This is a genomic window from Roseateles sp. (assembly GCF_019237615.1).
GTDB lineage: Bacteria > Pseudomonadota > Gammaproteobacteria > Burkholderiales > Burkholderiaceae_C > Pelomonas.
This window is the reverse complement of record NZ_JAFAGT010000101.1, coordinates 1-55114: the sequence shown is the minus strand read 5'-3', so window position 1 is coordinate 55114 and position 55114 is coordinate 1. Positions and strand designations below refer to the sequence as shown.

The following is a 55114-nucleotide window of genomic DNA, read 5'->3' as shown; positions in this document are numbered from 1 at the left end:
CCCACATGAATCTTGCTACGCTCTTCCATGGTCGGTCTCCTGGTTGCTGACGACGCAAGTCACAGCATGTAGCGCTACGCGCCTCGGCGCGCAACCTACGATGTTGGAGACCGGCCGCCTGTCTTACGCGGCGACCATGATGTCTAGGCTGAGTTGGGGCGAGGAATACAGGCACCCACACGTGGAAGCCGTAGAAGCCGTTGCTTACTACCAGCCCCGATTCGCCTTGGACTTTGCAAAGCGACTCATCAAGGAAGGCCATGGCAGCGAATCCTCCGTCTGCAACATGGTGCGCAACGCGGCGTATACGCATAACAACGTCCAGGAAGCATGCCAACTTCTTTGGACCGCTGGACGGAATGACCGTCGACAGCTGAACCAGCAGCCTAGCCATGGCATTCGCTTACTCAAGGAACTGGCATCGTTCCAATTGAATAAGCTAATTGAGTACGTGCGAGAGGTCGTGCGCTATGCGCTCGAACTCCTCGAACGACCCGCCTCACTCAAGAGCAGCTACACACCTTTCACCATCCTCGAAGGGGCCTTGCGAACAGAGATGGAGTCGACGAGCTACTCGCGTTCGACGATGACCATCACTCGCTACAAGCTTCCCCTGAGCAGGGTTCAAAGCGTGCGGGACGAGGTTACGAATGCACTGCTCAAGTACTTGCGCGAGGGTCCCGCTCGACGAGCATTTCTAGCCGCCCAGACGTTTGGCCTGGCATTGCGCGGCCCCATGCATGGCGATGGTCCAGGTGATGCGTGGAAGCTAGAGCACGTGAAGCTGCTGCAGGCACTCAGAAGTGCGCTTAGCGGAGCTCAAGTCTCAGCAGTCGTCCTTGTGCGACTCGCTCAATCAGTTTCCTGGCACGCGTTTAGAGGTTGGCCAGAGACCTCTGTCGAAGCTCAGGCCGTCATGGACCTCCTCGACCGAGACCTCCGGACTAGGCTCACGCGCGCACTCATCGACGGCTGGGGCACTGAGACATGGAAGCTCGGCGACTCACTTGAGCGCGAAGAGCACACGCAACACCGACAGGCACTCACGGCCGAACTGATTGCCGCGTTCTCCAAGCCTGGTCAGTTGCTTGACGAGCTCCAATCGACCCTTGAGGAAATCAGTGAGGTATCAGATGCTGGGTACAGCTCTTCGCATCTACTGATAAGTCATTTGCTAGCCACAGCACCAGGACTTGCTTCAGAACTCTTGGTCAGAGACAGCGAAGGTCGCGCAGGTGCGCTCGAGCCATACGTAGGCGCCGCCTTGACTGCCATCGTTGAAGCTGGCGACTCAAAGCTCCTCAACGACTACATGACTCGTTCGGAGGCCTCCGCGAAGGTTTTGACCCAACTCGCGCAGGCATATGCGCGATACGAGCCATCGCGCTCATACACGCCTTCTGAAGTCGAGTTGTTCAAGCGCATCTTCAAGTCAAAGGACCCGACAGTCCTGATGGTTGCTTCCCATCTCACTCGCCAGATGGCCGACCGAAGTCCAGCCCTCGCGATTGAACTCATCTGCCTGGCAGACTTTGAAGCAAACCCTGAGGCAGCAGACGACATGTTCATGTGGCTGTCCGGCGACAAGACCATTCCTGAAGCAGAAGTAGCAACGAAGCGGGGCGAGCTGCTGAAGAAGCTAGTCGCTCTCAGAGAACTTGACGACTACTGGGTCCGCTCGTTTCTGACGACATCTATGGAAAAGGACCCAACCTCGGTTGTGGAGCTGGTCGCAGCACGAATTTGGGAGGCCAGTCGCAGAAACGATTGGTCCTACCATCCTCTGAGAAAAGAGCATGAGGGCAAGGGTCTCGGTCTCATGGATACCGAGGATGGCCCGGCGCTACTTCGCGGCCTCCTGGACCAGGCACTCAAAGACTGGACCGATGTTCAAGACATACGCCATGTTGGCGAAGCCGTTGCAGGCCTTTGTGGGCCCTACAACGAGCCCATGGTCAATCTTCTGCTTGGCTGGATGTCGTCGGCAACGCGGACGCACGCGACCTTGGTTGCAAGAGTGCTCCAGGAGAGCCAGCCAACACTAATCTACGAGCATCCAAAGTTTGTTCGGGACATCCTCAACGAGGCGGAACTCTTGGGTGACGACGCCTTAGAGGAAATTCGCTCCTCAATCGGGATTGCTGCCAGTTCAGGGATGCGCGGGGGAACCGCGGGCGAACCATTCCCTGAGGACGTCAAGATGGAGCAGCACTGCGAGCAGATGCTCGCCACCTTGAGCCGAGCCGAGCCAGCGTTCGACCTCTACGACGCACTCCTCAAGGACGCTCGCTACGCAATTGCGCGTCAGCGCAAGTCGAAGGAGGCCATGGAGGAAGAGGACGAGTAAACGAGGCCGCTGGTCAGCGCCTGTCGAGCTTTCAGTTCTCGAAAACAGCTTCAGTCCTGGTGGCTGCTATCGCTGCCTTGTGACTGATGTCGATCGACAGAGGGGCAAGGCATTGATCCACCTCCCCATCAACAATCGGCTGAACGGACGCCGACCGGAGGGACCGGCCGCTACGCCAGACCAGCCCTGAAGATCTCTGCCCCGACAAGGCGCTTCGAAACATTGCCATCCACGCTATGCGCTCGCATCAGCGTCGCACGCCCGAACTTCGAAACTTTGTCAGGCGCCGGATGCCGCAGTCAATCGCCGCTTCATAGGAAGGCGATTTCGAAACTTTGTTATCAGCCCCCTATTGTCCCCATGCGTTCGGTCCGGCGCTCCATGGGCCCGGCGCGGGTCGGCCGACACAATGGGACCATGACTGGAGCCCCGCCCGGCGCGCGCCGCGTTGCATCGATGCCCTCGCCATGGATTCGCTGATCTCCGCCGCGGCCCGCGCGCTGGCCGCGGGCGATGCGCTGGCGGCGCTCAAGCGCGTGGCGCTGCGCGACGACCCGCCGGCGCTGGCCCTGCGCGGCATCGCGATGGCCCAGCTCGGTGAGCTGCCGCGCGCCCGCGAACTGCTGCGCCGCGCCGCGCTTGGCTTCGGCGTGCACGAGGCGCTGGCGCGTGCGCGCTGCGTCGTCGCCGAGGCCGAGGTGGCGCTGGCGCTGCGCGACCTCGGTGCCGCGCCGCGCGCGCTGGAGGTGGCAACGGCCGTGCTGGAGGCCCGCGGCGACCGTGCGAACGCGCTGCAGGCGCGGCTCATTGCGGCGCGGCGCCAGCTGCTGCTGGGCCGCCTGGACGCGGCGGCCGCGCTGCTCGCCGGCGTCCAGGCGCAGCCCTTGCCGCCGCGGCTGAGCGCCGTCGCGGCGCTGGCCGGCGTGGAGCTGGCCCTGCGCTCGCTGCGCCCGGAGGCGGCGCTAGCCGCGCTGCAGCGCGCGCAGCGGGCCGCGGCGCGGGCCGACGTGCCTGCCCTGCAGGCCGAGATCGCAGAGGCCCGCGCCGCCCTCGAACGCACTGCCGCGCGCCGGCAGGTGGACGGTGCATGGCAGCCGCTGCGCCTGCACGAGGTGGCCGCGCTGATGGACTCGGGCGCCCTCGTCGCCGACGCCTGCCGCCACACGCTGCACGCCGGCGCATGGCGGCTGCCGCTGGCGCGCCGGCCCCTGCTGTTCACGCTGCTGCGTGCGCTGGCCGAAGCCTGGCCGGGTGACGCGGACCGCGACGCGCTGATCGCGCGCGCCTTTCGCATCCGCGACGTCGACGAGACGCACCGGGCGCGGCTGCGCGTCGAGATAGGCCGGCTGCGCAAGCTGGTCGCACCCGTTGCCGGCATCGAGGCCAGCTCACGCGGCTTCGCGCTGCGGCCGCTGCAGCAGCGTGCCGTGGTGGCACTCGCGCCGCCCGTCGAGGGCGAGGCCGGCGAGCTGATGGCCCTGCTGTCCGACGGCGCCGCCTGGTCAACCTCGGCGCTGGCGCTCGCCCTCGGCGACAGCCAGCGCACCGTGCAGCGCATGCTGGCCGAGCTGGAGGCCGCGGGCCGCGTGCGCGCCGTGGGCCAGGCACGCGCGCGCCGCTGGCTGGCGCCGCCGCTGACCGGTTTCACGACGATCTTGTTACTCCCCGCTGCGCCGCCGCTTGGCTAAGGTTGAGCCATCGCAAGCCGCCAGGAGCACCCCATGAGCATCGAGACCCAAGCCGCAGAGATCGTGCGCGAGTACGGCCCCTTCGAAGACGGCGGCAAGATCGCCGGCGTCACCCATGACGGGACCCAGATCTGGGCGGCGACAGGCCCGGCCCTGCTGGCCATAGACCCCGCCAGCGGCGAGCCGCGGCAGCGCATCGAGCACCCGGCCGATGCCGGCACGGCCTTCGACGGCCGCCACCTGTACCAGATCGCCGAGGCCCGCATCGACAAGATCGATCCCGCCAGCGGCGCCGTCGTCGCCTCCATTCCCGCGCCGGGCCGGGGCGGCGACTCGGGCCTGGCTTGGGCCGATGGCAGCCTGTGGGTGGGCCAGTACCGCGAACGCCGGATCTACCAGATCGATCCCGCGACCGGCGCCATCCGCCGCACCATCGAGTCCAACCGCTTCGTGACCGGGGTGACCTGGGTCGACGGCGAGCTCTGGCATGGCACCTGGGAGGACGACGCAAGCGAGATCCGCCGCATCGACCCCGCCGACGGCAGCGTGCTCGAACGCCTGCAGATGCCGCCCGGCACCGGCGTCAGCGGCCTGGAGTCCGACGGCGCCGACCTGTTCTACGCCGGCGGCGGCGACAGCGGCGTCGTCCGCGCCGTGCGCCGCCCCAGGCGCCGCTGATTACCCCCTGAGCAGCCCCGCGCCCGGGCCCCGGGCGAGGCCGCTGCATGGCCTTTTCCATCCCGTCCACGCAAGGAGACCGTCATGAGCACCCCCCACCCCGTCGTATCTCGCGACCGCTGGATCACCGAACGCAAGACGCTGCTGGCTCAGGAGAAGGAGCTGACCCGGCTGCGCGACCAGGTCGCCCGCCAGCGCCGCGCCCTGCCCTGGGCGCGGCTGGCGCAGGACTACGTCTTCGGCACGCCTGACGGCCCGCGCCGGCTGACTGAGCTCTTCCAGGGCCGGCGCCAGCTGCTGGTGCAGCACTTCATGTTCGCGCCCGGCTGGGAGCAGGGCTGCAAGAGCTGCTCATTCATGGCCGACCATCTCGACGGCATGGCGGTGCACCTGGCCCAGCGCGACATCGCGCTGCTGGTGGTGTCGCGTGCGCCGCTGGCCGAGATCGAGGCCTTCCGCCGGCGCATGGGCTGGCACTTCGCCTGGGTCTCGTCGCATGGCAACGACTTCAACCGCGACTTCCACGTCAGCTTCATGCCCGAGGACCGCGTCGACGGCGAGGTCTATTACAACTTCCGGATGACGCCCTTCCCGCAGCAGGAGGCGCCCGGCATCAGCGTCTTCTGCAAGGACGATGCCGGCGAGGTCTTCCACACCTACTCGACCTTTGGCCGCGGCGTGGAAGTGATGATGGGCGCATACAGCCTGATCGACCTGACGCCCAAGGGCCGTGACGAGGACGCCATGGCCTACGGCATGGAGTGGGTGCGTCACCACGACCGCTACGAGTCGCCGGCGCCCGCAGCGACCTCCTGCTGCGACCGGCCATGAACAGCCTGTGGCCCTGGCTGGCGCTGGCCGGTGCCGGCGCGCTGCACGGCCTGAACCCGGCCACCGGCTGGGCGCTGGCCGCCTGCTCGGGGGACGCGCGCCGCGCACTGCTGCCGATCGCCCTCGGCCATGCCGCGGCCGTCGGGGGCCTGGCGCTGCTGCTGGCCGGCGGCCTGTCGACGAACGCCCGGCCGCTGCAGCTGGCCTGCGGGCTGCTGCTGCTCCTGACGCTGGCGCTGCGGCGCACGCGGGCCGGGCTGGCGCTGTGGTCCTGCCTGGCCGCCAGCCTCCACGGCAGCGGCCTGATGCTGGTGCCCGCACTGCTGCCGTTGTGCACGGGCGCGGCGCCGGCACGCGAGATCAGCGCCTCGGGCTCGCTGCTGCCCGCGCTCGCTGCGGTGGCCGTGCACATGGCGGCGATGCTGGCCGTCACGGCGGTCCTGGGCACGGCAGGGGCAAAAGGCCTGGGCCACATGCGGCGGGGGTGGATTTCTATACTCAAAACCCATGACCCAAGCCGCCGCTCCCACTTCCGCGTCGACGCCCGCCCCCGGTGATGAACTGCAGCCCGTCGTCGAGGCGCTGCGCGGTGCACGCCAGCGCTGGCGCGAGGCGCACCGGCGCGGTGGCGACGGCCGCGAGCTGCCGTCACGCGAGCTGCTGGCGGCCATGGTGCAGGCGCTGTCGGGCGCACTCTTCCCGATGCGCCTGGGCCCGCCGACGCTGCGGCCCGAGGACGAGGACTTCTACGTCGGCCACACGCTGGGCACGGCCATGACGACGCTGCGCCAGCAGGCCGCGCTGGAGCTGCGCCACGATGCCCGCCAGCGCGGTGAGCGCCAGCCCACCGAGGACGCCGCCGAGCTGGCCGGCCGCTTTCTGCGCACGCTGCCCGCCGTGCGCGTGCTGCTGGACAGCGACGTGCTCGCCGCCTACCGCGGCGACCCTGCGGCGCGCAGCGTCGACGAGGTGCTGCTGTGCTACCCGGGCCTGCGCGCGCTGATCAGCCACCGGCTCGCCCATGAGCTCTACAAGCTGGGCCTGCCACTGATCGCCCGCGTCGTCGCCGAGCTGGCCCATGCGGAGACCGGCATCGACATCCACCCCGGCGCCACCATAGGCAGCGGCTGCTTCATCGACCACGGCACCGGTGTCGTCATCGGCGAGACGGCCGTCATTGGCGAGCGCGTGCGCATCTACCAGAACGTCACGCTGGGCGCCAAGAGCATCCCCACCGACGGCGACGGCCATGCCGTCAAGGGCCGGCCGCGCCACCCGGTCGTCGAGGACGAGGTCGTCATCTACGCCGGCGCCACCGTGCTGGGCCGCGTCACCCTGGGCCGCGGCGCCGTCATCGGCGGCAATGTCTGGCTGACGCGCAGCGTCGCGCCGGGCTGCGTCGTCACGCAGGCGGACTCGCTGGACGGCACGACCTGAAACAGCGCACCGCACGGCATACCGAGGTGCCCTCATGAGCGACGATGAACAAGCGATCTGCGACCTCGTCGCGACCTGGATGGACGCCAGCCGCAGGGGCGACGTGGCCACCGTGCTCGGCCTGATGGTCGACGACGCCCTCTTCCTGACGCCCGGCCGCGCGCCCATGACCAGGGCCGATTTCGCCAAGGCGGCCGCGGCCCAGGCCGGCGGCAAGGCGCCCAGCTTCGATGGCCACAGCGAGATCCTGGAGATCCAGGTGATGGGCGACTGGGCCTTCATGCGCAGCCGGCTCAGCGTCACCGCCACGCCGCCGGACGGCTCGCCGCCAATGCGCCGCGAGGGCCACACGCTGACGGTGCTGCGCAAGGACGGCGGCCGCTGGAAGCTGGCACGCGACGCCAACCTGCTGGCGCCGGTGGGCTAAGGCCGGTTCAGCCGCAACCAACGCGCCAACGGCGCCAGCGTCGGGCCCTGGACCAGCAGGGACAGCAGCACGACGACGAAGGTCACGTCGAAGCAGCGCCAGCCGTCCGGCAGGCCGGCCAGCACCGGGTAGATGGCCAGCACGATGGGCACCGCGCCGCGCAGACCCGACCATGCCACGAAGCACTGCGAGCGCCAATCGAAGCCCAGCGGCGCCAGGCACAGCAGCACCGCCGCGGGCCGGGCGACGAACATCAGGCCAGCGGCCACCAGCAGGGCCGGGCCGATGAGGCGCCAGACCTCGTGCGGCGTGACGAGCAGGCCCAGCAGCAGGAAGAGCACTGCCTGGGCCAGCCAGGTGTAGCCGTTCAGTCCCGGCAAGCCGAGCGCAGCCACGCGCCCGGCGCGGTGGCGCAGCAGCAGGCCGGCGATGTAGACGGCCAGGAAGCCCGAACCACCACCGCGGTTGGTGACGGCGAAGAGCAGGAAGCCGAGGGCCGCCAGCAGCAGCGCCGCCAGGCCGTCGTGGTCGTCGGCGACGGGCAGGCGCCGCACCCACCACGCGGCCAGCAGCCCGCCGGCCATGCCGAGGGCCAGGCCCAGGCCCAACTGCGTACCCAGCAGCCGCAGCAGGTCGGCCGGCCCGGTCACGCGCATGTCGCCCGCCTGGCCCAGCGGCGTCAGCCAGGCGATGAGGCCCAGTGTCAGCACCATGGCCATGGGGTCGTTCATTGCCGACTCGACCTCGATGGTGGCGCCAAGGCGCGGCGCCAGCTTCAGCCGGCTGGCGCTGAACTGCGCGAACACGGCCGCCGCGTCGGTGGACGACACGGCCGCGCCCAGCAGCAGACCGCCGGCCCAGGGCAGGCCCAGCACCAGCCGCGCAATGCTGGCGACCAGGACGGCCGTGGCGACCACGCCCACGGTGGCCAGCAGGCTGGCCGGCAGCATGCCGCGGCGCACCTCGGCCCAGCGCGTGCGCAGGCCGCCGTCGAAGAGGATGAGGGCCACGGCCAGGTTGCCGACGCCGACCGCCAGGCGGTGGCTGTCGAAGGGCAGGCCCAGCGGACCGTCCACGCCGGCCAGCATGCCCACCGCCATGAAGACCAGCAGGTGCGACAGGCCCAGGCGGTGGCTGTAGAGGGCGCCGGCGATGGCGATCAGCACCAGCGCCGCGACGACCGCCGTCAGCAGCTCCGGGCCGGCCGCGAGGGCTGGGACCATGGCATCAGCCGGCCGACGGCGCGATGGCGGGTCCGTCCGGCGCGGCCTGCAACCCGACGACGTTCACCGTGCGGGCCGGCACGGAGAAGCGGACGCCGCGCTGCTGCAGCCCGCGCATCAGCGCCAGGTTGAGGGCCTGCCGGGCCCACAGGCCCAGCTGCAGCGCCACGACGGCGAACCAGAGCTGGGCCACGCGGCCGTGCCCGCGGTCGTCCAGCGGCAGCAGGCTCAGGCCCACGAGCAGGCCGGCCAACACGGCGGGCAGCACGTCGGTCCAGCCCAGGCGGGGCCAGGCTGCCTCGGCGCGGGCGGGCAGTTCACTCCAGGTCATCGGCGGGCTCCTTGGATCTCCATGCCCGACCCTAGGCCCACCCCGGCGTGCTGTCTGTCGGCGAAGCGGCAGCGCGGACTGTGGGCCTTGGCTGACGGCCGACGGCTTGCGCCTCAGCGCCCCGCGTTGAGCTGCTGGATCAGCGCGCGGTGGCTGGGCAGGTCGGCCACCGCGCGCTCGGCGAAGCGCTGGATCTTGGCGAAGACCCTGCCGGCTTCCTCCATGCGCGGGAAGTCGTCGCGGCCGACGCCGAGGTCGGTCAGAAAGCCCATGCCGTAGAGGATGTACTGGTAGTTGAAGAAGGCGAAGGTCTCGGTGTCCAGCACGAAGTCGAAGCGGCCCGGCGGACGCAGCTTCCACTCCTGCAGCAGGCCGGCCAGGCGTTCAGGGAGGCTTGCCGGCGCGGCGTTGTCCCGCCAGAAGGGCTCGGGGCGCCGGCTCAGCGCATAGTGCAGCTTCAGGAAGTTGATGATGTTCTCGAAGCGCGCCGTCATCAGCTCGTTGAAGCGCCGCGCCGGCGCGGCGATGGGGCCGCTGTGCGGCAGCATCTCGGCAATCATGCCGACGGCCGCCTCGACCAGGACCAGGCCGGTGGCCTCCAGCGGCTCCAGGAAACCGGCCGACAGGCCCACGGCCACGCAGTTCTTCACCCATTGCCGCTCGCGGTAGCCGGGCACGAAGGGGATGCTGCGCATCGCGAGGTCTTCATGCCCGGGGCCGCAGTAGTCGCGCAGGATGTCGGCGGCGCGGTCGTCGCCGAGGTGGTCGCTGGAGTAGACGCAGCCGATGCCGCGCGCGCCGTTCAGGCCGATCTCCCACAGCCAGCCGGCCTCGTGCGCGGTGGCGACGGTGCAGCTCTCCATGACGGCATCGGCGGCCAGCGGGATCTTGCAGGCCAGCGCCCGGTCGGCGAAGAGCTGGTGGCGCACCGACTTGAACTCGCTGCCCATGGCCCGGCCGACGAGCTCGGCGCGAAAGCCGGTGCAGTCGATGTAGAGATCAGCCTCGAAGCGCCCCTGCTGCGCGGTGTCGAGATGGGCGATCGCGCCCTCGGCGTCCAGCGCCACGTGGGTCACCAGGCCCTCGACATGGCGCACGCCCAGCTCGCGGGCGCGTTCGGCCAGCAGCCTGGACAGCTTGAGCGCGTCGAAGTGGTAGGCGTAGTTCAGCGGCGCCGCGTAGGGCGCCTCGCCGGCACGCTTGGGCGCGCGCTGCGCGGCTGCCACGCGCACCTGCAGCGTCATGGCCTCGGCAAAGGGCGGGCGCGTGGCCGGGTCCTGCAGCAGCCAGTAGGGCACGAGGTTGAGGTCGTCGGCGTAGAAAGGCGCCTCGAAGGGATGGAAGAACTGCTGGTGCATGCCGCCGGCCGGGGCCCGCGCCCAGTCCACGAAACGTATGCCCTGCTTGAGCGTGGCGGCGGTCTCGCGGATGAAGCGTGCCTCGTCGATGCCCAGGAACTGCAGCGTGCTGCGTATGGTGGGGAAGGTACCCTCGCCGACGCCGACGACGCCGATGTCGGGGGACTCCAGCACCGTCACCTCGAGATGGTTGCGTTCCGAAAGGCGCAGAAAGCGGGCCAGGTAGGCGGCTGTCAGCCAGCCGGCCGTGCCGCCGCCGACGATGAGGATGCGTCGCTTCATGTCATTGGGCCGTTGAATGTCCGAGCCGACGCCAGCCCGCCGGGTCGTCCCCTGCGGAGCCCAGGCCGGACGCAGTGCGCCCGGCGGGCGCGCCGTGCCAAGCGAAGGGCTGCGGCGCGGTCTGCAAGACCGGCCAAGGGACGCCTTGGACGGGGGGGTCGCTCATGCGCGGGTGTAGAGGTTCTTCAGCCATTGATGGCCGGTCTGGGCGCCGTGGGCCCAGTCCTCGTCCTCCTCGCTGAGCGGGGCAATGTAGCCGGAGGGGTTGAGCAGCTTGACGCGGCCGGCGCGGAAGGCCGAGACGCGATGGGTCACGAAGGTCAGGCCATGCTCCAGCGCCGTGGCGGCGAGCAGACCGTCGCGCGTGTTGGCATAGGGCAGCTGGGCGCGGCGGCGCACGACGGCCGCGTCCACCGGCAGCACGCGCCCCTCGAAGGCCGGCATGACGCGGGCATCGATCCAGTCGCGCACGACCAGGCCGGCGGCGCGATCGCGGCGCGCCAGGCGGGCAGCGGCGGTCTCGATCTCCAGCAGGTTCAGCGCCGAGATGAAGAGCTTCTGGCGCGGCAGGCCGGCAGCCCAGGCGGCGAGGCCCGCGTCGGACTGGCCGGCCTTGGCCTTGCGCAGTTCGAGCACGATGCCGGTGTCCAGCAGGAACATCGTGCCCCTCAGCCGAGGTTCTCGCGATGGTCCCAGGCACCGTCGGCCGACGCGTCGCGGACGTCCAGCGCCACGGCCTCGGGCATGGCCAGCAGCTCCAGGATGCTCTCGCCCTCGCCGGTCAGGCGGCGGTACTCGGCGATGCTCAACAGCACATGGCTGGGCTGGCCGCGATCGGTGATGACCACGGGTTCGGCCTGGGCCGCGCGCTTGGCCTGGCTGACGTCGCGGTTGAACTCGCGGCTGGTGATGAGCTTCATCGAGGCGCGAATGTAACGACCTGCCTGCGCACCCGCAACCAGAATGTAGGTACGTAGGCTCAATTCCGTCCGCCCCGATGGACAGTGCAGGCACGGCTGGCACAGTGCCCCCAGCAGATCGGCGCCCCGTCGGATTTGCCGTAGACAACGTTGTCTCGCCAATCTGCCGCCCAGGGCAGGCCGGCGGGACAACCCACAGGAATCGACAAGGCAAGTCCATGGATTTCGATCTTCCCGCCGCCCTGGCCGACGTGTTCGCCAAGCATGGCGCCGCGACCCCCGCGCTGGCCCAGACCTACTCGCCGACGGACTTCAGCGTCCACTTCTTCCTGCAGCTGGCCATCATCATTGCTGCCTGCCGCGTCGTCGGCTGGCTGGGCAGCAAGTTCCTCGCCCAGCCGCAGGTGGTCGGCGAGATGATCGCCGGCGTCGTGCTCGGCCCGTCGCTGTTCGGCCTGTTCGCGCCCGACATCCAGTCGGCCATCTTCCCCAAGGAGATGAAGAACGTGCTCTACACGGGCGCCCAACTGGGCGTGGGGCTGTACATGTTCCTGGTCGGCACGACGCTGCGGCTGGACCATTTCGCCACCAAGGCCAGGAGCGCCATCGGCGTGTCGTTGTCCGGCATCGCGGCGCCCTTCTTCATCGCCTTCCTGATCACGCCCATCCTGCTGAAGGTGCCGGGCCTGTTCGCCGAGGGCATCTCGACGGCCAACGCCACCCTCTTCATGGGCGCCTGCATCGCGCTGACGGCCTTCCCCATGCTGGCCCGCATCATCAACGAGCGTGGCCTAGCGAACACCTCGCTGGGGACACTGACGCTGACGGCTGGCGCCTTCGACGACGCGGCCTCCTGGTGCGTGCTGGCACTGGTGCTGGCCGCCTTCGGCGCCGGCCCCGGCGTGGCCGTGCTGGCCATAGGTGGCGGCGTCGTCTGGGCCGCCTTGGTGCTGCTGTTCGGCCGCCGGCTGCTGGCGCCGCTGGGCCGCATCGTCGAGCGAGAGGGCCAGATGAGCCACATGGTGCTGGGCCTCACGCTGATCGCTTTCTGCACGTCCGCCTTCGTCATGGACGCCGTAGGCATCCACGCCATCTTCGGCGGCTTCATCCTGGGCGCCGTCATGCCGCGCGGCCTGTTCGCGGCCGAGCTGAAAAAGAAGGTCGAGCCGCTCACCGTCATCCTGCTGCTGCCGATGTTCTTCACCTACTCGGGCCTGAACACGCGGCTGGACATGCTCAATTCTCTCCAGCTGCTGCTGATCGCGCTGGGCGTGCTGGCGGCCTCGGTGCTGGCCAAGTTCGGCGCCTGCTACCTGGCCGCCCGCATGGCCGGCGAGGACAACCGCACGGCGCTGGGCATAGGCGCGCTGATGAACTCGCGCGGCCTGATGGAGCTCATCATCATCAACATCGGCCTGCAGAAGGGCATCATCGGCCCGGCCTTGTTCTCGATGCTGGTGCTGATGGCGGTCGTCACGACCATGATGGCCAGCCCGCTGTTCGAGCTCGTCTATGGCCGCAAGGCGCGCGAGTCGGGTGAGCTGGAGGCCGCACCCGCTCTTGCAAGCCGCCGCTGAGCGGGGCCGGCGGTCGTCCGCTGGATGCCGCACAGCAGGGCCAGGCCGGGCACGCGGCGCAGCGCGAGGTAGGCGGCAACGCAGGCGGCGAAGGTCAGCACGATCAGCAGCACCGCCTCCGGCCCCCACGGCAGGCCCAGCGGCTTCAGCCACTGGCTCAGCACGACGATGACGCTCTGGTGCAAGATGTAGAGACAGAACACTGCGGCGGCGGCCTGGCGCAGCCGCCGCGACTCCCGCGTGAAGGCGCGCTGCGCCCACCCGCAGGCGGCGGCGATGCCCCACCAACCCAGCGCCCCGCGCAGCGCATGCGCGGCGGCCAGCAAGCCCTCGGACGGTGGCGCCGCGACATGGCGGCCGTCGAAGGCCATCAGCGCGGCCCAGCCGGCCAGCGAGATGCCGAGCGCCACCCAGCGCAGCCGCAGCACGGCCGCCCACAGCCCTGCGGCCAGTGGCGTGCGGCTGGCCCAGCCGAGGGCGAAGAGCCCGCCGTACTGCAGGTGGTTGTAGAGGTCGTGCACGAAGTCGTGCGTGGACGGGTGGTGCGGGAAGACGGCCACGCGCAGCAGCGCCAGCGCCAGTGCCGGCAGCACCAGCCAGGCCCAGGCGGGCAGCGCGACGGCCGGCGGCGGCAGGCGCAGCCAGGCCGCCGCCACGGCCCCCATCGACGCGTACAGCCACAGATAGGGCAGGAACCACAGGTGGTTCCAGGTCGGCACGACCATGCAGTCGCTGCCGCGGCAGAACCTGCCGACCTGCAGATAGGCCCGCCAGAAGTCGAGATAGCCGCCATCGCCGGGCAGCAGCTCCGGCGCCTTGGTCAGCACCTCGTAGTAGGCCTGGGGCGTGACGATGACGACCATGCCGAACAGCAGCGGCAGCAGCAGGCGCAGCGCGCGGTCCTTCAGCGTGCCCAGCACGCCGCGCCGGGCGAACAGGCCCTGGCAGGCGGCGCCGGCGATGAGGAAGAGCAGGCCCAGCCGCCATGGCGAGCTGAGCTGCATGAAGGGCTCCAGCGCGGTGCTGGCCGCGGGGCTCTTCACGTGAAAGTCCCAGGTCACGTAGTACATGCCGACGTGGTACGGGATCAGCAGCGCGAAGGCGGCGACGCGCAGGCCGTCGAGGAAGGCCAGGCGCGTGGGGTGGGTGGCGTTCATGGCCGCCAGCTTCGCGGCCGGGCCCGCGCGGCGCGAGGGCCGCGGGGCCGGTGGCGCGGTTTATGGGGCGAACCTGTCCAGTGCCGCACGATAGCCGCGCGACACGCGCAGCGCAGCGCCGCAGCCCAGCGTCAGCACAGCCTCGCCGCTGCCCAGGCGCTCGATGCGCTGCACATGCGCCGGGTTGACCGCATGGCTGCGGTGCACGCGCAGGAAGCGCGCCGCCCAGCCGGGGCGGACCAGCGCGTCGGCCAGCGTGGCGCGCTCCAGCAGGCTGCGCGGCGGCAGGTGCAGCTCGATGTAGTTGTCGGCCGCCGAGATCCATTGCACGTCGGCCAGCCGCAGGCGCTCGCCCGCCACCCACCACTCGCCGACCGGCTCGGGCGGCCGCGCCAGCCGCTCGCGCACGCGCGCCAGCGCGGCGCCCAGGCGCTCGGCCGTGTAGGGCTTGAGCAGATAGTCCAGCGCGGCAAGCTCGAACGCCCGCAACGCATGCTCGGCATGGGCGGTCGAGAAGACGACGCAGCGCACGCCCGCCTCGCGCAGCGCCGCGGCGAGCTGCACGCCACTGCCGCCGGGCATCTCGATGTCCAGCAGCGCCAGGTCGGGCGGCACGGCCAGGCCGCGCGCCAGCGCGAGCGCGGCGGGCGCATCGGGCGCCTCCAGCAGCTCGGCGACGTCGGCCTCGGCCGCCAGCAGGCGGCGCAGCCTGGCGCGCGCTGCGGGTTCGTCGTCGACGATCAGCACGCGCATGGCAGGGCCACCTCCAGGCTCATGCCCGCGCCATCCGGCCCGAAATCGACGCGCGCCGCGCCGCCGTAGCGCGCCGCCAGGCGCTCGCGCAGATTGCGCAGGCCCAGGCCGCCGTCGGGATCGGGCGGCGCCTCGGGCAGCGCGGTGTCGCCATGGTTGCTGACGCGCAGTCGCAGCCGGTCGCCGTCGCGCGTCGCCGCGACGCTGACCGTCACGCGACCGCGATGCCGCGCCACGTCGTGCTTGACCGCGTTCTCTACCGGCGCCAACAGCAGCAGCGCCGGCAGCCGGCAAGCGCGTGCGGCGGCGTCGGCCTCGATGCGCACGACCAGCCGCTCGGGCCCGAAGCGCGCCTGCATCAGCGCCAGGAAGGGCTGCACCAGCGCCAGCTCCTCGCCCAGCGTGTGCTCCACGCGCTGCTGCGCGGCCAGCGTCTGGCGCAGGAGCTCGGCGAGCTGGCACAGCAGCCGGTCGGCGCCGGCGACGTCCTCGTACATGACCGAGGAGATCAGGTTCAGCGTGTTGAACAGGAAATGCGGCTGCACCTGGTCGGCCAGGCGCGCCAGCCGCGCCTCGGCGAGCTCGCGGCGGGCGCGCTCCAGCTCCTGCTCGCGCAGGGCGGCGGCACGGGCCATCCAGATGCCGCGCGAGATCAGGCAGAAGCTGATGTAGGTCACCGCGTCCTTGCCGCCCTCGTAGACCAGCAGCGCAGGCAGCTCGCCGGTCTGGTAGTCCACGCCGACGAGGCCGTAGACGAGCAGGCGCAGGCCGAACATGCCCGCGACATGGGCCAGGCTGAACAGCGGCAGCGCCGCGGCATGGGCCGCGAGCTGCCGCGGCCAGGGCCGGCCGCGCAGCCGCCCGACCAGCGCATGCGTCGGGCCTGCGAATTTCGATTTCGCGACTTCAGCCCAGCGTGACGGCGCGCCGATGGTCGACGGTTGTCGATCGATCTGAGGCTGTCGTTGAGCGATGCAGGGCCCCTTCGGCGAACGCAATCACACATCGCAGGCACAAGAGAAGGGCCGCCAGGCCCAGGCGCACGATGGCGCGCAGCAGCCAGCGGATGTTGAAGCCGGCCGCACACAGCACGGCGTGCAGGGCATCGCCCTCGCTGCCCTTGAGCCAACACCGGTGCATGCCGTTGTCGTGCTTGGTGTGGCCGATCGCCGGCTCGATCGCCTGGCGCCGCTTAAGCCAGCGCCGCTGCACGTCGGTCATCGTCTTGCTCTTGCCGCGGTGGATCACCTGGACCGGCACGACCTCGTGATCGACGCCCCGGTAGCCCAGATCGACGATGGCCGTCGTGGGCTTCACGCCGATGTCCTGCAGCAGTGTGGTGATCTGCTCGATCTGCGCGGCCAAGGTGTGGCCGTCGTACGGGTTGCCGGGGAAGCTGCGCGCGCCCACCATCAGGCCTTGCTTGTGCGTCACCGCCAGGCTGACCTTGCAGCCGAACTCATAGGGCTGGCGCGCTTTCCCTTTTCCGATGCACTCCGCCTCCGGCGCATGCAGCGCGTAGAGCTTGCCCTTGTCGTGCGGGCGCTGGGTGCGGATGCGCTCGGCGCGGTCGAGCCAGACGTTCAGCCGATCCTGGGCCTCCTGCGGAAGCGTCACCATCTTGCGCTGCACGTCACGCAGCAGCGCTCCCAGGATCGTGCGCTGGCGGCGCAGCACGCGCTTCAAGCGCTTGAACTGCTTCGCGTGGGCATAGCCGGCCGCGCGTCGGCGCAGTGTCTTGCCCTCGCGCTGGTGCGTCTGCTTGAGCTGCAGGCCCGCACGCTGCGCCAGTCGCGCAATCTTCTCGCGGGCCACCTCCAGCAGCCGGCTGTCGGTCGGGTGCGCAATGGCCTTCTCCTGCACCGTGGAGTCAACGATCACGCGCTCGAAGTCCGCAGGCCTGATCGCCTTCATGCCCACGGCGGCTTCGATCGTCGTCTTCAGCAGCTGCTCGACGCCGGCTTCACCCAGAACACGGCGGAACCGCCCGATCTGCGTCGCGTCGCACGGCAGCCGCGCCTCGAAGTACTGGTTGCCGCTGAAGAACTGGAAGTACACGTCCTGGGCCCAGCGCTCGACCACAGACTCATCGCTCTCGCCATAGGCGTGCTTGAGGTACAGCAGCGCCACCATCAGCCGGATCGGCAGGCGCGGGCGGCCGCGCTGGCTCACGCCCGCGCCGGCGATCTCCAGCGTCGGGCCGAACAGGTCCGTGCCCTCGACCACGTGGCCGGCGCGATCCCTGTGGGAGAACAGCGGCGCCAGCGACGCCTCGATCTGTGCCCACGGCATGCGCGTGGCCAGCACGGCCAGCGCATGGCGCATGTCGATCATCGTCTCCAGGCGCGCGCGGAAGAAGTCGTCGGTGGCCATCGGCGGTGGTCTCCAAACTCCCAGGAATTGCGCGCCATTGCAACGCAAACTGGGAGTTCTGGCTATCGGCGATCACCCGCGAAGCCAGTGTTCATGCGGGTTTGCGGGGTTTTTCAGGCCCGACGCATGCACGCCCAGGGCCAGCAGGCCGATGACGGCGATGGAGCTGAACTCCCACAGGAAGGGCTCCCAGGGCCGGCTGCCGCCGCGCAGGCGGTAGGCCTGCAGGTCCGACACGCTCTGCAGCAGGCCGACGACGGCCAGCAGCGCGACATAGGGCAGGCGCCAGCGGCGCGGCAGGATGGACATGCCGCGAGGTTAGCCGGCCCGGGCGCGGCCGCGCGGCGGCTCGCCCCGGCCAGGGCGCCGTTCGCCCCAGGCCGCCACTCTCAGAGCGCCGTCAGCCTCGCGGCGAAGGCCTTGTGCACGCCCAGCAGCGCGGCCGCTCGGGCCGTCTGCACCTGGATCAGCGCATCCCGGGCCGTCAGGCGGTCCTGCTCGGCCTGGAGCAGCGCGTAGAAGTCGGTCACGCCGGCCTCGTAGCGCTTCAGCGCCAGCTCGCGCGCTCGGGAGGTGGCCTCGGCAGCCGCGGCCTGGGCCGTGGCCTGCAGCTCGGTCTCGCGCAGCGTGGACAGGCTGCCCTGGGCGTCCTGCAGCGCCGTTAGCTGGGCCTGCTCGGCGGCCGCCACGGCGGCGTCGAAGCCGGCGCGCGCCGCGCCCTCTTCGGCCTTGCGGGCGCCGAAGTCGAGGAAGTTCCAGTTCAGCGCCGCAGCGATACCGTGGATCTCCGTCGCGCGCTTGAACAGATCGCTGGCGCTCAACGCGCTCCAGCCGATCTGGCCTGTCAGGCCCAGGCTGGGCCAGCGCGCGGCCCAGGCGACATGGGCGCGTGCGGCAGCGGCCTGGGCGCGCGCGGCGGCGGCGCGCACGTCGGGCCGCGCGGCCAGCAGCCCCGCCGGGTCGGGCAGTTGCCCCAGGCTGATCAGGCGCGGCTCGGGCATGGCGGGCAGCGGGTCGCTGTCGGCCTTGTCGCAGTCGGCCGGCGGTTGGCCGCGCAGCAGGTCCAGCTGCAGCCGCGTCAGGCAGGCGGCGTTGCGCAGCGCCGGCACGCTGGCCGAGGTCTGCGCGACGAGGGCCTCGGCATGCGCCAGGTCCAGAGCCGTGCCACGACCGGCGCCCACGCGCGCCTTGACGATTTCCAGCAGCTGGCCCTGCACCGCCAGTGCCTCCTTGGCGAGCGCGAGGCGGTGGCCCAGGCCGATCAGCTGGGCCTGCAGGCTCAGCGCGGTGCCGGCCAGGCTCAGGCGCGCGGCGTCACGATCCAGCGCGGCGCCCTGGGCGTCGTAGCCTGTCGCCTGCGCGTTGGCCGAGGCGCGGCCCCACAGGTCGACTTCCCAGGAGGCCGTGGCGGCGACGCTGTAGCTCGAGAAGTTGGCCAGCGCACCCTGCGGGTCCAGCCCGCGCTGGCGGCTGGCGCTGGCATTGCCGTCGATGCTGGGCAGGCGGCGCGCGCCGGCCGCATCGGCCAGCGCCTCGGCCTGCTTGAGCCGCGCGGCGGCGACGCGCAGGTCGCGGTTGTTGGCCAGCACCTCGTCGACGATGCGCTGCAGGGGCTCGCTGTCGGCGAAGGCGCGCGTCATCTGCGCGGCACCGGGCGCGGCCTCGGGTGACTGGGAGAAGCTCGCCGGTGCCAGGTTCTGCGGGCCGGGCGGCAGGCCGGGCGCTGCGCAGCCGACCAGCGCCGCGAGAGCGAGAGGGGTGAGACGGGCAAGCATGTCAGTGGCCCTTCGTGTTCGTGGGGGCTTCGTCATCGACGCCGGGGTGGAAGGCGTGGGCCGAGGCGTCGACCTGGGCGCGCAGCGCCGCGGCGCGGGCGCGGCGCCTCTCGGTGCCGCTGCGCAGCAGGCTGTAGAAGACCGGCGTCAGGAAGATGCCGAAGAAGGTCACCCCCAGCATGCCGGCGAACACGGCGATGCCCATTGCGCGGCGCATCTCGCTGCCGGCGCCGCTGCCCAGGATCAGCGGGATGACGCCGGCGCAGAACGCGATGGACGTCATCAGGATGGGACGCAGCCGCAGGCGGCAGGCCTCGATGACGGCCTCGCGGATGCTCTTGCCGTTCTCCTCCAGCTCCTTGGCGAACTCGACGATCAGGATGGCGTTCTTGCACGCCAGGCCCACCAGCACGACCAGCGCCACCTGCGTGAAGATGTTCAGGTCCCCCGCCTGCATGAACGGCGGGAAATGCGACAGCCAGACGCCGAACAGTGCCGACAGGATGCACATCGGCACGATGAGGATGATGGCCAGCGGCAGCGTCCAGCTCTCGTACTGGGCGGCCAGCACGAGGATGACCAGCAGCACCGAGAACAGCAGCACCGCGGCCAGCGTCGGGATCTGCACGTTCAGCACCGGCAGGGTGACGCTGCGCGTCAGGCGGTCCTGGTAGCTGAGGTCGGTGAACTCGTAGCCGAAGCCGCGCGGCAGGTTCTTCAGCAAGGCCTCGATCTCGCCCTCGGCCTGGCCGCTGGAGAAGCCGGGCTTGGGCGCGCCGTTGATGTCCGCCGACGGGAAGCCGTTGTAGCGCGCCACGCGCGTCGGGCCGAAGGTGGGCTCCACGCTCATCAGCGAGCCCAGCGGCACCATCTCGCCGGCGTCGTTGCGGGTCTTGAGCTGGGTGATGTCCTCGGCCTTGGCGCGGAAGGGCGCATCGGCCTGCACGATGACCTGGTAGGTCTTGCCGAACTTGGTGAAGTCGTTGACGTACAGCGAGCCGAGGTTGATCTGCAGCGTGTCGTAGATGGAGCCCAGCGGCACGCCCATCTGCTTGGCCTTCACCCGGTCCACGTTGGCGAACAGCTGCGGCACGTTGATGTCGTAGTTGGAGTAAGGCGTGCCTATCGACGTCTTGGGGTTGCCGTAGACCTGGCCCAGCGTTCCCCAGACGGCGCCGTACAGGGCCTGCTCGCCCTGGCTGCTGCGGTCCTGCACCTGCACCTTGAAGCCGCCGGCGATGCCCAGGCCGTCGACCGGCGGCGGCGGCACGACGAACATGCGCGCGCCCTGGATCTGCTGGATGGCGCCGTTGACCTGACCGAGGATGGCCTCCTTGCTCTTGTCACGCGTGGTGCGCTTGTCGAAGCCCTCCAGGCCGAAGAAGACGATGCCCTCGTTGGGCGAGGCCGAGAAGCCGGCGCCGGACAGGCCGGGGAAGGCCACCGAGTCGACGATGCCGGGCACCTTGAGCGCGATCTCGCTCATGCGCCGCACGACCTCCTCGGTGCGATCCAGGCTGGAGCCGGCGGGCAGCTGCACGATGCCGATCAGGTACTGCTTGTCGGGCGCGGGTACGAAGCCGCTGGGGATGCGCGTGAACAGCAGCGCCGTGGCGCCCAGCAGCAGCGCGTAGACCAGCAGCGCCAGCGACTTGCGCTTGAGGATGCCGGTCACGCCGCGGCCATAGTCCTCTGAGCGGTGGTGGAAGACGCGGTTGAACCAGTGGAAGAAGCCGCCGAACAGCTTGTCCATGCCGCGCATCAGCGCGTCCTTGGGCGCGTCATGCGGACGCAGCAGGATGGCCGCGAGTGCCGGCGAGAGCGTGAGCGAGTTGAAGGCCGAGATCACCGTCGAGATCGCGATGGTGACGGCGAACTGCTTGTAGAACTGGCCCGACAGGCCCGGCACCAGCGTGAGCGGGATGAACACGGCGCACAGCACAAGCGCGATGGCGATGATGGGGCCCGAGACCTCCTGCATGGCCTTGACGGTGGCCGCATGCGGCGTCAATCCGTCCTGGATGTTGCGCTCAACGTTCTCCACCACCACGATGGCGTCGTCGACGACGATGCCGATGGCCAGCACCAGGCCGAACAGCGTCAGCGTGTTGATGGAGAAGCCCAGCAGCAGCAGCACCGCGAAGGTGCCGACGATGGACACCGGCACCGCCACCAGCGGGATGATCGAGGCGCGCCAGGTCTGCAGGAAGATGATGACGACCAGCACCACCAGCGCGACGGCCTCGAACAGCGTGTGCACGACCTTCTCGATGGAGGTCTGCACGAAGCGGGTCGGGTCGTAGACGATGGCGTAGTCCACGCCCGCCGGGAAACCGGGCTTGAGGCGCTCCATGGTCTGGCGCACGTTGTCCGAGATGGACAGCGCGTTGGAGCCGGGCGCCTGGAAGATGGCGATGGCCGCGGCCTCCTTGTTGTTCAGCAGGCTGCGCAGCGCATAGGTGTTGGCGCTGATCTCGACGCGGCCGACGTCCTTGACGCGCACCATGGCGCCGGTCTTGGTGTCGCTGCGGATGATGATGTTGCCGAACTCCTCCTCGCTGGCCAGGCGGCCCTGGGCGTTGATGGCAAGCTGGAAGTCCGTGCCCTTGGGCGACGGCGACGCGCCGACGACGCCGGCCGCGACCTGCGTGTTCTGCTCGCGGATGGCGCCGACGACCTCGCCGGCCGTCATGCTGCGGGCGGCCAGCTTTTTCGGGTCCAGCCAGATGCGCATCGCGTAGTCGCCCGCACCGAAGCTCAGCACCGAGCCCATGCCGGGGATGCGCAGCAGCTCGTCGCGGACGTTGAGCGTGCCGTAGTTGCGCAGGTACAGGGCGTCGCGCGAGTTGTCCGGGCTGACGAGGTGGACCACCATGGTCAGGTTGGGCGCGGACTTCTCGGTCGTCACGCCGATCTGGCGCACGATGTCGGGCAGCCGCGGCAGCGCGCGGTTGATGCGGTTCTGCACCGCCGTCTCGGCGGCCTCGGGGTGGGTGCCGATCTTGAACGTGACGGTCAGCGTCATGCCGCCGTCGCCGGTGGCCTGGCTCTCGAAATACAGCACGTTCTCGAGGCCGTTGATCTGCTCCTCGAGCGGCGAGGCCACCGTCTCGGCGATGACGCGCGGGTTGGCGCCGGGGTACTGGGCGCGCACGACGACCTGCGGCGGCGCGACCTCGGGGTATTCCGAGACCGGCAGCAGCGGGATGGCCAGCGCGCCGAGCAGGAAGACGAACAGGGACAACACGGTCGCGAAGCGCGGCCGGTCGATGAAGAAGCGTGAGATGTCCATGGGCGTGCCGCCTTGGGATTACTTCGAGACGGCGGAAGCCGGGGCAGGTGCGGGCGCGGCGCCCGGCTGGCCCGCAGGGGCGGCCGGGATGGGCATGCCCTTGTCGTCCACCTTCAGCACCTGGGGCGTGACCGGCGCGCCGGGGAAGGCACGCAGCAGGCCGTCGACGACGACCAGCTCGCCAGCCTTGATGCCGTCGACGACGCGCATGCCGTCGACCAGCGCGCCCGGCGTGACGGGGCGCGGCTGCACGATGTTGTTGGCACCGACCACGAGGACGATCTTGCGCGTCTGGTCGGTCGTGATGGCGCGGTCGGGGATGACGACGGCCTGGTAGCTGCCGCTGCCGCCCAGCTTGACGCGGGCGTACAGGCCCGGCGTGAACTGGCCGGCCTTGTTGTCGAACACCGCGCGGGCGCGGATGGAGGCCGTGGCCGGGTTCAGGCGGTTGTCGACGAAGTCCAGCTTGCCGGTGTGCGGGTAGCCCTGCTCGTTGGACAGGCCCATCTGCACGGCGGTCAGCACGGGCTTGGCCATGCGCATGTACTTCAGGTAGGTCGCCTCGCTGGCGTCGAAGTAGGCGTAGACCTTGTCGCTGGAGACCAGCGTGGTCAGCACCGTGTCGCCCACGCCGACGAGGTTGCCGGGCGTCACGTTGGCGCGCGAGGTGCGGCCGCCGACGGGCGCCGTCACGTTGGCGTACTCGACGTTGAGCCTGGCCTGCACCAGGGCGGCCTCGGCGGCCTTCTGATTGGCCTCGGCGCTGCGCAGCGCGGCGCGCAGCTGGTCGATCTCCTGCTGGCTCACGGCGTTGATGCTGACCAGCTTCTCGGAGCGCGCCAGGTCGGCGCGAGCCAGCTCGGCCTGGGTCTTTGCTGCCGCGATCTGCGCCTCGGAGCGGGTCACATCGGCCTTGAAGCCGCGCGCATCGATGCTGAACAGCGGGTCGCCCTTCCTCACGACCTGGCCTTCCTTGAAGCGCACCGCCTCGAGGGTGCCGGCCACGCGGGCGCGCACCTCGACCGTGTCGGGCGCCTCCAGGCGGGCGGTGAACTCGTCGAATTCCTGCACCTCGCGCTGCGTGGCCGGCGCAACCGATACGGGCGGCGGGCCGCCATGGCCGCCGGCGCCTTCCGGCTTCTGGCCGCAGGCGGCGAGCAGGACGACCACGAGGGGGGTCAAGGTCAGGGCCAGGTTTTTCTTCGTCATGGAGGGCTCCGAGGGCAAGGCGGCGACTGTAAGCATTTCACCCCCCGCTCCGTCACCCCAAACCTGAAAGCCCATTCAAGCTGCTGACATTCCTTGTCAACAGCCCCAAACCCTGACCCAGGGTCTTACTACGCAAATGGCCCAAGCGATGTAACAGAGCCGGGGCTTATGGCCGCCGGGGGTAGTGCCATATACCTCTGACACATCGGAATGTTTGCCATGCCTCCCACCGTTTTCGTTCCAAGCGCAGAAGCCGCCTACATCGCGGAGCTGTCCGACCGGGACATGAACCGAGTGTTCGACGAACACTTGGTTCCGGACCAGTTCGTCCAAGCCAGGCCTGGGCGCCGCTTCGCCCGCCTTGCCTCTGCGTTTGCCCGCTTCTACTTCACCACGGACGCCATCTTTGCGGCGGCTCTTTGGCGCAAGGTTGTTGCGGAGCTGACTGAGCGCGTTGTCGGCATGGGGAACAAGGACCGCATCTTGGCCCTGCAGAGCCGGTTTTCAAAGTCGGCGTGGGTAGTTCAGGTCTCGTTTGGCCAGTCGGTTGGCGTCTCGCCGTTTGTCGAGAGCGCCATGCGCCTCTCTTCGTGGAGCATTCCGAAGAGCATCAACGGGAGGATGCTTCGTCGGGACCGCACGGATTTGTAGTCGGCGGGGAGTTCATTCCAACCACGCTGGAGATGGCCGAGCAGTATCTGCACGCGGCCAAGTTTCTTGCCGAGGCCATCAAGCGCCAGGAGCAGGAGGACTTCCGCCTCGCCAGTCCCGTGCTGTTCTTGTATCGACATGCGCTGGAACTGGCGCTGAAGGCGCTGTTGCGAAACGGTAGCACCCACCACAGGCTGGATGCGCGGGGTGCTGACCTGAAGACCCTTGTCCGTGAGAAATATCAGCAGGAAGTGCCGGGCTGGATTACGGCACGGCTGAACGAGCTTGCTGCGCTCGCCCCAGGCTCGATGGCGTTTCGCTATGGCGAGGAGAAGTATGGGGGAGGCAAGCAATTCTCACCGGCGCCCGGTGAAATGTACGTTGGTGTGGGCCGGCTGCAGGCGTCCATCAACGAACCGTTCACTGCCCTGGCGGCGCGGCCAAGAAGATGTAGCCGCCCGTTTGGAAGCGCGGCGCTGCGAACTTCGTCTTGCCCAAACAAGCGCCATCGGCGACATTCGCAATTCGCGAATAGCAAATATCAAGCTCGATGTACCTCAAACCTCAAGACCTGCTGGTGCTGCTGAAGGTGGCTGCGCATCCACCGCAGCGCTGGACCTATGCCGCGCTGGGCGAAGCCCTGGCCATGAGCGCTTCGGAGGCCCACGCCAGCGTGAAGCGTGCGGTGGCCTCCGGCCTGGCCTTGGCGCCAGCTCGCGGCGAATGGTCGCCGGTCAGGCCCAACCTGCTGGAGTTCATCCTGCACGGCGTGCGCTACATCTGGCCGGCCACACCGGGGCCAGTCAAGCGCGGCGTGCCGACGTCGTTCGGTGCTGAGCCGCTGGCCAGTCAGATGACGGTGGCAGCCGGGGAGGCGCCCGTGTGGGCCCACCCCACCGGCAGCGCCAAGGGGCCTACGCTCTCGCCTCTATATCGGACCGCACCGCAGGCCGCACTGGCCGACCCGGCCCTGCATCGCTTGCTGGCCCTGCTGGATGCCTTGCGCATCGGGCGGGCACGCGAGCGGACGCTGGCCGCGAAGCTGATGGAAGCCGAGTTGATGCGCTTTGACGCCGGAGCTGCCGATGCGCGCTGATGACCCGAACCTGCCCTATCTGCGCAGCATCGCCGAGGCCCTGGGCGACCTGCGCGAACAGGTGGTGTTTGTCGGCGGCGCCGTGGCCGGCCTGCTCGTCACCGACCCGCTGGCCGACCCGGTGCGCGCCACCCGCGATGTGGACGCGGTGGTGAATGCCAGCCGCGCCTTGTTCCATCGCATCGAGGAAGCCGTGGCGGCGCGCGGGTTTGCGCGCGACGTCAGCAGCGATGTGATTTGCCGCTGGGTGCACAAAGCTTCGGCGTGCTCTTCGACTTGATGCCGGTGCAGCCTGAGTTGTTGGGCTTTACGAACCGCTGGTATCCCTATGCGGTGGACACCGCCGTATCCGTGGACTTAGGGGCGGGCGTGGCGATTCGGCTGGTGAGCACCGTCGCCTTCGTGGCGACCAAGCTCGAAGCCTTCGCCAGCCGTGGTGGTGGCGACTTCGTGACGAGCCATGACCTCGAAGACGTGCTGAACATCGTCGACGGGCGCGAGGAACTGGCCGATGAGATGGAAGCCGCCCCCGCCGAGTTGCGACAAGCGGTGGCCGCTGCCTTTGCCCAACTGCTGAAGAACCCGGACTTCGCCAATGTGCTGCCGGGCCTGATAGCCGAGCCGGAACGCGCCGGCCTCATCTTGGAACGCCTGAAAGCCCTGAGCCGATGAACCTGCACCGGGAACACCATTTCGAGACCGAAATCTGCGGCCACCTGGTCGCCCACGACTGGCTGCACGCCGAAGGCGATGCGGCGTTGTTCGACCGCGCCGACGGCCTGTTCATGCCCGACCTGCTGGCCTGGGTGGAGACCACACAGCCCGAGAGCTGGCAGCGCCTGAAAAAGACGCATGGCGCGGCGTGGAACTGCTGGGGTGTCCACAGGCAAACCGCGCGCACCTGCGGCCAGGGCAATGGCCCGTGCTGGGTGGCGCAGCTACCCAGCTCCGAGCGGTTCTCGGGCGTGTCGGGTGCCAACCAGACCACGCCGTCAACCGCCAGAACGCGCAGCTCGGGTGTCACGCTCGGACGGCTCCAGCCCTGCATGAGCAACCCGAACAGCTCCTGCAAGGAGCTCGCAGCCCAGGCGCTGGCGAGCTTGCACGCTGGCGCTGGGTGCGGGCAGTGACTTGTCGTCCAGGCTCAACGACAACGGCTGCACCACCAGCCACATCGGCAGTTGCCGGTACAGCGACAGCCCGATCACGAGCCAGACCGCATGCTCGGCGGGCAACTTGCGGCGCCGGATGCTGGCCTTGCCGCTGGCGCCAAGCGCCTGCTCGATCCACTCCCGGTCGATCAATCTCGCCAACTGCGCATAGGCATCGGGCGGTGCATGTTGCAGGGTCTCATCAAGGGCACTCTGGAGCAGTCTCAAAGCAAAAAGGGAACGTGTCCAACACGTTCCCTTTTTAACGTCAGCGGCTCTCGGGCTTAACTGACTGGCATTGGCCCGAAAGCGGCCTGGGGCACAAGAAAAGTGCGTGCAGTTCAGTGCACGCCGTGCATCCACTTCTTCATCAGCGGCGTCATGGCCATCAGCACGACGCCGGCGCCGATGGGGATGATCGTGAAGATCAGGAAGAAGACCGACATCGAGTACTGGCTGGACACCTGGTCGATGTAGGCGCCGGTGGAGCCGGCGATCTTGTTGGCGATGGCGGTGTTCAGGAACCAGACGCCGAACATCAGGCCCAACAGGCGCGTCGGCGCCAGCTTGGAGATGTAGGACAGGCCCACCGGCGACAGGCAGAGCTCGCCCATGGTGTGGAAGAGATAGGCCAGCGACAGGAACATCATGCTGACCTGGGCCGTCTTGGCGCCCTGCGGGATGCCGGCCGAGCCGTAGGACAGCACCGCGAACCCGAGGCCCAGCAGCACCAGGCCGACGCCGAACTTGACCGGGCCGCTCGGGTTCCAGTGCTTCTCCCACAGCTTGGAGAACAGCGGCGCCAGCACGACGATGAAGAAGCTGTTCAGCACGCCGAACCAGGTGGCGGGCACCTCGCTCTGGTCCATCGCGAACTCGCGGCCCAGCATCCACAGGCACAGGCCCCAGATGATGGCGAAGGCGGCGGCCAGCGACACGTTGGCCATGGCGTAGTTGCCGGCGGTCGAGCGGTAGAGCTTGAACAGCAGCCAGGACAGGATGGCCGCCGGCACCAGCGTCATCGCGGTGTTGATGATCTTGAAGACCAGGCCGCTGGTGCCGACCAGCGTGCGGTCGGTGTAGTCGGCGGCGAAGATGGTCATGGAGCCGCCGGCCTGCTCGAAGGCGAACCAGAAGAAGATCGTGAAGAAGGAGAACACGAAGATGGCCTTCAGGCGGTCGGCCACGACATGCTCGGGCGTGTCGTCCAGCTTCTCCTCGACCAGCTTCCTGGCAGCGTCAACCTTGTCGCCGATGCGGCCGAACAGGCCCTGGCTGAGCCAGAACTGGATGGCGCCCAGGATCATGAAGAGGCCCGCCAGGCCGAAGCCCAGGTTCCAGGAGATCTTCTCGCCGATGTAGCCGCACAGCGAGATGCCAAAGAAGGCGCCGGCGTTGACGCCCATGTAGAACAGCGTGTAGCCGCTGTCGCGCGCACCCTCGTTGTCCTTGCCGTAGAGCTGGCCGACGATGGCCGAGATGTTGGGCTTGAACAGGCCCGTGCCCAGCACCACCAGGCCCAGGCCGGCATAGAAGCTCGGCACCGTATCCATGAAGAGGGCGATGTGGCCGGCCGCGATGACGAAGCCGCCCAGCAGCACCGAGCGGCGCGTGCCCAGCAGCCGGTCGGCGACATAGCCGCCGAGGATGGGCGTCAGGTAGGCCAGGCCGGTGTACCAGCCGTAGAGGTTGGTGGCGTCGGAGCGGCTCCAGCCCCAGCCGCCCTTGCTGGCCTCGGTGACCAGGAAGAGCACGAGCAGGGCGCGCATGCCGTAGTAAGAGAAGCGCTCCCACATCTCGGTGAAGAAGAGCACAAAGAGCTGGTTGGGCTGGCCGAGGATGGCGGTGCCGGCTTGCCGGGCTGCCGCCTGGCCGGACACGGGGGATGTGGTCGTCACGTCTGTCGTTCCAGATGAACCGGGGAGGCGGGCGGTGGCCCGCCGCGGAAGGCCGGGATTGTCCCGCCGCAGACGCGCTTTCCCGGACCGCCCGGCCCACGGATTGCCCCGGGTTTCCACCAGGGTCGAAGGCTCAGGGCGCCGCGGCGACGAGGGGCGCGCGCTCGGGCAGGACGTAGACGAGGCTGGGGCCCGCACCCAGCGTCGGCAGCACGACGCGGTCGAAGAAGGCCGGGTCGACGACGACGCAGCCCAGCGTGATGCGGCGGTCCTGCAGGTTGGCCGAGGCCAGGCGCTGGGGCCGGCGCTGGCCGGCCGGCGCCGGGCGCAGCCGGTGGATGGCGAGGTGGGCCTCGTAGTCGAACCAGACGATGCGCTCGCCGTCCAGGTTGCGACCCGGCCGGGCCTCGAAGCGGCCGGACGGCGTCACGCGCTCGTCGAGCCTCAGCGCCGACGGCGCCTTGCCGCGCGAGCCGGGCAGTTCGGCGTCGCCCGGCGTCAGCCCGAGCAGGGCCGGCGCGCGGCCGACGAGGCGGCCGTCGGCGGCGTAGACGGACAGCGTGGCCTCGCGCTTGTCGACGATGGCGAAGGGGCGCTCGTCCCTGCCATCAGCCGCCACCGGCCGGGCCTCGGCCCATGCGTCGGCCGCGCCCAGCAGGCCCAACGCGGCGACGATGCCGCACATCCCGACCCGATCTGCCCGATTGCCGCCCACTCGACGCCCCTTGTCCCGGGCGGCGCGACCATCGCGCCAGACCCGCGCGGCAGTCTAGGAACAGGGACCTGTAGCCGGCAGGCCAGGAATTCACGGTCCGGCGCTGTTACCTTGGCGCGCCCCGGCCTGGGCCAGCAGCGGCGGCGCGGCGGCGGGGAAGAAGGCGCTCAGCGGGCTGCTCTCCGGCAGCACGTAGACGACCGCGCGGCCGCGGCCGAACTGGGGCCAGACGGTGTGGTCGAAGAAGTCCACCGGCACGTTGATGCAGCCCCAGCTGATGCGTTTGTCGGCCACCGTCTTCGAGGCCAGGCGCTCCAGGCGGCGCTCCTTGGGGTTGGTGGCGCGCACGCGGTGCATGGACACCGCCGCGCCGTAGTCGACCCAGACGACCTCCTGACCCAGCGCATTGCGGCCCGGTTCCGACACGAAGCGGCCGGCCGGCGTCGTGCGTTCATGAGGCTTGATGTCCTCGATGGCCTTCTGGCCTATGCCCGCGACCGACAGGTCTCCGGCCGCATAGCCCAGCAGCACCGGGCTGGTGCCGAGCAGGCGGCCGCCCGCCGCGAAGACGTAGACCCGGGCGCGGCGCTTGTCGACGATGGCGAAGGGCGAGTCGCCGTTGTCGGACTCGCGCACGGCCCAGGCCGCGACGCGGCCCACGTCGCCGGGGGCGCGGAGCTTGCCGAAGTCCAGGCGGCGCTCGATGACGGGCCGCGGCACCGCCAGGGCCGCAGGGGCGGCGGGCGCCGGCACGGGCCGGAGCCTGAACCGGTCGCCGAAGACCAGATAGAGCAGGGCCAGTGCCAGCGCCGCGATGAGGCCGCCCTGGCAAAGGCCGACAAGGATGTCGCTCCGCCTGGCGGCGGCGAGTTCGGCGCGCGCTCCGAATCGCATGGTCGGCGCGGGCGCTCAGGCTGCGCGATCAGTTGCGATCGGCGCGGGGGGCGGGTTCGCCGGCCGCCGGCGGCTCGCTCGGCATCGACACGGTGGTGTCGGGCGGCGACGCGGCGCGGGCCGGGTCGTCCGCGGCCGGCGTCTGCTGCGGCATCTGCTTGCTCGCGTCGGCCGGCGGCGGCGCGTTCGGATCGGCGGGCGTCTGCTCGCTGACGGTCGCCGCCGGGGCCGCGGTCATGGGCTCGGCAGGCGGGCTCGGGTCCTGGCCCTGGGCGAATGCCAGGCCAATGCCGCCCACGAGGACGGCGGCGGTCAAGGCGGTGGTGGCGGTCTTGAGGTGGGACATGGGGGACTCCTTTGAGGCGAGGCCGGGTGTTTCCAGCGGCCACAACCCAATCTAGGACCTGCCCATGCCGCACGACGTCGGCACGCGGCCCAACGCGCCGTAGGAGACACCCCCACCCCGTAGCGGCTGGTTACGCCGCGCAACGGAGCCGTCAGGGTTCAGAGGGAGAAGTCGTAGTCGATGGTCAGCGGCGCATGGTCGCTGAACGCCTGGCCGGTGTAGATGGCCTCGGCCCTCGCCAGCGCGGCGACGCCGGGCGTGGCGAGGTGGTAGTCCAGCCGCCACCCGACGTTGTTGGCACGCGCGTTGCCGCGATTGCTCCACCAGGTGTACTGCTCGGCGTTCTTGTTCAGCGTGCGGAAGACGTCGACCAGGCCGCCTTCGTCCAGCAGCCGCGTCATCCAGGCACGCTCCTCGGGCAGGAAGCCGCTGTTCTTCTGGTTGCCGCGCCAGTTCTTCAGGTCGATTTCCTTGTGGGCGATGTTGACGTCGGCGACGAGGATGAACTCGCGCTCGGCCTTCAGCGCCTGCAGGTGCGGGTACAGCGCGTCCAAGAAGCGGTACTTGACCGCCTGGCGTTCCTCGCCGCTGGTGCCGCTGGGGAAGTAGACGCTGATGAGGCTGAGCTTGCGGCCGGGCTTGTCGAAGCGCTTCTCGATCCAGCGGCCCTCGCTGTCGAACTCGGCGATGCCCAGCCCAGTGACGACGTCGCTGGGCTCTTCCCGGGCATACAGCCCCACGCCCGAGTAACCCTTTTTCTCGGCGTAGTGGAAATGGCCGTCGAGCTTGTCGCAGCGGCGGAACTTGGCCTCGACGACGTCGGCCTGCGCCTTGAGTTCCTGCACGCCGACCGCGTCGGCCTGCTGCTGGACCAGCCAATCGAAGAAGCCCTTGGAGGCGGCGGAGCGCACGCCGTTGAGGTTGGCGGTAATGAATCGCATGGCGACGGAGTATGGCAGCGCGGCGGCAACGCAACACCGAGGACGACGCCGCAACCCCTGACATGCAGAATCACCTGCACCCGAGGCCACCTCCGCTCAACCACCATGCCGTACGCCCCTGCCCGCCCGTCCGTGTTGGTCCTGGCCCTGTCCGCCGCCTTCGCTGCGCCGGCCCTCGCGCAGGCGCAGAACGACACCAAGGACCGCACCCAGCTCGAGACCGTCGTCATCACGGCGGAGCGCCGTGCCGAGAACATCAACGAGGTGCCGACGGCCGTCACCGCCATCGCCGGCGAGAAGCTCGACGTGCTCGCCTCCGGCGGCCAGGACGTGCGCTTCCTGTCGGGCCGCGTGCCCAGCCTGAACATCGAATCCAGCTTCGGCCGCGCCTTCCCGCGCTTCTACATCCGCGGCTACGGCAACACCGACTTCCGCCTGAACGCGTCGCAGCCGGTGTCGCTGATCTATGACGACGTGGTGCAGGAAAACCCGATCCTGAAGGGCTTCCCGGTGTTCGACCTGAAGGCCGTCGAGGTGGTCGCCGGCCCGCAGGGCACGCTGTACGGCCGCAACACGCCGGCCGGCGTCGTGAAGTTCGAGTCCATGCCGCCCGACCTGAAGCGGCAGGAGGGCTTCATCAACCTCTCCTATGGCAACCGCGGCACGGCCAACGTGGACGGTGCCTTCAACATCCCGCTGGGCAGCGAATGGGCGGCGCGCATCTCGGCCCAGGTCCAGCGCCGCGACAACTGGGTGACCAACACCGCGCCCAAGGTCCAGACCCCCAAGACCGAGGGCTATGACGACCGCGCGATCCGGGTGCAGTTCCTCTACGAGCCGCACAAGGACTTCTCGGCGCTGTTCAACATCCACAACCGCGAGCTGAACGGCAGCCCGCGGCTGTTCCGCGCCAACATCATCAAGCCGGGCACCAACGACCTGGTCGATGGCTTCGACCCGGCCAAGGCAGCCTTCGACGGCAAGAACGAGCAGCGCCTGCACGCCACCGGCGGCAATGCGCGGCTGCGCTGGAGCCTGGGCGACCTGACGCTGCACTCCATCACCGCGCTGGAGACCGTGCAGCCCTTCTCGCGCGGCGACGTGGACGGCGGCTATGGCGCCTCCTACGCGCCGCCCTACGGCCCGGGCTTCATCCCCTTCTCGTCCGAGACGTCCGATGCGCTGCACGGCCACCGCCAGTTCAGCCAGGAGTTCCGCGCCGAGTTGAACCCGACCGGCCCGCTGCGCTACCAGGGCGGCGTCTACTTCTTCGACGAGCGCTACACCGTCGAGAGCGCCAACTACGACACCATCTTCGGCGGCCCCACCACCTCGGCCCGCACCCGCCAGACCAACCAGGCCTATGCGCTGTTCGGCTCCGTCAACTACGAGGTCAGCCCGGACCTCAAGCTGCGCGGCGGCCTGCGCTACACGCACGACAAGAAGTCGCTCGCCACCGAATCCAAGGACGTGCCGCTGGACACGTCCAACGGCCTGTCGGCCCACACCGCGGACTCCAAGCTCACCTGGGACCTCTCGGGCACCTATGCGCTGGCCAAGGGAACCAACCTGTACGCCCGTGTCGGCACCGGCTTCCGCGGCGCGGCCATCCTGCCGGCATCCGCCTTCGGCCCCATGTCCACGGCCAAGCAGGAAACGCTGACCTCCTACGAGATCGGCGTGAAGAGCGACCTGTGGGACCGCCGCGCCCGCCTGTCGGCCAGCCTGTTCAGCTACGAGGTCAAGGGCCTGCAGCTCACCGAGGTCGGCGGCGGCGGCAACAGCAACACCGTCAAGAGCGCCAACAAGGCGCGCGGCCAGGGCGTCGAACTCAACCTCGAGGTGCTGCCCACCGAGAACCTGTTCATCACGCTGGGCGGCAGCTTCAACGACGCCAAGATCCGCGACCCCAACCTGATCGTGGCCGGCTGCGGCGGCGGCTGCACCGTGACCAACCGCCCGGCCGGCGGCGGCGAGTTCTACATCGACGGCAACCAGCTGCCCCAGGCGCCGCGTTGGACCGCCAACCTGACGGCGCGCTACACCTGGCCGCTGCCCGGCGGCAGCGAGATCTATGTCTACACCGACTGGGCCTACCGCTCCCGGGTCAACTTCTTCCTCTACCAGTCCATCGAGTTCACCGGCAAGGCGCTCACCGAAGGCGGCCTGCGCCTGGGCTATGTGTTCGGCAACGGCAAGTACGAGGTGGCCGGCTTCGCGCGCAACATCACCAACCAGATCCGCGTGACCGGTGCGATCGACTTCAACAACCTGACCGGCTTCATCAACGACCCGCGCACCTACGGCGCGCAGTTCAAGGCCTCGTTCTGAAGGGAGCGGCTCCCCGCGAGCCCGGCACTTCCCGAGTGCCGGGCTTTTTTTCCGCCCCCTAGAATCTTTGCCATGTCCGCCGCGCCCACCGATGCCCTCGCCCAGTCCTTCGTCGCCTTTGCCGTGCAGGCGGGCGTGTTGCGCTTCGGCGAGTTCAAGACCAAGGCCGGCCGGCTCAGCCCCTACTTCTTCAACGCCGGCCTGTTCGACGACGGCGCCAAGCTCGGCCGCCTCGCCGGCTTCTACGCCGAACGCCTGATCGCCTCGGGCCTGGCCTTCGACATGATCTTCGGCCCCGCCTACAAGGGCATCACGCTGGCCGCCGCCGTCGCCATGGAGCTGGCTCGCCGCGGCCACAACCTGCCCTTTGCCTACAACCGCAAGGAGGCCAAGGATCACGGCGAGGGCGGCACCCTGGTGGGCGCGCCGGTCAAGGGCCGCGTGCTCATCATCGACGACGTCATCTCCGCCGGCACCTCGGTGCGCGAGTCCATCCAGATGATCGAGGCCGCCGGCGCCACGCCCTGCGGGGTGTCTATCGCACTGGACCGCCAGGAGAAGGCGGCCGAGGGCGGCGTCGACAGCCCGCTGTCGGCCGTGCAACAGGTGCAGCAGCGCTATGGCCTGCCCGTCGTCGCCGTGGCGGGCCTGGCCGACCTGCTGGCCTATCTGGAGGGAGCGCCCGAGCTGGCCGCGCACCGGCCGGCCGTGCTGGCCTATCGAGAGCGGTACGGCATCTGATGCACCCCCTGTCCGTCGTCGCAGCATTCCTCGCCGCCGGCGCCGCACTGGCCCAGGACGGCGCGCCCGGCCGGGGCATCTACACCTGCACGACCGCCGAGGGTCGCAAGCTGACCAGCGACCGGCCCATCGCCGAATGCACCGCGCGCGAGCAGCGCGTGCTCAACCCCGACGGCTCGCAGCGCTCGACGCTGCCGCCCTTCCTCAGCCCCGAGGAGCGCGCCGCCAAGGAAGCCGCCGACCGCCGCGCCGCAGCCGAACGCGTCGCCCAGCAGGACGCCGTCCGCCGCGACCGCACGCTGATGCTGCGCTATCCGAACGAAGCGGCTCACCTGCGCGCGCGCAACGCGGCCCTGGACGATGCCAACAAGGCCATGCGGCTGTCCGAGCGCCGCATCAAGGACCTGACCGTCGAGCGCAAGCCGCTGCTGGACGAGGCGGAGTTCTACAAGGGCAGGCCGCCGCCGGCCAAGCTCAAGCAGGCGCTGGACGCCAACGACGCCGGCGTCGAGGCCCAGCAGGTCCTCATCGAGAACCAGAAGGCCGAGCTGGTGCGCATCAACGCGCGCTTCGATGCCGAGCTGGCGCGGCTGAAGAAGCTGTGGGCCGGTGCGGCGCCGGGCTCGCTGCCGCCGCTGGACGACCTGCCGCAGACGGTGCCGTCCACGACGCCCAGGCGCTGAAGCGGGCAGCCGACGGCCGCCCCTGGCCGTCGGCCGATGCCCGCCGCCGCGCGATGGCGGCGGCCCTTCGCAAGGCGCCGGACAGTCCCCAGGACTGTCCGACGCCCTAGCCCAGCTTCTTCTTCAGCAGCTCGTTGACCAGGGCCGGGTTGGCCTTGCCCTTGGTCGCCTTCATGGCCTGGCCCACCAGCGCGTTGAAGGCCTTGTCCTTGCCGGCACGGTACTCGTCCACCGACTTGGGGTTGGCCGCCAGCACCTCGTCGAGGATGGCCTCGATGGCGCCGGTGTCGCTGACCTGCTTCAGGCCCTTGGCCTCGATGACGGCATCCACGTCGCCGGCCTCACCCGACCACAGCGCCTCGAACACCTGCTTGGCGGCGTTGTTGGAGATGGTGCCGTCGGCGATGCGGGCGATGAGCCTGGCCAGCAGTTCGGGGCCGACCGGCGCGGCGTCGATCTCGCCGCCGCTGGCGTTGAGCCGCTTGCTGATCTCGCCCATGACCCAGTTGGCGACCAGCTTGGGCGTCGCTCCCGCGGCCTTGGCGGCCTCGTAGTAGCGGGCCGTGGCCAGGCTCTGCGTCATCATCGTCGCGTCGTAGGCCGGCAGGCCGTCGGCGCTCTCGAAGCGGGCGGCCATCACGGCCGGCAGTTCGGGCATCTCACCCTTCACGCGCTCCACCCATTCCGGCGCGATGACCAGCGGCGGCAGGTCGGGGTCGGGGAAATAGCGGTAGTCGGCCGAGTCCTCCTTGCTGCGCATCGCGCGGGTCTCGCCGGTGTCGGGGTTGTAGAGCACGGTCGCCTGCTGGATCTTGCGGCCGTCCTCGATCTCGTCGATCTGCCAGTTGACCTCGTAGTTCACCGCGTCGACGAGGTAGCGGAAGCTGTTGAGGTTCTTGATCTCGCGGCGCGTGCCGAAGGGCTCGCCGGGCTTGCGCACCGACACATTGACATCGCAGCGGAACGAGCCTTCCTGCATGTTGCCGTCGCAGATGCCCAGCCACATCACCAGCGCATGCAGCGTCTTGGCGTACTCGGCGGCCTCGGCGCCCGAGCGCATGTCGGGCTCCGAGACGATCTCCAGCAGCGGCGTGCCGGCGCGGTTCAGGTCAATGCCGGACTGGCCGTGATAGTCCTCGTGCAGGCTCTTTCCCGCGTCCTCCTCGAGGTGGGCGCGGGTCAGGTTGACCTTGTGCCTGACGTCGCCGACGAAGAACTCGACAGCGCCGCCCTGCACCACCGGGATCTCGAACTGCGAGATCTGGTAGCCCTTGGGCAGGTCGGGATAGAAGTAGTTCTTGCGCGCGAAGATGGACAGCGGCGCGACCTTGGCGCCGACCGCCAGGCCGAAGCGGATCGCGCGCTCGACGGCCGCGCGGTTCAGCACCGGCAACGTGCCGGGCAGGGCCAGGTCCACCGGCGAGGCCTGGGTGTTGGGCGCCGCGCCAAAGGCGGTCGAGCTGCCGCTGAAGATCTTGCTCTGCGTGGAGAGCTGGACGTGGTTCTCGAGGCCGATGACGACCTCGTAGCCGCGGATGAGTTTGCTGGTCATGTCAGATCCCCGCCGGGGCACGCTGGTGCCAGTCGGTGGCTTGCTGAAGGGCGTGCGCCGCATGCAGCAGTTGCCCCTCCTTGAAGTAGTTGGCGATCAGCTGCAGGCCCACGGGCATGCCGCCTTCGCCCGCGCCCACCGGCACGCTCATGCCGGGCAGGCCGGCCAGCGAGCCCGGCAGCGTGAAGATGTCGGCCAGATAGGCCTGGGTCGGGTCGTCCTTGCCCTCGCCCTGCTTCCAGGCGACGGTGGGCGCCACCGGGCCGGCGATCAGGTCGCACTGCGTGAAGCATTGCTGGAAGTCGTCCGCGATCATGCGGCGCAGCTTCTGCGCCTGCAGATAGTAGGCGTCGTAGTAGCCGTGCGACAGCACATAGGTGCCGATCATGATGCGGCGCTTCACCTCGGTGCCAAAGCCCTCGGCGCGCGTCTTCTTGTACATGTCCAGCAGGTCGTCGTACTGGGCCGCGCGGTGGCCGAACTTGACGCCGTCGAAGCGCGAGAGATTCGAGCTGGCCTCGGCCGGGGCAATGATGTAGTAGACGGGGATGGCCAGCTCGGTGCGCGGCAGGCTGACGTCCACCAGCGTAGCGCCCAGTTTCTCCAGCTCGGCCAGGCCGGCACGCACGGCGGCGTTGACGTCGGCGGACAGGCCGGCCGGGAAGAACTCCCGGGGCAGGCCGATGCGCAGGCCCGCCAGCGGCCGGCCCGCCGACGCCCCCTCCCGGGCCGCCAGCATCTGCGCATGGAAATCCTGCGGCGGCTGCTGCACGCTGGTCGCGTCGCGCTCGTCGAAGCCGCTCATGGCGGACAGCAGCAGCGCGCAATCCTCGGCCGAGCGGGCCATGGGGCCGGCCTGGTCCAGGCTGGACGCGAAGGCGATCATGCCGTAGCGCGAGCACACGCCGTAGGTCGGCTTGATGCCGGTGATGCCGGTGAAGCTGGCCGGCTGGCGGATGGAGCCGCCGGTATCGGTGCCGGTCACGCCGGGCACCAGGCGCGCGGCCACGGCCACGGCCGAGCCGCCCGACGAGCCGCCCGGCACGCGGCCGACATCCCAGGGGTTGTGGGCCGGGAACCAGGCGCTGTTCTCGTTGGCCGAGCCCATCGCGAACTCGTCGCAGTTCAGCTTGCCGAGGGACACGGTGCCGGCGGTGTTGAGCCGGGCGACAACCGTCGCGTCGAAGGGGCTGCGGTACCCGTCCAGCATCTTGGAGCCCGCCGTCGTCGGCATGTCGGCCGTGACGTAGATGTCCTTGTGCGCCAGCGGCACGCCGGTCAGCGCGCCGCCATTGCCGGCCGCCAGCGCCGCGTCGGCGGCGGCGGCACGGACCAGCGCACCCTCGGCGTCGACGTGCAGGAAGGCGCCCAGCGCCCGGTCGTGGGTGGCGATGCGATCCAGCAGCGCCTGCACCGCCTCGCGGCTGGACAGGGCGCGGGTCTTCAGGGCGGCGGCCAGCTCGGCCACGCCCATGTCGTGAACGGGCTTCATTCGATGACCTTGGGAACGAGGAAGAGGCCGTCCTCGACGGCCGGGGCGCTGCGCTGGTTGGCTTCGCGCTGGTTGCTCTCGGTGACGACATCGTCGCGCAGGCGCAGCTGCACCTGCTGGATGGCCGACAGCGGCGTGTACAGCGGCTCGATGCCGGCGGTGTCGACGGCGCTCATCTGGTCCACGATCTTGAAGAAGTCGTTCAGGTTGCCCAGCAGCGCCTCGGACTCGGCCGGTTGCAGTTCCAGCCGGGCCAGATGGGCGATGCGGCTCACGTCGTCAGGGGTGAGACTCATGAAGGGTTTTCAGATGTAAACCTGAAGCCAGAAACCTAGCGTTAGCGGGCCTCAGAATGGGGTGATCGGTTATTATCGCCGCCCATCTCCATGGCCTTCGGGGCTGCCCATTCAGCGACGCATTTTGTCGCCGGCCGGGCGGCCTCGCTGCATATTCAGCCCCCCCGTTTTCGAGCCGCGCCCGCCGGCGAGGTTCCCTGCGCCACACCATGTTCGCCTCACTGCGCCGCTACTTCTCCACCGACCTCGCCATCGACCTCGGCACCGCCAACACCTTGATCTATGTGCGCGGCAAGGGCGTCGTCCTCGACGAGCCCTCGGTCGTCTCGATCCGCCACGAGGGCGGCCCTAACGGCAAGAAGACCATCCAGGCCGTCGGCCGCGAGGCCAAGGCCATGCTGGGCAAGGTGCCCGGCAACATCGAGGCGATCCGCCCGATGAAGGACGGCGTCATCGCCGATTTCGTCGTGACCGAACAGATGATCAAGCAGTTCATCAAGATGGTCCACGACAGCAAGACCTTCAAGCCCAGCCCGCGCATCATCATCTGCGTGCCCTGCGGCTCCACCCAGGTCGAGAAGCGCGCCATCCGCGACGCCGCCCTGGGCGCCGGCGCCAGCGAGGTCTACCTGATCGAGGAACCCATGGCCGCCGCCATCGGCGCCGGCCTGCCGGTGGCCGAGGCCTCGGGCTCCATGGTCGTCGACATCGGCGGCGGCACCACCGAGGTGGGCGTCATCTCGCTGGGCGGCATGGTCTACAAGGGCAGCGTGCGCGTCGGCGGCGACAAGTTCGACGAGGCCATCACCAACTACATCCGCCGCAACTACGGCATGCTGATCGGCGAACAGACCGCCGAGGCCATCAAGAAGACCATAGGTTCCGCCTTCCCCGGCAGCGAGGTCAAGGAGATGGAGGTCAAGGGCCGCAACCTCGCCGAGGGCGTGCCGCGCAGCTTCACGATCTCGTCTAACGAGATCCTGGAAGCGCTGACCGACCCGCTGAACCAGATCGTCTCCGCCGTGAAGAACGCGCTGGAACAGACCCCGCCCGAGCTGGGCGCCGACATCGCCGAGCGCGGCATGATGCTGACCGGCGGCGGCGCGCTGCTGCGCGACCTGGACCGACTGCTGTCCGAGGAGACCGGCCTGCCGGTGCTGGTGGCCGAAGACCCGCTGACCTGCGTGGTGCGCGGCTGCGGCATGGCGCTGGAGCGCATGGAGCGCCTGGGCTCCATCTTCACGTCGGAATAAGCCCAACCTCCTGATACGCCGCCCGGCGCGCCATGCCCCTCGGCACCCTAGACCGCACGCCACCGCCGTTCTTCCGCCAGGGTCCGTCGGCGCTGACCAAGCTCGCGCTGTGCTCGGCGCTGGCGCTGCTGATGATGGTGGCCGACGCCCGCTTCAAGCTGATGCAGCCCGTGCGCGCCAGCTTCGCCCTCGTGCTGCATCCCGTGCAGCGCCTGCTGCTGGCGCCCGTGGACGCCTGGGACACCCTGGGCGGCTACATGCGCGGCACCCAGCGGGCGATGGCCGCCGAGGACCTCGCCAAGCGCCAGCTCAGCGCACAGGCTGAACGCCTGTCGCGCGCCGATGCGCTGCAGGCCGAGAACGACCACCTGCGCAAGCTGCTGGGCCTGAAGCCCTCGCTGAACGTGCCGTCCATCCCGGCCGAGGTGTTGTTCGAGGCGCCCGACCCCTTCTCCCGCCGCGTCGTCATCGACCACGGCGCCACCCAGGGCGTGGCCGCCGGCTCGCCGGTGATCAACGAGGCCGGCGTGCTGGGCCAGGTGACGCGCGTCTACCCGCTGTCCAGCGAGGTCACGCTGCTGACGGACAAGGATGCCGCCATACCGCTGCTGAATTCGCGTACGCAGATGCGCAATGCCGCCGTCGGCCGCTCGGACGGCACGGGCATGGAGCTGCGCTTCCTGGCCGCGAACGCGGACATCAAGGTCGGAGATCTGATGACGACCTCGGGGCTGGACGGCGTCTACCCACCGGGCCTGCCGGTTGCCCGGGTCACCGTCGTCGAGCGCCGTGGCGACTCCAGCTTCGCCCAGGTGCTGCTCGCGCCCATCGCCCAGCCCGACAGCGCCCGCCATGTGCTGGTGCTGCTGCCTCAGGACCGCCACCTGGCCGCCAAGCGGGAAGCCGAGGTCGCCGCGGCGGACGAGGCCGCGTCGGCCGCCGCGGCCAAGGCCAGCGCGCGCGCCGCCAAGAAGGCCGAACGCGCCGAGAAGGCCGCGGCGAAGGCCTCGGGAGCCGCGCCATGATCATGCCGCGCGCCGCCGACCAGCTGCTGCTGCCGGCCAACCCCTGGTTCATCGCCTTCACGCTGCTGGTCGCGCTGACGATAGACATGGTGCCGGCCGGCCGGCTCGCGGCGATGCCGGACGTGCTGGCCGTCGTGCTCGTGTTCTGGGGCGTGCACCAGCCGCGCCGCGTCGGCGTGCTGTGGGCCTTCGTGTTCGGCCTGCTCATCGACGTGCACGATGGCGCCCTGCTGGGCCAGCATGCGCTGGCCTACAGCGGCCTGAGCTATGGCGCCATCCTGCTGCACCGCCGCCTGACCTGGTTCCCGCTGGGCGCCCAGGCCGTGCAGGTGCTGCCGCTTTTCTTCGCCGCGCATGCGCTGGCGCTGGTCGTGCGCATGCTCGTCGGCGGCATGTGGCCGGGCTGGGGCATGCTGCTGGCGCCGGTCTTCGAGGCCGTGCTGTGGCCGGTGGCGAGCGTGCTGCTGCTGGCGCCGCAGCGCCGCGCGCCGGACCGCGACGCCAACCGGCCGCTATGACGTCGCCGAGCTCCCATGCCGCCCGGGCGCCCGGGCCGGGCCGGATCTAGCCCGTGGTCGTCATCAAGAACCTCCGCCAGGAGCTGTCGCGCTTTCGCTCGCGCGTGCTGGCCGCGGTCGCCTTCGTGCTGTTCTGCTTCGGCCTGCTCGTCACGCGCCTGGTCTGGCTGCAGGTGGTGCAGTACGACAGCTTCGCCGAGCGGGCCGAGTCCAACCGCATCGCCGTCGTGCCCATCGTGCCGAACCGCGGCCTCATCAAGGACCGCAACGGCGTCGTGCTGGCCAGCAACTACTCGGCCTACACGCTGGAGATCAACCCCGAGAAGGTCACCGACCTGGACGCCACCATCGAGGCGCTGGGCCAGGTCATCGACATCCAGGCCCGCGACAAGCGCCGCTTCAAGCGACTGGCCGAGGAGTCCAGGCACACCGACTCCCTGCCCATACGCACCAAGCTGACGGACGAGGAGGTCGCGCGCTTCACGGCCCAGCGCTACCGCTTCCCCGGCGTCGAGATCAAGGCCCGGCTTTTCCGCTCCTATCCGCTGGGCGAAGTTGGCGCCCACTTGATCGGCTACATCGGCCGCATCAACCAGGCCGAGAAGAAGGCGATGGACGACTGGGAGGAGGAGGACCTCGCCAACTACCGCGGCACCGAGTACATCGGCAAGCTGGGCCTGGAGCAGGCCTACGAGAAGGAACTGCACGGCACGACCGGCTTCGAGCAGGTCGAGACCAGCGCGGGCGGCCGCGCGGTGCGTCGCCTGGATCACCGCCCGCCCACGCCCGGCAACACGCTGAACCTGTCCATCGACATCAAGCTGCAGGCGCTGGTGGAGCGGCTGTTCGGCGAGCGCCGCGGCGCGCTGGTGGCCATAGACCCGCGCAATGGCGAGGTGCTGGCCTTCGTGTCCAAGCCCACCTTCGACCCCAACCTCTTCGTCGACGGCATCGACGCCGACTCCTGGCGCGAGCTCAACGAGGACCTCGACAAGCCGCTGCTCAACCGGGCGCTGCGCGGCACCTACCCGCCCGGCTCCACCTTCAAGCCGCTGATGGCCATGGCAGCACTGAACAGCGGCAAGCGCGCGCCCGGCACGGTCATCATGGACACGCTGAACTACAGCTTCGGCGGCCGCAACTTCAGCAGCCCCGAGACGGATCGCGCCGGCCCCAAGGACATGCGTCTGGCCATCGTCACCTCGTCCAATGTCTACTTCTACAGCCTGGCCAACGAGATGGGCGTGGACCTGATCCACGACCAACTCGAACCCTTCGGCCTCGGGCGCCGCACCGACATCGACGTGCAGGGCGAGGTCACCGGCGTGCTGCCCTCGCAGGAGTGGAAGCGCAACTACTTCCGCAAGAGCCCGGCGAACCAGAAGTGGTTCCCCGGCGAGACCATCTCGCTGGGCATAGGCCAGGGCTACAACAGCTTCACGATGCTGCAGATGGCGACGGCCTACTCGACCATCGCGTCGGGCGGCCAGCGCTTCAAGCCGCGCCTGGTGCGCGAGATCGAGGACGTGGTCAAGCACCAGCAGCGCCGCATCGCCAGCGACGCGCTGACGCCGCTGCCGCTGCGGCCGCAGGACGTGGACGTGATCCGCAACGCGATGACCGGCGTGACGCAGGAGGGCACCGGCCGCCAGGTGTTTGCCGGCGCGCCCTATCTGAGCGGCGGCAAGACCGGCACGGCCCAGGCCGTCGGCCTGCGCGCGGGCGAACGCTACCGCGACATCAAGGCCGACGAGCGCAAGCGCGACCACTCGCTGTACGTCGGCTTCGCGCCGAGCGACCAGCCCACCGTCGCGCTGGCCGTCATCGTCGAGAACGCCGGCTGGGGCAACGCCTCGGCGGCGCCCATCGCCCGTCGCGTGTTCGACTACCTGCTGACGGGCACCTACCCCAGCGAGGAGGACATCGCCAAGACGCAGCTGGGCCAGACCTTCGCGCCCATAGGCACGCCGCGCAAGGCGGCCGACGTGCCCGTGGCGCCCGGCGAGGCTGCCTCAGCCGCCGCCTCGGGAGCTTCGCGATGACCATCATCGAACGCCCGCCGCTGTGGCAGCGGCTCAGGCCCTGGCTCAGCGGCTTCGACATCCCGCTGCTGCTGGCCGTGCTGTGGCTGTGCGGCTGGGGGCTGCTGTGCATGTACTCGGCCGGCTACGACCATGGCACCCGCTTCATGGACCATGGCCGCAACATGCTGCTGGGCCTGGGCCTGATGTTCATCGTGGCGCAGATCCCGCCGCAGCGGCTGATGGCGCTGGCCATCCCGCTCTATGTGTTCGGCGTGACGCTGCTGCTCGCGACAGCGCTGTTCGGCATCACGAAGAAGGGCGCGACGCGCTGGCTCAACGTCGGCGTCACGCAGATCCAGCCGTCCGAGCTGCTGAAGATCGCGACGCCTCTGATGCTGGCCTGGTGGTTCCAGAAGCGCGAGGGGTTGCTGCGCTGGCCGGACTTCATCGCCGCCTTCGCGCTGCTGCTGCTGCCCTTCCTGCTGATCGCCAAGCAGCCTGACCTGGGCACCAGCCTGCTGGTGCTGGCTGCGGGCCTGTACGTGATCTTCTTCGCCGGCCTGCCGTGGAAGCTCATCGTGCCGGCCGTCGTGCTGGCCGCCGCAGGCATCACGACGCTCGTGCTCAGCGAGGACCGCATCTGCGATCCCGACGTGACCTGGCCGGTGCTGAAGGAGTACCAGAAGCACCGCGTCTGCACGCTGCTGGACCCGTCCAAGGATCCGCTCGGCAAGGGCTTCCACATCATCCAGGGCGAGATCGCCATCGGCTCGGGCGGCATGACCGGCAAGGGCTTCATGCAGGGCACCCAGACCCACCTGGAGTTCATCCCCGAGCGCACCACCGACTTCATCTTCGCGGCCTTCGGCGAAGAGTTCGGCTTCATGGGCGCGCTCGCGCTGCTGGTCGGCTTCACGGCGCTGATCCTGCGCGGCCTGATGATCGCGTCCGACGCGCCGACGCTGTTCTCGCGCCTGATGGCCGGCGCGGTGACGCTGTCCTTCTTCACCTATGTCTTCGTCAACATGGGCATGGTCAGTGGCATCCTGCCCGTCGTCGGCGTGCCGCTGCCCTTCATCAGCTACGGCGGCACGGCGATGGTGACGCTGGGGCTGTCGCTGGGCCTGCTGCTGTCGATCGCGCGGGTCAAGAAGGTGGTGAAGACCTAAGCCGGGACAGGGCCGGGAAGCGGATCGTGAAGCGAGCCCCCGGCCCCTGCCCGTCGGGCGACTCACCACCCGCCGCCCGGCGCACGCGGGCGTCGTCCAGCGCCATCTCGGCCTCGTGCTGCTGCACGATCTCCTTCACGATGGCCAGACCCAGGCCCGAGCCCTCGACGCCGCTGCCCAGCGAGCGGTAGAAGGGCTGGAAGACCTTCTCGCGCTCGCCCGGCGCGATGCCCGGCCCACTGTCCTCGACCTGCAGCACGACGACCTGGCCGAAGGGGTCCTCGACGACGCGCACCGTCACCAGCCCGCCGGCCGGCGTGTAGAGCAGCGCGTTGTCGACCAGGTTGCGGATCAGCTCGCCCAGCAGCACCGGCTGGCCGCGCACGCACAGCCGGCTGTCGTCCGGCACGACGCCGTCGTAGCCGAGGTCGATGCGGCGCTCCAGCGCACGCGGGACGAAGTCGCGCACCGTGTCGATGGCGATCTCGGCCAGGTTGACGGGCTCACGGCGCAGCGCCTGCTCGACGTCCTCTGCGCGCGCCATCGCGAGCAGCTGGTTGACCATGTGCGCCGCCCGCTCGCTGGCGCGGGCGATCTGCGCCAGCGAGCGCTTCAGCTCCTCCGGCGAGGCGCGGCCCACGTCGATCTCGCGCTGGATCAGCTCGGCCTGGGTGCGCAGGCCCGCCAGCGGCGTCTTCAGCTGGTGGGCGGCGTCGGCGAGGAAGTGCTTCTGCCGGCTCATGGACGAATCCAGCCGCGCCAGCAGGTCGTTGATCGCGCGCACCAGCGGCGCCACCTCGTCGGGCACGCGCTGCTCGTCGATGGGCGACAGGTCCGAGCTCTCGCGCGAACGGATGCGCCGCTGCAGCTCGTTGAGCGGCGAGATGCCACGCGCCAGCGCCAGCCACACCAGCAGCACCGCCAGCGGCAGGATGACGAACTGCGGCAGGATGACGCCCTTGATGATCTCGTTCGTCAACCGCGCCCGCTTGCCCATGGTCTCGGCGACCTGCACCAGCATCGTCTTGGCGCCCACGGCCTGGCCTTCCGGCGCCACCCACAGGTAGGCCACGCGCACCGCATCCGACCCCACCTCGTCGTCGCGGAATTGCAGCTCCCAGGGCACGATGGACGCTTCCTCGGCGGGCACGGGCAGCGTCGCATCGCCGCTGAGCAGCTCGCCGCGCAGGCCCAGCACCTGATAGAAGACCGTGTCCGACGCGTCGGCCCGCAGCAGCGCTGCTGCCTCGGGCGCAAGCGCGTAGCGATCCTTGCCCTTGCCGGTGTTTGCCGGCGCCGCGGCCGCCACCTGCTGCCCCAGGCTGCGCGCCATCTCGCCCAGCTCGCGGTCATAGGGGCGGCTGGCGATGCCCTGCGCCACCAGCCAGGTCAGCGCGACGCTGATCGGCCAGATCAGCAGCAGCGGGGCGAGCATCCAGTCGAGGATCTCGCCGAACAGCGAGCCCTGCTGCGGGCTGGCGCCGTCCCGGGTGGGCATCTACGCCGGCCGCGGCGCCGGGCCGCTCCCAGGCCGGGCCCGACCCTCGCGGAGGGGCGACGGCCGTCCCCGGCCAGCAAAGCGCCTCATCATGAGGCGATCTTCTCGAGGCAGTAGCCGAGGCCGCGCACCGTTGCGATTCGGATGGGCCCCTGCTCGATCTTCTTGCGCAGCCGGTGGATGTAGACCTCGATGGCGTTGTTCGAGACCTCTTCGCCCCATTCGCACAGGCGCTCGACGAGCTGGTCCTTGCTGACCAGGCGGCCGGCGCGCTGCAGCAGCACCTCCAGCAGCGACAGCTCGCGCGCCGACAGCTCCAGCATCTGCTCGTTGATATAGGCCACGCGGCCGGTCGCGTCGAAGCTCAGCGGCCCATGCTTGATGATGCTGCTGGCCGTGCCCAGGCCGCGCCGCGTCAGCGCGCGCACGCGCGCCTCCAGCTCCTGCAGCGAGAACGGCTTGGCCATGTAGTCGTCGGCACCCAGGTCCAGCCCCTTGACGCGCTGCTCCACGCTGTCGGCCGCCGTCAGGATCAGCACCGGCATCGTCGAGCCGCGCGCGCGCAGCTTGCGCAGCACCTCCAGCCCGTGCAGGCGCGGCAGTCCCAGGTCGAGGATGACCAGGTCGAACTCGTGCGTCGCCAACGCCGTGTCGGCCTCGCTGCCCGTGGCCACGCGGTCCACCGCGTAGCCCGAGGCGCGCAGCGCCCGCAGCAGCCCGTCGGCCAGCACTTGATCGTCTTCGGCAATCAGAATGCGCATGTTTTGTCTCCTGAGCCGATGTTAGGCCGGAACGCGGCGCCTCCTGCCGCGGACGGCCACAATGCCGCGCCGCCGCTGTCTGCCCTCCGCCATGCCCGACTTCCCCCTCCCCGGCGCCGCCGCCCTCGCCCCGCTGGCCGAAGCCGCGGCCCGCGCCGACGAACTTGGCGGGCTGCAGCCCGGGCAGCTCGACCTGCTGCATCGCGAAGGCTGGCTGACCCTGCTGGCACCGCGCGCGGTCGGCGGCGGCGAATGGCCGCTGCCCGCCGTCGTCCGGCTGGAGGAGGCCGTGGCGGCCGCCGACGGCAGCTGCGGCTGGTTCCTGACGCTGTGCGCCGGTGCCGGCTGGTTCGCCGGCTTCCTGCCGCCGGAGCTGGCGCGCGACATCCTCGCGGCCCCGCGTGTCTGCCTGGCCGGCAGCGGTGCCGCCGGCGGCTGGGCCGACCGCGACGGCGACGGCTGGCGCATCAGCGGCCACTGGGGCCATGCCACCGGCGCGCCGCAGGCCAGCCATTTCACGTTCAACGCCCGGCTGCGCGAGCAGGGCCGGCCGCTGCTGGATGCCCTGGGGCAGCCGCGGGTGCGGGCCTTCGTCGTGCCGGCCCGTGACGTGCAGTGGCAGCCCAGCTGGCACAGCATCGGGTTGCGCGCGAGCGCCTCGCATGCCTTCGGAATCGACAGCGCGTGGGCGGCCGACGCCCAGGCCTTCGACATCGATCCGGCACGAGCGACGGCGCCCGGCCCGCTGTACCGCTTCCCGTTCCGCGCCCTCGCGCTGGCAACGCTGGCGGCCAACCTGCTCGGGCTGGCGCGGCATTTCATGGCGCTGGCCGAGCCCGTGGTCCAGGCCCGGACGACCCGGCGCGGCGATGCCGGCGGCGCTGTTCTCGCCGGCGTCCAGGCTCAGCACCAGGCGCTGACCCAGGCCCGCACGGCGTTCTACGCCGCGCTCGACGACGCCTGGCGGCGGCTGGACGCAGGCCAGCCCTTGGAGGCCGGCGCCGCGGGCCCGCTGGAGGCGGAGTCGTTCCGGCTGGCCCGCACGACGCGCGAGCTGTTCGCGGCCGCCTACCCCGCCTGCGGGCTGCTGGCCGCCGATCCGCGCAGCGAGCTGAACCGCGTCTGGCGCGACTTCCATACTGCGACGCAGCACGCGCTGTGGATGGGCTGAGGACGATCGCGCATGGCTCACGCCATGAGCCACCTCCGACCTAGCATGAGGCCCGTCCGCATCCCGAAGAAGCCATCCTCAAGGCATCGGACGAACTACTGTACAAACATACAGATTGCTCCATAATTCGAGCATTCAATTGGAGAGCCCCATGGACGCCCCGGTCAAAGCCCTGAACACCGAAAAAGCCAAGGCCTTGCAGGCCGCCCTCGCCCAGATCGAAAAGCAGTTCGGCAAGGGCTCCATCATGCGGCTCGGCGAGGGCGAGGCGCTGGAAGACATCCAGGTCGTCTCCACCGGCTCGCTGGGCCTGGACATCGCCTTGGGCGTCGGCGGCCTGCCGCGCGGCCGCGTCGTCGAGATCTACGGCCCCGAGTCGTCGGGCAAGACGACGCTGACGCTGCAGGTCATCGCCGAGATGCAGAAGCTCGCCGGCACCTGCGCCTTCATCGACGCCGAGCATGCGCTGGACGTGCAGTACGCGCAGAAGCTGGGCGTCAACCTGAGCGACCTGCTGATCAGCCAGCCCGACACCGGCGAGCAGGCCCTCGAGATCGTCGACGCGCTGGTGCGCTCCGGCTCGGTGGACCTCATCGTCATCGACTCGGTCGCCGCGCTGACGCCCAAGGCCGAAATCGAAGGCGAGATGGGCGACAGCCTGCCCGGCCTGCAGGCCCGCCGGATGAGCCAGGCGCTGCGCAAGCTGACCGCGACGATCAAGAAGACCAACTGCACGGTCATCTTCATCAACCAGATCCGCATGAAGATCGGCGTCATGTTCGGTTCGCCCGAGACGACCACCGGCGGCAATGCGCTGAAGTTCTACGCCTCCGTGCGCCTGGACATCCGCCGCATCGGCTCCATCAAGAAGGGCGAGGAAGTCATCGGCTCCGAGACCAAGGTCAAGGTCGTCAAGAACAAGGTCAGCCCGCCGTTCAAGACCGCCGAGTTCGACATCCTCTACGGCGAAGGCATCAGCCGCGAGGGCGAGATCGTCGACATGGGCGTCGTCCACAAGATCGTCGAGAAGTCCGGCTCCTGGTATGCCTATCAGGGCGAGAAGATCGGCCAGGGCAAGGACAACGCCCGCGAGTTCCTGCGCGAGAACGTCGATGTGGCCCGCGAGATCGAGAACAAGATCCGCGCTGCGGTTGGCGTCGCGCCTCTGGGCGAAACCGAAGGCGCGTCCGACAAGGCGTGAGCGCCGCGATTGCGGGGCCCGGGCCCCGCCAGGCCATCCAACCCGGCTGAAGGTTCGCCATGGCGCGTGCACCCCTGTCGCTGAAGGCCCGGGCCATCGGCCTGCTGGCCCAGCGCGAGCACAGCCGGCTCGAACTCCGGCGCAAGCTGCTGGGCATTGCGCGCCGCTCGCGTGCCGCGGCAGCGGCCGATGCCGGCACGGACGAGGAGGCGGCCCAGGACGCCGACCAAGCCGGCGAGAACGCCGTCGACGCGCTGCTCGATGCCCTCGCTGCCGAGGGCTACCTCGACGAAACCCGCTTCGTCGAGTCGCGCCTGCATGTCCGCGCCGGCCGCTTCGGCGCCCAGCGCATCCAGCAGGAACTCGCCCAGCACGGGCTGAAGCTGGACGCCGAGCAGCAGGCCGCGCTGCGTGCGACCGAGCTGGAGCGGGCCCGCGAGGTCTGGCTCAAGCGCTTCGGCCCGGAACCGGCACGCGACGCGGCCGAACAGGCGCGCCAGACCCGCTTCCTGCTGGCCCGGGGGTTTTCCCCCGAGTTGGTGCGCCGTTTGCTGCGCCCCTGAGGGACGCTTGACCGACTGCGGAAGGGGAGTTTTCACCCTCCGTGCTACATTGCCGGCTGCCCCAAAACGAGGGTTCACCCGGTTACAAGCCTTTTGCCCATGTCGGCTGAGCGCTGCAAAAGCCGGTCTGACCCCGTCCCGGCACAGGCCGGGTTGATCCGCTAATCCCGTCTCATGCCCGCCGTCAACCCGTCCGTCACGCGCCGCCCACTGCACCGCCGCGCCTTCGATGTGCAGGTTTTCGCGCGCGATGACGGCCTGTTCGATGTGGAAGCCAGCCTGACCGACACCAAGTCGCACGACGTGCCGCTGGCCGGCGCGCCGCGCAAGGCCGGCGACCCCATCCACGACATGCGCCTGTACCTGACCGTGGACGCGGCGCTGACCATCACCGCGGCCACGTCCGAGACGCTGTGGATGCCTTATCCGGGCGCCTGCGACGAGCATGGCGACGCCTATGCCCGCCTTGTCGGCCTGAACCTGATGAAGGGCTTCCGCCGAGCCGTCCAGGAACGCCTGGCCGCCACGCGCGGCTGCACACACTTGACCGAGCTCTGCCAGGTGCTGCCGACGGCCGTCATCCAGGCCCTGGCCGGCTCCGTCATCGATACACGCGAGGGCGACGCCTCCGGCAACCCGCCCTTCCAGCTCGACCGCTGCCATGCGTTGCGCCGCGACGGCGCCACCGTGGCCAAGTTCTACCCCCGCTGGCACCTGGCCACTCCAGATGCCGCCGTAACCGCCTCCTGACTTCCCCGACCCGAGAGACCCAGCCATGAAAATCCACGAATACCAGGGCAAAGAAATCCTGCGCCAGTTCGGCGTGCCGGTGCCGCGCGGCATCCCCGCTTTCACCGTGCAGGAAGCCGTTGAAGCCGCTCAGAAGCTGGGCGGCCCGGTCTGGGTCGTCAAGGCCCAGATCCACGCCGGCGGCCGCGGCAAGGGCGGCGGCGTCAAGGTCGCCAAGACCATCGACGACGTGAAGGAAAAGGCCGAAGGCATCTTGGGCATGCAGCTCAAGACGCACCAGACCGGCCCCGAAGGCCAGAAGGTCCGCCGCCTGTACATCGAGGACGGCGCCGACATCAACAAGGAACTCTACGTCTCGCTGGTCACCGACCGCGGCACGCAGAAGGTGGCCTTCATCGCTTCCAGCGAAGGCGGCATGGACATCGAAGAGGTGGCCCACAGCACGCCCGAGAAGATCATCACCGAGATGATCGACCCGCTGACCGGCCTGACCGAAGCGCAGTCGCGCAAGATCGCAGCCGCCATCGGCCTGAGCGGCGCTTCCATCGACCAGGCAGTCGACATCTTCGCCAAGCTCTACAAGTGCTACATGGACACGGACGCGTCGCTGGTTGAGATCAACCCGCTGAACTGCGATTCCAAGGGCAACCTGATGGCCCTGGACGCGAAGTTCAACTTCGACGCCAACGCGCTGTTCCGCCACCCCGAGATCGTCGCCTACCGCGACCTCGACGAAGAAGACCCGGCCGAAGTCGAGGCCTCCAAGTTCGACCTCGCCTACATCTCGCTGGACGGCAACATCGGCTGCCTCGTGAACGGCGCCGGCCTGGCCATGGCCACGATGGACACCATCAAGCTGTTCGGCGGCGAGCCGGCCAACTTCCTGGACGTCGGTGGCGGCGCCACGGCCGAGAAGGTGACCGAGGCCTTCAAGATCATGCTGAAGAACCCGCATGTGAAGGGCATCCTGGTCAACATCTTCGGCGGCATCATGAAGTGCGACACCATCGCCGAAGGCGTGATCACCGCCTGCAAGGCCGTGAACCTGTCGGTGCCCCTGGTCGTGCGCATGAAGGGCACGAACGAAGACCTGGGCAAGAAGATGCTGGCCGAATCGGGCCTCCCGATCATCTCGGCCGACACCATGGCCGAAGCCGCGACCAAGATCGTCGCTGCCGTCAAGTAATCGCTGCCCGCTAAGCCAAGGAATACGACATGAGCATCTACATCAACAAGGACACCAAGGTCATCACCCAGGGCATCACGGGCAAGACCGGTCAGTTCCACACCCTGGGCTGCCAGGCCTACGCCAACGGCAAGAACGCGTTCGTTGCCGGCGTGAACCCGAAGAAGGCCGGCGAGAAGTTTTCCGACATTCCCATCTACGGCACCGTCAAGGAAGCCGCCTCGCAGACCGGCGCCACCGTCTCGGTGATCTACGTGCCGCCCGCGGGCGCCGCTGCCGCGATCTGGGAAGCCGTCGAGGCCGATCTGGACCTGGCGATCTGCATCACCGAAGGCATCCCCGTCCGCGACATGCTCGAAGTGCGCAACAAGATGAAGGCCAAGGAACTGGCCGGCGGCAAGAAGACGCTGCTGCTGGGCCCGAACTGCCCCGGCCTGATCACGCCTGAAGAGATCAAGATCGGCATCATGCCCGGCCACATCCACCGCAAGGGCCGCATCGGCGTGGTCTCGCGCTCGGGCACGCTGACGTATGAAGCCGTGGCCCAGCTGACCGAGATCGGCCTCGGCCAGTCGTCGGCTGTCGGCATCGGTGGCGACCCGATCAACGGCCTCAAGCACATCGACGTGATGAAGGCCTTCAACGACGATCCGGACACCGACGCCGTCATCATGATCGGCGAGATCGGAGGCCCGGACGAGGCGGAAGCCGCGCGCTGGTGCAAGGCCAACATGAAGAAGCCGATCGTCGGCTTCATCGCGGGCGTCACCGCCCCTCCGGGCAAGCGCATGGGCCACGCCGGCGCGCTAATCTCCGGCGGCGCCGACACGGCCGATGCCAAGCTCGCCATCATGGAAGAGTGCGGCTTCAAGGTCACGCGCAACCCGTCGGAAATGGGCCGCCTGCTGAAGGCACTGCTCTGAGCACGTCCTAAGCCCGCTCACCCCGGCAAAAGCCGCCCGCTGCCCGCGCAGCCGGCGGCTTTTTTACTGAGTGACCGCGGCCGGCGAATGCGGCGACACTCGGCCGCAAATGAATTCGACGTTCTGGATCGCCGTCCTCGAAATCATCTGGGTCAATGTGCTGCTGTCGGGCGATAACGCCGTCGTCATCGCACTGGCGGCACGGCAGCTCGACCCGCGGCGACAGCGCGTCGCCGTCATCGGCGGGAGCTTCGCGGCGATTGCGCTGCGCGTGCTGCTGACGCTGTTCGCCGTGGCCCTGCTGCGGCTGCCCTGGCTCAAGCTGTGCGGTGGCGCGCTGCTCCTCGTGGTCGGCGTGCAGTTGCTGCGCGACGACGACGATGCCGGCGCGACGCGGCCGGCGAGCGCGTCGGTCTGGGCCGCCATGCGCACCATCCTGCTGGCCGACCTCGTCATGAGCCTGGACAACGTGCTGGCCGTCGCCGCCGCGGCCGCCAGCGCGCCCATCGCCATGCAGGCGCCCTTGCTCGTCGTCGGCCTCGGCCTGTCGATCCCGTTGATCGTCTTCGGCAGCACGTTGCTGCTGCGCATGATGGAGCGCGTGCCGTTGATCGTCACGCTGGGCGCGGCGCTGCTCGGCTGGGTGGCCGGCCATATGGTCATCGACGACGTCGGACTGCAGGACTGGCTGGGGCGACATGCGCCCAACACACAAGCCATTGCCCCGCTGGATGGGCTCGCCGGCGGGATCGGCGCGGCGCTCGTGCTGATCGTGGGCCGTTGGCGAGCGCGGCGTCGGCCCTAAGATTGCGTCATGTCAAAGCCCCCTTCACTTTGGCGACGCCTGCTCGGCAGCAAGACCGAGGCCGCGCCCGCCGGGCTGGCCCGCTACCGCCGCGAGCGCCTGCTGGGCCAGGGCTCGATGGGCGAAGTCTGGCTCGCCACGGATCTCGAGACCAATCAGCCCGTGGCGCTCAAGCAGCTGGCGTTGACGCGCGAGTTCTCGCCAGAAGACCGTGCCGACGTGCGCCAGCGCTTCATGCGCGAGGCCGCCGCCGCCGCCCACCTGCGCCACCCGGACATCCTGCACATCCTCGAAGCCGGCGAGGACGGCGACGACGCCTGGATCGTCATGGAGTACGTGCGCGGCCACGACCTCAGCCACTTCAGTCGCAGCGGGCACCTGCTGCCGGTGCCGGCCGCCATCCGCCTGGGCATCCGCCTGGCGCGCGCGCTGGGCCATGCGCATTCGCAAGGCGTGGTGCACCGCGACATCAAGCCGGCCAACGTCATGTACGACCGCGCCGGCGACGCGCTGAAGATCATGGACTTCGGCATCGCCCGCGTGGCCGACGGCAGCCGCACGCGCACCGGGCTCGTGCTGGGCACGCCGTCCTTCATGTCGCCGGAGCAACTGGCCGGCCTCAAGGTCGACGGCCGCAGCGACCTGTACTCGCTCGGCGTGATGCTCTACCAGTTGCTGACCGGGCAGTTGCCGCACCAGGCCGACTCGATGGCCAAGCTGATGCAGATGATCGCCGTCCAGCCGCCGCCCGACGTGCGCCACTTCCGCCCGGAGCTGCCCGAGGCCCTGGCGCTGGTCCTCGCGCTCGCACTCGAAAAGCGGCCGGAACTGCGCTACAGCTCCGGCGAGCAACTGGCCGGCGACCTGCAGGCGGTGCTCGACCAGGGCCTGCCGGCCGAGCTCGACGTCGACTTCGATGTGGCGCCGCAGGCACCCGGACCGCTCGAAGCGCCGCTAACTGTGGATCCTTTCGCACTTACGCAGAGGCTCGATACCGGGGAAGCAGTGCAAAATCTGCCGACACCCCCAGCCCGCCCCAAGAACACGCAATGAGCCTGGAGATCTTTCACGCCACCGACGTCGGTCGCGCACGCGACAACAACGAGGATGCGGTGACCGTGGACGAATCGGTCGGCCTCGCTGTCCTGGCCGACGGCATGGGCGGCTACAACGCCGGCGAGGTCGCCAGCCACATGCTCACGAGTTTCATCGGCGCCGAACTCGGCCGCTGGCTCAAGGATGCCGGTGTCTCGGCCAGCGCGGGCGACGTGAAGCGCGCCATGGACATCTGCGTCGACAACGCCAATCGCGCGATCTTCAACGCCGCCAACACCAACCCGCGCTACGCCGGCATGGGCACGACGCTGGTGCTGGGCGTGTTTCGCGAAGAGGGCCTGCTGCTGGGCCACGTCGGCGACTCGCGCGCCTACCGGCTGCGCGGCGGCCAGCTCGTGCAGCTCACGCGCGACCACTCGCTGCTGCAGGAACAGCTCGACGCCGGCCTGCTGACGGCCGAGGAAGCGGCCTACTCCAGCAACAAGAACCTCGTCACGCGCGCCGTCGGCGTCGAAGACACGGTCATGCTCGAGCAGCATCTCCACGAGGTGCAGCCGGGCGATGTGTACCTGTTCTGCTCGGATGGACTCTCCGACATGCTCGAAGAAAGCTCGATCCGGCAGTTGCTTCAGAACCACCCTGGGCTGCCTCAGGCCGCACAGGCGCTGATCGATGCGGCCAATGAGATGGGCGGTCGGGATAATATTGCGATCGTGCTGGCACGCGTCGAAGGCCGCGTCAAGCCGGAAGGTCGTTCGTGGTGGCC

At 69.5% G+C, this 55114-nt stretch carries 54 protein-coding genes and 1 pseudogene; 31 read left to right on the top strand and 24 right to left on the bottom strand.

Features of this window, described 5'->3' with window-relative positions:
• Positions 1–181 precede the first annotated feature (181 nt).
• The 7 genes from JOY88_RS21770 (at position 182) to JOY88_RS21740 (ending at position 7408) form a co-directional block, all read left to right on the top strand.
• Positions 182–2347, top strand: a complete 2166-nt coding sequence (locus tag JOY88_RS21770) for a hypothetical protein (protein WP_293504746.1) — start codon at positions 182–184, stop codon at positions 2345–2347.
• 467 nt (positions 2348–2814) lie between these two features.
• Positions 2815–4035, top strand: coding sequence for a helix-turn-helix domain-containing protein (locus tag JOY88_RS21765; protein WP_293504745.1), 1221 nt, complete (start codon positions 2815–2817; stop codon positions 4033–4035).
• A 33-nt stretch (positions 4036–4068) separates the two neighbouring features.
• Positions 4069–4713, top strand: a complete 645-nt coding sequence (locus tag JOY88_RS21760; protein WP_293504744.1) for a BamB-related PQQ repeat family beta-propellar protein — start codon at positions 4069–4071, stop codon at positions 4711–4713.
• Between the two features lie 84 nt (positions 4714–4797).
• A complete protein-coding gene (locus tag JOY88_RS21755) occupies positions 4798–5544 on the top strand; it encodes a DUF899 domain-containing protein (protein ID WP_293504743.1) in 747 nt (248 codons plus the stop codon).
• The gene (locus tag JOY88_RS21750; RefSeq protein WP_293504742.1) at positions 5541–6101 is read left to right on the top strand and encodes a hypothetical protein; all 561 of its coding nucleotides are present in this window, start codon (positions 5541–5543) and stop codon (positions 6099–6101) included. The genes JOY88_RS21755 and JOY88_RS21750 overlap by 4 nt, the downstream gene beginning before the upstream one ends.
• On the top strand, positions 6052–6981 hold the full coding sequence (epsC, locus tag JOY88_RS21745; RefSeq protein ID WP_293504741.1) for a serine O-acetyltransferase EpsC: 930 nt from the start codon (positions 6052–6054) through the stop codon (positions 6979–6981). The genes JOY88_RS21750 and epsC overlap by 50 nt, the downstream gene beginning before the upstream one ends.
• Positions 6982–7015: 34 nt before the next feature.
• Entirely contained in the window at positions 7016–7408 is a 393-nt protein-coding gene (locus JOY88_RS21740) for a YybH family protein (protein ID WP_293504740.1), read from the top strand.
• Here JOY88_RS21740 and JOY88_RS21735 read toward each other — a convergent pair.
• The 5 genes from JOY88_RS21735 to JOY88_RS21715 all read right to left on the bottom strand — a co-directional run bounded on the left by JOY88_RS21735 (position 7405) and on the right by JOY88_RS21715 (position 11522).
• A complete protein-coding gene (locus JOY88_RS21735) occupies positions 7405–8631 on the bottom strand; it encodes a potassium/proton antiporter (RefSeq protein ID WP_293504739.1) in 1227 nt (408 codons plus the stop codon). The genes JOY88_RS21740 and JOY88_RS21735 overlap by 4 nt on opposite strands.
• 4 nt (positions 8632–8635) lie before the next feature.
• On the bottom strand, positions 8636–8962 hold the full coding sequence (locus tag JOY88_RS21730; RefSeq protein ID WP_293504738.1) for a hypothetical protein: 327 nt from the start codon (positions 8960–8962) through the stop codon (positions 8636–8638).
• A gap of 113 nt (positions 8963–9075) precedes the next feature.
• Positions 9076–10602 (bottom strand): tryptophan halogenase family protein, encoded by a 1527-nt coding sequence (locus JOY88_RS21725; RefSeq protein WP_293504737.1) that lies wholly within the window; start codon positions 10600–10602, stop codon positions 9076–9078.
• A gap of 162 nt (positions 10603–10764) precedes the next feature.
• On the bottom strand, positions 10765–11262 hold the full coding sequence (locus tag JOY88_RS21720; RefSeq protein ID WP_293504736.1) for a PIN domain-containing protein: 498 nt from the start codon (positions 11260–11262) through the stop codon (positions 10765–10767).
• An 8-nt stretch (positions 11263–11270) separates the two neighbouring features.
• Positions 11271–11522 carry a type II toxin-antitoxin system Phd/YefM family antitoxin gene (locus tag JOY88_RS21715; protein WP_293504735.1) on the bottom strand — a complete coding sequence of 84 codons (252 nt, stop codon included), beginning with the start codon at positions 11520–11522 and terminating at the stop codon, positions 11271–11273.
• Positions 11523–11740: 218 nt separating this feature from the next.
• On the opposite strand from JOY88_RS21715, the gene JOY88_RS21710 reads away from it, so the two are divergent.
• Positions 11741–13099, top strand: a complete 1359-nt coding sequence (locus tag JOY88_RS21710; RefSeq protein WP_293504734.1) for a cation:proton antiporter — start codon at positions 11741–11743, stop codon at positions 13097–13099.
• Here the strand turns inward: JOY88_RS21710 and JOY88_RS21705 are convergent.
• The 8 genes from JOY88_RS21705 to JOY88_RS21670 all read right to left on the bottom strand — a co-directional run bounded on the left by JOY88_RS21705 (position 13033) and on the right by JOY88_RS21670 (position 23658).
• Positions 13033–14256 carry an acyltransferase family protein gene (locus tag JOY88_RS21705; protein ID WP_293504733.1) on the bottom strand — a complete coding sequence of 408 codons (1224 nt, stop codon included), beginning with the start codon at positions 14254–14256 and terminating at the stop codon, positions 13033–13035. The two genes, JOY88_RS21710 and JOY88_RS21705, sit on opposite strands and share 67 nt — an antisense overlap.
• Before the next feature lie 60 nt (positions 14257–14316).
• Entirely contained in the window at positions 14317–15009 is a 693-nt protein-coding gene (locus tag JOY88_RS21700; protein WP_293504732.1) for a LytR/AlgR family response regulator transcription factor, read from the bottom strand.
• The gene (locus JOY88_RS21695) at positions 14997–15785 is read right to left on the bottom strand and encodes a sensor histidine kinase (RefSeq protein ID WP_293504731.1); all 789 of its coding nucleotides are present in this window, start codon (positions 15783–15785) and stop codon (positions 14997–14999) included. The genes JOY88_RS21700 and JOY88_RS21695 overlap by 13 nt, the downstream gene beginning before the upstream one ends.
• 130 nt (positions 15786–15915) lie before the next feature.
• The gene (locus tag JOY88_RS21690) at positions 15916–17382 is read right to left on the bottom strand and encodes an IS5 family transposase (protein ID WP_524539248.1); all 1467 of its coding nucleotides are present in this window, start codon (positions 17380–17382) and stop codon (positions 15916–15918) included.
• 72 nt (positions 17383–17454) lie between these two features.
• The gene (locus JOY88_RS21685) at positions 17455–17691 is read right to left on the bottom strand and encodes a hypothetical protein (RefSeq protein WP_293504730.1); all 237 of its coding nucleotides are present in this window, start codon (positions 17689–17691) and stop codon (positions 17455–17457) included.
• An 80-nt stretch (positions 17692–17771) separates the two neighbouring features.
• The gene (locus tag JOY88_RS21680; protein ID WP_293504729.1) at positions 17772–19157 is read right to left on the bottom strand and encodes an efflux transporter outer membrane subunit; all 1386 of its coding nucleotides are present in this window, start codon (positions 19155–19157) and stop codon (positions 17772–17774) included.
• Between the two features lies 1 nt (position 19158).
• Complete coding sequence (locus JOY88_RS21675) at positions 19159–22449, bottom strand: efflux RND transporter permease subunit (protein WP_293504728.1); 3291 nt, start codon at positions 22447–22449, stop codon at positions 19159–19161.
• Positions 22450–22467: 18 nt separating this feature from the next.
• Complete coding sequence (locus JOY88_RS21670) at positions 22468–23658, bottom strand: efflux RND transporter periplasmic adaptor subunit (protein WP_293504727.1); 1191 nt, start codon at positions 23656–23658, stop codon at positions 22468–22470.
• A gap of 219 nt (positions 23659–23877) precedes the next feature.
• Here JOY88_RS21670 and JOY88_RS21665 point away from each other — a divergent pair, with 219 nt between their 5' ends.
• From JOY88_RS21665 to JOY88_RS21640, 6 genes are read left to right on the top strand one after another with little or no spacing between them, the layout of a single operon-like run.
• The gene (locus JOY88_RS21665; RefSeq protein ID WP_293504726.1) at positions 23878–24309 is read left to right on the top strand and encodes a hypothetical protein; all 432 of its coding nucleotides are present in this window, start codon (positions 23878–23880) and stop codon (positions 24307–24309) included.
• Positions 24249–24896 carry a hypothetical protein gene (locus JOY88_RS21660; protein WP_293504725.1) on the top strand — a complete coding sequence of 216 codons (648 nt, stop codon included), beginning with the start codon at positions 24249–24251 and terminating at the stop codon, positions 24894–24896. Before JOY88_RS21665 ends, JOY88_RS21660 begins: the two co-directional genes overlap by 61 nt.
• Positions 24860–25405: a hypothetical protein gene (locus tag JOY88_RS21655; protein ID WP_293504724.1), complete on the top strand. Its 546-nt coding sequence runs from the start codon at positions 24860–24862 to the stop codon at positions 25403–25405. Before JOY88_RS21660 ends, JOY88_RS21655 begins: the two co-directional genes overlap by 37 nt.
• On the top strand, positions 25395–25685 hold the full coding sequence (locus JOY88_RS21650) for a hypothetical protein (RefSeq protein WP_293504723.1): 291 nt from the start codon (positions 25395–25397) through the stop codon (positions 25683–25685). Before JOY88_RS21655 ends, JOY88_RS21650 begins: the two co-directional genes overlap by 11 nt.
• Positions 25670–26077: a hypothetical protein gene (locus tag JOY88_RS21645; protein WP_293504722.1), complete on the top strand. Its 408-nt coding sequence runs from the start codon at positions 25670–25672 to the stop codon at positions 26075–26077. The genes JOY88_RS21650 and JOY88_RS21645 overlap by 16 nt, the downstream gene beginning before the upstream one ends.
• The gene (locus JOY88_RS21640) at positions 26074–26535 is read left to right on the top strand and encodes a hypothetical protein (protein WP_293504721.1); all 462 of its coding nucleotides are present in this window, start codon (positions 26074–26076) and stop codon (positions 26533–26535) included. Before JOY88_RS21645 ends, JOY88_RS21640 begins: the two co-directional genes overlap by 4 nt.
• On the opposite strand, the pseudogene JOY88_RS23140 reads toward JOY88_RS21640, so the two are convergent.
• The 6 genes and pseudogenes from JOY88_RS23140 to JOY88_RS21615 all read right to left on the bottom strand — a co-directional run.
• Positions 26536–26919 (bottom strand): annotated as a pseudogene (locus JOY88_RS23140) (transposase domain-containing protein); the annotation flags it as partial.
• On the bottom strand, positions 26898–28454 hold the full coding sequence (locus JOY88_RS21635) for a peptide MFS transporter (protein ID WP_293504720.1): 1557 nt from the start codon (positions 28452–28454) through the stop codon (positions 26898–26900). The gene JOY88_RS21635 and the pseudogene JOY88_RS23140, both read right to left, overlap by 22 nt.
• Before the next feature lie 133 nt (positions 28455–28587).
• Complete coding sequence (locus tag JOY88_RS21630) at positions 28588–29139, bottom strand: L,D-transpeptidase (RefSeq protein WP_293504719.1); 552 nt, start codon at positions 29137–29139, stop codon at positions 28588–28590.
• 120 nt (positions 29140–29259) lie between these two features.
• Positions 29260–30063 carry a hypothetical protein gene (locus JOY88_RS21625; protein WP_293504718.1) on the bottom strand — a complete coding sequence of 268 codons (804 nt, stop codon included), beginning with the start codon at positions 30061–30063 and terminating at the stop codon, positions 29260–29262.
• A gap of 28 nt (positions 30064–30091) precedes the next feature.
• Positions 30092–30409 carry a hypothetical protein gene (locus JOY88_RS21620; RefSeq protein ID WP_293504717.1) on the bottom strand — a complete coding sequence of 106 codons (318 nt, stop codon included), beginning with the start codon at positions 30407–30409 and terminating at the stop codon, positions 30092–30094.
• Between the two features lie 158 nt (positions 30410–30567).
• Positions 30568–31350 carry an exodeoxyribonuclease III gene (locus tag JOY88_RS21615; RefSeq protein WP_293504716.1) on the bottom strand — a complete coding sequence of 261 codons (783 nt, stop codon included), beginning with the start codon at positions 31348–31350 and terminating at the stop codon, positions 30568–30570.
• A gap of 105 nt (positions 31351–31455) precedes the next feature.
• Between JOY88_RS21615 and JOY88_RS21610 the strand changes: the two genes are divergently transcribed.
• The 3 genes from JOY88_RS21610 to JOY88_RS21600 all read left to right on the top strand — a co-directional run bounded on the left by JOY88_RS21610 (position 31456) and on the right by JOY88_RS21600 (position 35105).
• Complete coding sequence (locus JOY88_RS21610; protein WP_293504715.1) at positions 31456–33681, top strand: TonB-dependent receptor; 2226 nt, start codon at positions 31456–31458, stop codon at positions 33679–33681.
• 72 nt (positions 33682–33753) lie between these two features.
• Positions 33754–34422, top strand: coding sequence for an orotate phosphoribosyltransferase (pyrE, locus tag JOY88_RS21605; RefSeq protein WP_293504714.1), 669 nt, complete (start codon positions 33754–33756; stop codon positions 34420–34422).
• Positions 34422–35105 carry a hypothetical protein gene (locus JOY88_RS21600; RefSeq protein ID WP_293504713.1) on the top strand — a complete coding sequence of 228 codons (684 nt, stop codon included), beginning with the start codon at positions 34422–34424 and terminating at the stop codon, positions 35103–35105. The genes pyrE and JOY88_RS21600 overlap by 1 nt, the downstream gene beginning before the upstream one ends.
• Before the next feature lie 106 nt (positions 35106–35211).
• Here the strand turns inward: JOY88_RS21600 and gatB are convergent, their stop codons facing one another.
• From gatB to gatC, 3 genes are read right to left on the bottom strand one after another with little or no spacing between them, the layout of a single operon-like run.
• Entirely contained in the window at positions 35212–36657 is a 1446-nt protein-coding gene (gene gatB / locus JOY88_RS21595) for an Asp-tRNA(Asn)/Glu-tRNA(Gln) amidotransferase subunit GatB (RefSeq protein WP_293504712.1), read from the bottom strand.
• Position 36658: 1 nt separating this feature from the next.
• Complete coding sequence (gene gatA / locus JOY88_RS21590; RefSeq protein WP_293504711.1) at positions 36659–38149, bottom strand: Asp-tRNA(Asn)/Glu-tRNA(Gln) amidotransferase subunit GatA; 1491 nt, start codon at positions 38147–38149, stop codon at positions 36659–36661.
• Positions 38146–38445, bottom strand: coding sequence for an Asp-tRNA(Asn)/Glu-tRNA(Gln) amidotransferase subunit GatC (gatC, locus tag JOY88_RS21585; RefSeq protein ID WP_293504710.1), 300 nt, complete (start codon positions 38443–38445; stop codon positions 38146–38148). Before gatC ends, gatA begins: the two co-directional genes overlap by 4 nt.
• A 209-nt stretch (positions 38446–38654) precedes the next feature.
• Here gatC and JOY88_RS21580 point away from each other — a divergent pair, with 209 nt between their 5' ends.
• From JOY88_RS21580 to rodA, 5 genes are read left to right on the top strand one after another with little or no spacing between them, the layout of a single operon-like run.
• The gene (locus JOY88_RS21580) at positions 38655–39698 is read left to right on the top strand and encodes a rod shape-determining protein (RefSeq protein WP_293504709.1); all 1044 of its coding nucleotides are present in this window, start codon (positions 38655–38657) and stop codon (positions 39696–39698) included.
• Between the two features lie 32 nt (positions 39699–39730).
• Entirely contained in the window at positions 39731–40723 is a 993-nt protein-coding gene (gene mreC / locus JOY88_RS21575) for a rod shape-determining protein MreC (protein WP_293504708.1), read from the top strand.
• A complete protein-coding gene (gene mreD / locus JOY88_RS21570; RefSeq protein WP_293504707.1) occupies positions 40720–41241 on the top strand; it encodes a rod shape-determining protein MreD in 522 nt (173 codons plus the stop codon). The genes mreC and mreD overlap by 4 nt, the downstream gene beginning before the upstream one ends.
• Positions 41242–41294: 53 nt before the next feature.
• Complete coding sequence (gene mrdA, locus JOY88_RS21565) at positions 41295–43283, top strand: penicillin-binding protein 2 (RefSeq protein WP_293504706.1); 1989 nt, start codon at positions 41295–41297, stop codon at positions 43281–43283.
• Entirely contained in the window at positions 43280–44434 is a 1155-nt protein-coding gene (gene rodA / locus JOY88_RS21560) for a rod shape-determining protein RodA (RefSeq protein WP_293504705.1), read from the top strand. The genes mrdA and rodA overlap by 4 nt, the downstream gene beginning before the upstream one ends.
• Here rodA and JOY88_RS21555 read toward each other — a convergent pair.
• Together JOY88_RS21555 and JOY88_RS21550 are read right to left on the bottom strand one after the other, a co-directional pair.
• Complete coding sequence (locus JOY88_RS21555) at positions 44412–45932, bottom strand: sensor histidine kinase (protein ID WP_293504704.1); 1521 nt, start codon at positions 45930–45932, stop codon at positions 44412–44414. The two genes, rodA and JOY88_RS21555, sit on opposite strands and share 23 nt — an antisense overlap.
• 89 nt (positions 45933–46021) lie before the next feature.
• The gene (locus JOY88_RS21550) at positions 46022–46693 is read right to left on the bottom strand and encodes a response regulator (RefSeq protein WP_293504703.1); all 672 of its coding nucleotides are present in this window, start codon (positions 46691–46693) and stop codon (positions 46022–46024) included.
• 91 nt (positions 46694–46784) lie between these two features.
• Here JOY88_RS21550 and JOY88_RS21545 point away from each other — a divergent pair, with 91 nt between their 5' ends.
• The 9 genes from JOY88_RS21545 to JOY88_RS21505 all read left to right on the top strand — a co-directional run.
• Positions 46785–47864 carry an acyl-CoA dehydrogenase family protein gene (locus tag JOY88_RS21545; protein ID WP_293504702.1) on the top strand — a complete coding sequence of 360 codons (1080 nt, stop codon included), beginning with the start codon at positions 46785–46787 and terminating at the stop codon, positions 47862–47864.
• A gap of 151 nt (positions 47865–48015) precedes the next feature.
• Positions 48016–49065, top strand: coding sequence for a recombinase RecA (recA, locus tag JOY88_RS21540; protein ID WP_293504701.1), 1050 nt, complete (start codon positions 48016–48018; stop codon positions 49063–49065).
• 59 nt (positions 49066–49124) lie between these two features.
• Positions 49125–49628, top strand: coding sequence for a regulatory protein RecX (locus JOY88_RS21535; RefSeq protein ID WP_293504700.1), 504 nt, complete (start codon positions 49125–49127; stop codon positions 49626–49628).
• A gap of 174 nt (positions 49629–49802) precedes the next feature.
• On the top strand, positions 49803–50378 hold the full coding sequence (locus JOY88_RS21530) for a DUF2889 domain-containing protein (protein ID WP_293504699.1): 576 nt from the start codon (positions 49803–49805) through the stop codon (positions 50376–50378).
• Between the two features lie 25 nt (positions 50379–50403).
• A complete protein-coding gene (sucC, locus tag JOY88_RS21525) occupies positions 50404–51564 on the top strand; it encodes an ADP-forming succinate--CoA ligase subunit beta (RefSeq protein ID WP_293504698.1) in 1161 nt (386 codons plus the stop codon).
• A 29-nt stretch (positions 51565–51593) separates the two neighbouring features.
• Entirely contained in the window at positions 51594–52487 is an 894-nt protein-coding gene (gene sucD, locus JOY88_RS21520) for a succinate--CoA ligase subunit alpha (RefSeq protein WP_293504697.1), read from the top strand.
• Between the two features lie 109 nt (positions 52488–52596).
• Positions 52597–53292 (top strand): TerC family protein, encoded by a 696-nt coding sequence (locus tag JOY88_RS21515; protein WP_293504696.1) that lies wholly within the window; start codon positions 52597–52599, stop codon positions 53290–53292.
• A gap of 9 nt (positions 53293–53301) precedes the next feature.
• A complete protein-coding gene (locus JOY88_RS21510; protein ID WP_293504695.1) occupies positions 53302–54345 on the top strand; it encodes a serine/threonine-protein kinase in 1044 nt (347 codons plus the stop codon).
• Positions 54342–55114: Stp1/IreP family PP2C-type Ser/Thr phosphatase (locus tag JOY88_RS21505; RefSeq protein ID WP_293504694.1), on the top strand; the 773-nt coding region annotated here is incomplete at its 3' end. The genes JOY88_RS21510 and JOY88_RS21505, both read left to right, overlap by 4 nt.

What these genes read in the sequence shown, in the direction of transcription:
- JOY88_RS21760 (WP_293504744.1), top strand. Translation starts at nt 4,069, where the DNA reads ATGAGCATCGAGACCCAAGCCGCAGAGATCGTGCGCGAGTACGGCCCC.
- JOY88_RS21655 (WP_293504724.1), top strand. Translation starts at nt 24,860, where the DNA reads ATGTACCTCAAACCTCAAGACCTGCTGGTGCTGCTGAAGGTGGCTGCG.
- JOY88_RS21725 (WP_293504737.1), bottom strand. Translation starts at nt 10,602, where the DNA reads ATGAAGCGACGCATCCTCATCGTCGGCGGCGGCACGGCCGGCTGGCTG.
- JOY88_RS21550 (WP_293504703.1), bottom strand. Translation starts at nt 46,693, where the DNA reads ATGCGCATTCTGATTGCCGAAGACGATCAAGTGCTGGCCGACGGGCTG.
- JOY88_RS21680 (WP_293504729.1), bottom strand. Translation starts at nt 19,157, where the DNA reads ATGCTTGCCCGTCTCACCCCTCTCGCTCTCGCGGCGCTGGTCGGCTGC.
- JOY88_RS21530 (WP_293504699.1), top strand. Translation starts at nt 49,803, where the DNA reads ATGCCCGCCGTCAACCCGTCCGTCACGCGCCGCCCACTGCACCGCCGC.
- JOY88_RS21715 (WP_293504735.1), bottom strand. Translation starts at nt 11,522, where the DNA reads ATGAAGCTCATCACCAGCCGCGAGTTCAACCGCGACGTCAGCCAGGCC.
- sucC (WP_293504698.1), top strand. Translation starts at nt 50,404, where the DNA reads ATGAAAATCCACGAATACCAGGGCAAAGAAATCCTGCGCCAGTTCGGC.
- JOY88_RS21675 (WP_293504728.1), bottom strand. Translation starts at nt 22,449, where the DNA reads ATGGACATCTCACGCTTCTTCATCGACCGGCCGCGCTTCGCGACCGTG.
- JOY88_RS21545 (WP_293504702.1), top strand. Translation starts at nt 46,785, where the DNA reads ATGCCCGACTTCCCCCTCCCCGGCGCCGCCGCCCTCGCCCCGCTGGCC.
- JOY88_RS21650 (WP_293504723.1), top strand. Translation starts at nt 25,395, where the DNA reads ATGCGCGCTGATGACCCGAACCTGCCCTATCTGCGCAGCATCGCCGAG.
- JOY88_RS21535 (WP_293504700.1), top strand. Translation starts at nt 49,125, where the DNA reads ATGGCGCGTGCACCCCTGTCGCTGAAGGCCCGGGCCATCGGCCTGCTG.
- JOY88_RS21765 (WP_293504745.1), top strand. Translation starts at nt 2,815, where the DNA reads ATGGATTCGCTGATCTCCGCCGCGGCCCGCGCGCTGGCCGCGGGCGAT.
- mreC (WP_293504708.1), top strand. Translation starts at nt 39,731, where the DNA reads ATGCCCCTCGGCACCCTAGACCGCACGCCACCGCCGTTCTTCCGCCAG.
- JOY88_RS21665 (WP_293504726.1), top strand. Translation starts at nt 23,878, where the DNA reads ATGCCTCCCACCGTTTTCGTTCCAAGCGCAGAAGCCGCCTACATCGCG.
- JOY88_RS21600 (WP_293504713.1), top strand. Translation starts at nt 34,422, where the DNA reads ATGCACCCCCTGTCCGTCGTCGCAGCATTCCTCGCCGCCGGCGCCGCA.
- mreD (WP_293504707.1), top strand. Translation starts at nt 40,720, where the DNA reads ATGATCATGCCGCGCGCCGCCGACCAGCTGCTGCTGCCGGCCAACCCC.
- sucD (WP_293504697.1), top strand. Translation starts at nt 51,594, where the DNA reads ATGAGCATCTACATCAACAAGGACACCAAGGTCATCACCCAGGGCATC.
- JOY88_RS21755 (WP_293504743.1), top strand. Translation starts at nt 4,798, where the DNA reads ATGAGCACCCCCCACCCCGTCGTATCTCGCGACCGCTGGATCACCGAA.
- JOY88_RS21625 (WP_293504718.1), bottom strand. Translation starts at nt 30,063, where the DNA reads ATGCGATTCGGAGCGCGCGCCGAACTCGCCGCCGCCAGGCGGAGCGAC.
- JOY88_RS21630 (WP_293504719.1), bottom strand. Translation starts at nt 29,139, where the DNA reads ATGTGCGGCATCGTCGCCGCGTTGGGCCTGCTGGGCGCGGCCGACGCA.
- JOY88_RS21695 (WP_293504731.1), bottom strand. Translation starts at nt 15,785, where the DNA reads ATGTTCGGCCTGCGCCTGCTCGTCTACGGCCTCGTCGGCGTGGACTAC.
- JOY88_RS21685 (WP_293504730.1), bottom strand. Translation starts at nt 17,691, where the DNA reads ATGTCCATCCTGCCGCGCCGCTGGCGCCTGCCCTATGTCGCGCTGCTG.
- JOY88_RS21705 (WP_293504733.1), bottom strand. Translation starts at nt 14,256, where the DNA reads ATGAACGCCACCCACCCCACGCGCCTGGCCTTCCTCGACGGCCTGCGC.
- gatA (WP_293504711.1), bottom strand. Translation starts at nt 38,149, where the DNA reads ATGAAGCCCGTTCACGACATGGGCGTGGCCGAGCTGGCCGCCGCCCTG.
- pyrE (WP_293504714.1), top strand. Translation starts at nt 33,754, where the DNA reads ATGTCCGCCGCGCCCACCGATGCCCTCGCCCAGTCCTTCGTCGCCTTT.
- JOY88_RS21510 (WP_293504695.1), top strand. Translation starts at nt 53,302, where the DNA reads ATGTCAAAGCCCCCTTCACTTTGGCGACGCCTGCTCGGCAGCAAGACC.
- JOY88_RS21740 (WP_293504740.1), top strand. Translation starts at nt 7,016, where the DNA reads ATGAGCGACGATGAACAAGCGATCTGCGACCTCGTCGCGACCTGGATG.
- JOY88_RS21610 (WP_293504715.1), top strand. Translation starts at nt 31,456, where the DNA reads ATGCCGTACGCCCCTGCCCGCCCGTCCGTGTTGGTCCTGGCCCTGTCC.
- rodA (WP_293504705.1), top strand. Translation starts at nt 43,280, where the DNA reads ATGACCATCATCGAACGCCCGCCGCTGTGGCAGCGGCTCAGGCCCTGG.
- JOY88_RS21750 (WP_293504742.1), top strand. Translation starts at nt 5,541, where the DNA reads ATGAACAGCCTGTGGCCCTGGCTGGCGCTGGCCGGTGCCGGCGCGCTG.
- gatB (WP_293504712.1), bottom strand. Translation starts at nt 36,657, where the DNA reads ATGACCAGCAAACTCATCCGCGGCTACGAGGTCGTCATCGGCCTCGAG.
- JOY88_RS21640 (WP_293504721.1), top strand. Translation starts at nt 26,074, where the DNA reads ATGAACCTGCACCGGGAACACCATTTCGAGACCGAAATCTGCGGCCAC.
- JOY88_RS21670 (WP_293504727.1), bottom strand. Translation starts at nt 23,658, where the DNA reads ATGACGAAGAAAAACCTGGCCCTGACCTTGACCCCCCTCGTGGTCGTC.
- JOY88_RS21615 (WP_293504716.1), bottom strand. Translation starts at nt 31,350, where the DNA reads ATGCGATTCATTACCGCCAACCTCAACGGCGTGCGCTCCGCCGCCTCC.
- recA (WP_293504701.1), top strand. Translation starts at nt 48,016, where the DNA reads ATGGACGCCCCGGTCAAAGCCCTGAACACCGAAAAAGCCAAGGCCTTG.
- JOY88_RS21730 (WP_293504738.1), bottom strand. Translation starts at nt 8,962, where the DNA reads ATGACCTGGAGTGAACTGCCCGCCCGCGCCGAGGCAGCCTGGCCCCGC.
- epsC (WP_293504741.1), top strand. Translation starts at nt 6,052, where the DNA reads ATGACCCAAGCCGCCGCTCCCACTTCCGCGTCGACGCCCGCCCCCGGT.
- JOY88_RS21555 (WP_293504704.1), bottom strand. Translation starts at nt 45,932, where the DNA reads ATGCCCACCCGGGACGGCGCCAGCCCGCAGCAGGGCTCGCTGTTCGGC.
- JOY88_RS21620 (WP_293504717.1), bottom strand. Translation starts at nt 30,409, where the DNA reads ATGTCCCACCTCAAGACCGCCACCACCGCCTTGACCGCCGCCGTCCTC.
- JOY88_RS21515 (WP_293504696.1), top strand. Translation starts at nt 52,597, where the DNA reads ATGAATTCGACGTTCTGGATCGCCGTCCTCGAAATCATCTGGGTCAAT.
- JOY88_RS21690 (WP_524539248.1), bottom strand. Translation starts at nt 17,382, where the DNA reads ATGGCCACCGACGACTTCTTCCGCGCGCGCCTGGAGACGATGATCGAC.
- JOY88_RS21735 (WP_293504739.1), bottom strand. Translation starts at nt 8,631, where the DNA reads ATGGTCCCAGCCCTCGCGGCCGGCCCGGAGCTGCTGACGGCGGTCGTC.
- JOY88_RS21720 (WP_293504736.1), bottom strand. Translation starts at nt 11,262, where the DNA reads ATGTTCCTGCTGGACACCGGCATCGTGCTCGAACTGCGCAAGGCCAAG.
- gatC (WP_293504710.1), bottom strand. Translation starts at nt 38,445, where the DNA reads ATGAGTCTCACCCCTGACGACGTGAGCCGCATCGCCCATCTGGCCCGG.
- JOY88_RS21580 (WP_293504709.1), top strand. Translation starts at nt 38,655, where the DNA reads ATGTTCGCCTCACTGCGCCGCTACTTCTCCACCGACCTCGCCATCGAC.
- JOY88_RS21710 (WP_293504734.1), top strand. Translation starts at nt 11,741, where the DNA reads ATGGATTTCGATCTTCCCGCCGCCCTGGCCGACGTGTTCGCCAAGCAT.
- JOY88_RS21700 (WP_293504732.1), bottom strand. Translation starts at nt 15,009, where the DNA reads ATGCGCGTGCTGATCGTCGACGACGAACCCGCAGCGCGCGCCAGGCTG.